Source organism: Hydrogenimonas thermophila (genome assembly GCF_900115615.1).
GTDB lineage: Bacteria > Campylobacterota > Campylobacteria > Campylobacterales > Hydrogenimonadaceae > Hydrogenimonas > Hydrogenimonas thermophila.
In genome coordinates, this window is sequence record NZ_FOXB01000018.1 from 1 (window position 1) to 42,792 (window position 42,792).

Sequence of the window (42,792 nt, forward strand, 5' to 3'; positions counted from 1 at the left end):
CCGTTCTCGTTCGACTTGCATGTGTTAGGCACGCCGCCAGCGTTCACTCTGAGCCAGGATCAAACTCTCCATAAATGAATTGTTCGTCCTTGTCGACTAACTTGACTTTTTCAAAAAAGTCACAAAAATTACTCGCTCAAAGGTTTTACTTATCTCTTACTTGGTTGTCAAAGATCTCGTCTGTCTTACTTCTCTTAAGACTCACTTACGATGTTTATCTCTTCCCTTCACTTAAGGGCTCCATCGTTTGTGGACGGGAATTATAGCAGACTCTTCTCTCCGTGTCAAGAGGTTTTTGAAATTTTTTGCAAAAAATTTTGATTTTTTTACTTTTTGATTTTACTACCTATATAATTGAGTTCAGAATGTAGTTTTTTCATTGTTTTAAAAGTTTATAGTTGAATTGGCGCTTTCAAAAGCTTCTAAAATGACGAATTATAAAATGTAAGAAGGATAAAAAGTTAAATTGACGGAATATTTTGAAGGATATTTCTTCACAAACATTTTTTGTGAAGAAATATAAATTTAGAAGTTATTGTTTATTTGACTGATTTACCGGCAAAAGGGAGCAAAGCACTTCCCCAAGTCAAACCACCACCAAATGCATCAAGCAGCATTGTATCACCATACTGTAGCCTTCCGCTTTCCCATATATCATTCATTGCCATAGGTATTGATGCAGATGATGTATTTCCATATTTTTCTACGGTAAGAACAATCTGATCAGAAGAGAGTTTAAGTGCATCTCCTACTGCTTTAATGATTCTATAGTTTGCCTGATGAGGAATAAAATGTTTTATATCATCTGATGAGATATTATTATCATTGAGAATATTAACAACATCACTTGTAAGTGTACGAACAGCTATTTTGAAAGTTTCATTTCCTTTCATTTTCATTGTGCAAAGTTTCTCTTCGATAACCTGTTCAGAGCAAACATTTTTAACGCCACATCCAGGTGTCATTAATAAATCACCATAGTTTCCATCTGAAGAGACATGTATGTCTGTTATTGCTTCTGATTTTTTTCTTGTAGCACTAATTACTGCTGCACCGGCGCCATCTCCAAAAAGAACACATGTTGTGCGATCACTATAATCAACTATTGCACTTAATTTTTCAGCTCCGACTATCAGAACATTTTTTTTCATTCCAGATTCAATAAAAGCTTTGGCTATAGCAAGTGCATAGATGAAACCTGTACAAGCAGCAGAAATATCAAATGCTGTTACATTTGTTCTACCCAGCTTTGATGCTATAACGCAAGCAGTAGAAGGCATGCAGAGGTAATCTGGAGAAATAGTTGCACATATAATCATGTCTATATCATTAATCTTTAAGCCAGCTCTGTGAATTGCCACTTTTGCTGCTTCTACACCCATATCACTGGTAAGTTCATCTTTAGCTGCAATATGACGTTCTTTTATTCCAGTACGTTTTGTGATCCACTCATCAGTGGTATCAACCATAGCTTCAAAATCCTGATTAGTCAAGACCTTCTTTGGGACATATGCACCAATTGATTTTAATGCAGCATACATAACTTATTTACCTTTTAATCGTTCAATGCCTCAAGACGTGCACGTATTGCTTCATTTACATCTGATTCTACAAATCTAATTGCTTGAAACATTGCGTTTTTAATAGCTTTAGGATTACTTTTACCATGACTAATGATAGTACACGCTTTTACACCTAATAGCGGTGCACCACCATACTCTGCATAGTCTGTCTGTTTTTTTAGTTTTCTAAAGACACGCTTCATTAGTAATGCACCGGCAATCGCTACTGGAGAGTGTTTAATCTCAGATTTAAGATATTGGCTTATTGTATCAGCTACACCTTCACTTGTTTTAAGGAGTACATTTCCGACAAATCCGTCACATACAACAACATCAACTGATCCATTAAAGATATCTCCACCTTCAACATTTCCTACAAAACTGTCAAGCTGACTTATAAGGTTATATGCTGCTTTAGTTACTTCATTGCCTTTTGTAGCCTCTTCTCCATTTGAAAGAAGACCAACTTTAGCTTTTGCACAACCAAGTACTTTATTGGCATATGCCTCACCCATAACAGCAAATTGAAAAAGGTTTTCAGCATCACAATCTATATTTGCACCAACATCAAGGACTATTGTCTGTTTTCCCTTTTGGGAAGTTGGCATAAAAGTTGCTATTGCAGGACGGGAGATACCTTTAATACGACCAATACGCAGTGTAGCTAAACTCATTGTTGCACCACTGTGTCCAGCAGAAACCACAGCATCAGCTTTACCTTGGCGAACCAAGTCTACTGCAACATATATAGATGAGTCTCTTCGCTTTAATGCATCAGTTGCATGTTCATCCATTGCAATTACATCTGTACAATGGACTATCTCAACCTTATTTCTATATTTTTTAGGGATGAGAGGTGCTATTTTGGATTCGTCACCTACTAATATTGGAAGAAATTTTTTCTGTTTAAGGGCAAAAATAGCCCCTTCTACAATTGGATAGTGACCAAAGTCACCACCCATTGCATCAATAGCTATGCGGACCATTTAGGCTTTATATTCACCTGTGAACTTGTTCATACGATGTGGCATTCTCCAAGTGCCATCTTGATCTTTTACAGGTCTAGCAAGAGTCAATTTGTAATGAGTTCTGCGTTTTGCTGCTCTTGTTTTACTGTTACGTCTCTTTGGTACTGCCATAATATTTCTCCTTAATGTTTAATACTCTATTTCAAATTCATCTATATCTTTACACTTTTCACATAGATGATATTCACTTTGAATTGAAGCTATTTCACTTTTACATATCATATCAAAGTCAACAATTCCGTCTAAGCATTCTATCACATCAAGGCAATCTGTCACCTTAAGTGGCTGATCGATTACCTCAATATGAAAAGGCTCCTCTATATCTTCAAAGAATTGCTCTCCACATCTATCACATGAAAGAGAAATATTTCCTTGAATTTTACCTTCTATTTCTGCCTTATGCTTTCCACTGCGCCAAAAATATCCACTACAACTTATTTCATCAACTTTTATGTCAAATCGATTTTCTGTTTCACGGATTTTACGCAGTAAAATTTGCATCGTATAACTTAAACAATCTCTCTTTTTGCAAAGAAAAATGCAATTTCTATTTTTGCATTCTCTAAACTGTCACTTCCATGAACAGCATTTGCATCAATGCTTTCTGCAAAATCTGCACGAATAGTTCCAGGAGCTGCCTCTTTAGGGTTAGTAGCACCCATTAGTTCACGGTTTTTAGCAACAGCATTTTCACCTTCAAGAACCATAACAACTACAGGACCACTTGTCATGAATTCTACAAGCTCTCCAAAGAAAGGGCGCTCTTTATGAACTGCATAAAACTCTGCAGCATCTTGCTCGCTCAATTGAACTTTCTTCATAGCAGCAATCCGAAGACCATTGCTCTCAAAACGATCAATGATTTTACCAATAACTCCCTTTTTTACAGCATCAGGTTTAATAATAGAAAGCGTTTGCTCCATTAGAATCTCTCCAATATAATTAAAATGGGTGCAATTATACAGAAATGTTGTTTAAGATATTTTAAAAGAAGGAAGTAATTTGAAGTTAGAGAGGAGCATAAGCTCCTCTTTTTGTAATTTGAGTAAGATTACTCTACAACAGGTTGATGCTCTGATCGAGCTTCTGCTGAGATATCATCACGGCATGTTGTGCCGTCAACACATGCATCCCATACGATACATCCTTCTGTTGGACAAGCAGTTGCACATGCAGGCTCATCATGATATCCTACACACTCAACACATTTATCAGGATATACGTAGTAAATCTCTTCTCCTGTTGGATTATCCTCGTCATCTACGATTGCTTCTACTGGACACTCATCGATGCAAGCACCACAGTTAATACAAGTATCAGTTATCAATACAGCCATTTCAAACTCCTTTTTAAAATTTAATCATCCGTACTATATCACAACATTTTTAAAAAATATTTAAATAGTATGCTTACAATCCAAGAGAGCTTCGAATTGCTTCAACTTTATCCGTTTTTTCCCACGTAAACTCAGGAAGTTCTCGTCCAAAGTGTCCATATGCTGCAGTTTTACGATAAATTGGTCTTAACAAATCCAATGTATCGATAATTCCTTTTGGAGTTAAGTCAAAAACTTCCATAATCATCTTTTCAATCTCTTCTTCTGGAACTTTACCTGTTCCGTGCGTATCAACCATAATGGAAACTGGTTCAACAACTCCAATTGCATATGCTATTTGAATAGTTGCCTTGTCGCAAACACCAGCTGCAACAAGGTTTTTAGCTACATATCTAGCAGCATATGCTCCACTTCTATCAACTTTTGTCGGGTCTTTTCCACTGAATGCTCCACCACCATGAGGACAGCTTCCACCATAAGTGTCAACAATAATTTTTCGACCTGTTAAACCGGCATCACCTTGTGGACCGCCAATTACAAATCTTCCAGTTGGATTGATGTGATAAATGATGTTATCATCTATCAACTCTTCTGGAATAACTTTATATATAAGCTCTTCAATAATAGCATTTTTAAGTTTCTCTTGTGAAACATCAGGATCATGCTGCGTAGAAACTACAATTGTTTTAACTTTATGAGGCTTTCCATCAATATACTCTACTGTCACCTGTGCTTTTCCATCTGGTCTTAAAAATGGAAGTGTTCCATCTTTTCTTGCTTTAGCTAAACCTTCTGTTAAGCGATGTGCCAGATAGATTGGCAAAGGCATCAATGTTGGTGTCTCTTTACATGCATAACCAAACATTAAACCTTGATCACCAGCTCCGATATCGCCACTGCTTTGATCAACTCCTTGGTTAATGTCAGGTGATTGTTCTCCTATTCCATTTAATACACCTGCAGATCGATAGTCAAAACCATAAAGCGCATCAGTATATCCGATTTCACGCACAACTTCTCTGGCAATATCTTGCATTGGTGCATATGTTGTTGTTTTAAGCTCTCCTGCAATTACACAAAAACCATTTGAAAGCAGAGTTTCACATGCAACTCGGGCATTTGGATCACGTTCTATTATGTAATCAAGAATTGCATCACTGATTTGATCAGCCATTTTATCTGGATGACCCTCTGTTACTGATTCAGAAGTAAATAAAAATTTTTTTGGCACCTTTAAATCCTTTAACTACAGTTAAATCTGTTTTATTATCGAATGGATTATATCGTAATATGTGTAAAATATTAATCTATTTTCATAATATAGCTTTGACACAATAGTGTGTTATAATTTTTAATGTAAAAAATATTAATTAAGGAGAGCTCAATGCTTGTTACAAAAAAGGCACCTGATTTTACTGCTAGTGCAGTACTTGGTAATAATGAAATTGTAGAAAATTTCAATCTATATGAAAACTTTGGTGAAAAGGGAACTGTTCTATTTTTCTATCCACTAGACTTCACATTTGTATGTCCTTCTGAGATTATTGCATTCGATCACAGACTTGATGAGTTCACAAGCCGTGGAATCAATGTAATTGGATGTTCTGTAGATTCACACTTTACACATCTTGCTTGGAAAAACACTCCTGTAAGTGAAGGTGGTATTGGACAAGTACGATATCCTTTGGTTGCAGACCTTACTAAGCAAATTGCTGCTGACTATGATGTTCTTCTTGATGGAGGAGTTGCATTACGAGGATCATTCCTAATCGATACAGATGGAACTATTCGACATGCAGTAATCAATGATCTTCCTCTTGGACGTAACATTGATGAAATGCTTCGAATGATTGATGCTATGCACTTTACAAATGAGTATGGTGAAGTATGTCCTGCAGGATGGAATAAAGGACAAGAAGGAATGAAAGCTGATCCAAAAGGTGTTGCTGAGTACTTAGCTAAGCACGCTGAAGAGCTGTAAGTTTAATATATACTGATCGGTAGGATGACTGCCGATCATCCTCTAATAATAGAATAAATCTTCTCTTTAATCTGCTCCGGTAGAAGTCCAAGTGACTCTTCAACTTTTTTAGTATTTCCATGAGTAATAAATTTATCTTCATACTCAAATGAATAGATAGTTATATTATTAAGCTTATTAAACATAATTGCTTCAGATATTGCAGATGCTACACCTCCCATTTTTGCTCCATCACTAAATACAAACCATTTTTCAAATCTATTTGCTGCATCTGCCAATATCTCAATATCCAATGGTTTAACAAACCTTAAATCCAATACAGCCGCTTCAATACCATTATCTTTGAGCATATCTGCAACAGCAACTGCACGCCCAACACCGTTTCCGTAACCAATAAGAAGAATTTCACCATCTCTTTGCAGATACTCAGCCCTGCCTACTTCAAATGGAGTTGCCAGATACCTTCCATTTTCAAGAAGCATAGAACCTCTTGGATATCTAAATGCACAAGGCGTAGGAAACTCTGCTGCAAATTCGACTGCTAATTCAAGAGTTGCATTATCTCTAGGAGCAAAAATTGTCATATTTGGAATTGCACGCAAATAGCTTATATCAAATGCTCCCTGATGTGTTTCACCATCTTCTCCTACAATTCCAGCTCGATCAATTGCAAAAGCAACCGGCAGATTCATTAAAGCAATATCATGAATAACTTGATCATACCCTCTTTGCAAAAAAGTAGAATAGATTGCTACAAATGGTTTAAACCCCTCTTTTGCCAATGAACCCATAGATGTTACAGCATGCTGTTCAGCAATACCTACGTCCCAAAATCTTTCTGGAAACTTCTCCATCAGCTGCTTCATACCAGTACCACTTGGCATTGCCGCAGTTACACCTACAATTTTCTCATTTTTACAGGCAAGTTCGCAAAGCTTGTCGCTAAAAACTTGTGTTGCACTAACTTTACTACTCTTTTTTAAACTTTTACCACTCTCTTTATCAAAAGGTCCTACACCATGCCAATGCTCATAATATCCTTCAGCAATTTTGTAACCTTTTCCTTTTGTAGTCTGAGCATGGACAATTACCGGTTTTTTCATCCTTTTTGCAGTTTGAAATGTTTCTATTAACTGTTGTATGTTATGGCCATCTACTGGTCCAATATACTCAAGACCCATCTCTTCAAAAAGGATTCCTGGAGTAATCATTCGAATACCCTCTTCCATCCTTTTTGCCATATACATTGCAGAGTCTGGCAAATGTTCAAGCATTTTTTCTGTACGTTCTTTAAAACGTTGATAAAAAGGGCTTGCCATTGCTTGTGACAAGATACGACTAATAGCACCAATAGGCTTGGCTATACTCATTTCATTATCATTAAGAATAATAACAGCAGGATACTTTCTATCACCTAATTCATTAAGTGCTTCATAAACCATACCTGCACTCATTGCACCATCACCAATCATAACTACCGGTATGCGCTCATTCTCTTCTCTCCGCAGTTTTATGGCTTTAGCTGCACCTACAGCAAGTGATACAGATGTAGAGCTATGCCCTGCTACATAATAGTCATAAGGTGATTCACTTGGTTTGGTATATCCGCTAATTCCGCCAAATTGACGTAATGAGCTAAACTTTTCCCATCTATCAGTTAATAATTTATGAGCATAAGCTTGATGACTTACATCGAATATAAATGGATCTTTTTCAACATCAAAAACATAATGCATAGCAACTATAAGATCTACAGCACCCAATGTACTACTTAAATGACCACCATGGCGACTAACTGTATCAAGTATACGCTCTCTAATATTCTTAGCACACTCTTCTAACTCTGATATATTCATATTTTTAACTGGTTTCATTAAAAAGTCCTTCTGCTAAAACTTATCTGACTATAAGGCAACGTATAAAATTTTTACTTTAATGTTCCAAAAACTGCCTCTTTAATTCTTTCAAATCTATGCATTATCTCTCCATCAATATTTCCAACATCACTTATAACAATTACACCACCAGGTCCAACTGCCGGATCAGAAGTTACTTCAATTTTTGGACCTTGTTCTAAAGACTCTTTAACATATGTATAATCATTTGGATTAACTTTTAGAGTAACTTTTGAAGCATCTTTAACTTCTGTCAATAGCAATTTGGCTAAACGTAAAGCAACTTCTTTAGAGTTATTGTCAATCTCTTTTACAACTACCTGTTTTGCTAAATCCAAAGCAGTCTCTATTAGCTCTTCTTCAATGGTATCAACTTTCTTCAAAAAGAGTTGTCTGCTTTCATCTAGTGAAGCAATTGTATGAGCTAATCTTTCACGAAGTTCATCTACTTCTGCCTTAAGTTTAGATTCACACTCCTCTTTACCAGCCAGCTTTCCCTCTTCATAAGCAGCTTCTCTAGTCTCTTTTAAACGAACCTCAAACTCCTCCTGCTGCTTTTCAAGTTGCATCTGCATCTTTACAAGATTAGTTGAAAGCTCATCAGCTTTTTTGAGCATCTGCTCTAGCATTTCATCTTTTGCAGATGAAGATTCAACAATAGCCTCCTGTTGCACTACAGGTGCTGGTAATTCATTTTCTACTTGTAAGATCTGTTCTTCTTCCTGATTTAACAGATTTGGGTCATCTTCCCCTTTAGTGTTGTCCGTTAATATTTTAAAATGGTACTTTTGAATGACATGACCAGTAGTTCTGTCTGGAGGAATGACTGTTTCCATATTATTCTATCATCTCCTCAGCTTCACCTATACTTACAACACCTTCTTCAGCAAGTTTTTGTACTACTTCTACAATTTTACGTTGTGCACCTTCAACCTCTTTAACTTTTACAGCACCCATAAACTGCATCTCTTCTTCAAATGCTTCACGTGCACGCTGTGACATATTTGATAAAAATCTCTCTTTAAGCTCTTCTGGAGCACTTTTTAATGCTAACATTAAGTCTTTTTTATCTACTACTTTAAGAATTTCACGTATAGCATTATTATCAAGATTAGAGATATCTTCAAATGTAAACATCATCTCTTTAATTGAGTTTGCCAACTCTTCATCTATTTGCTCAATCTGAACAAGAGTAGATTTAGCTGCTTTTTGTCCCAGTCTATTAAATATATCTGCAACTGCACGAGGCCCTCCTACCTCTACCTTATAGCTAGCAAGTGATTCTAGTTTACTTTCAAGTACGGTAGAAACACGTTTAATAATTTGAGGAGAAATATCTCCAAGGTTTGCCATTCTCATAGCAATTTCAGCTCTCATATCATCATCAAAATAGCTTAAAACTTCTGCAGCATCGGTGGGTTCCATGTGAGCTAAAATCAGAGCAATTGTTTGAGGATGCTCGTTAATAATAAAATCTGCAAGCTGCTGTGGCTTGATTTTAGAAAGGAATGTAAAGTTTTGACTACTCTGCATCGACTTAGTAAGTCGCTCAATAACCTTTTTTGCCTCTTCAGGTCCAAGAGCACGATATAAAATCTCTTTAGCATACTCCAAACCACCAGTATTTAAGTACTGATTTGACTGCATAATAGCGTAAAACTCTTCTAAAATTGAAGCAGCTATTGGTCTGTCAATAGATTTTGCAGATGCAATATATTTTGAAATTTCAGTAATTGCATCTACATCAAGTTGAGAAAATATATTTGCTGTAATATCTTCTCCAAGCTGAATCAATAAAATAGCAACCTTTTCTGCCATCGATAACTCATCTAACTGAGCTCTTTGTTGCGGAGTTAACTGTATACTGCTCACTTTTTCCCTCCACTCATCTGATTTACTGCATTATTTTCCATCTCAGTCTCATCACGAATCAAAGCCGATATAAGTGCAGCAACTTCTTCTGGTCTCTCCTCTGCTATCTCTATCATCTTTTCAAGTAAAACTTCATACTTAAGCTCATCCTCATTAAACTCATCTGTAAGACCAAGCTGCTCTTCCACTTTTTTACGCATTTGTGTAAATTTTTCTGTAAGAGATTCTTGTTCATCTTCATCAAGAGCCAATAAAGGCTCAGCCTCTGCTGATTCATCAACAGGAATTTCAAGCATTCTTTCACTAAATGGTACAATAACTTTCTTATAAAATACAAATAGAACAATAACCAAAAATATAAATTTTAAAATTGGGGTAATTGGGTTCATATAGTCATAAAATGTATCTACTACACTTTTATACGGACTCTTTTTAGATGCTTTCGCTGAACTCTCAAACTGAAAATTTGAAACACTTACCTGATCGCCCCGTCTTGCATCAAAACCAATAGTCTTTTTTACCAATGAACTTATTTGACTCAACTCATCACTACTTCTAGGCTGATATACAATTTTTCCATCTTCCCCTGGAACATATTTTCCATCAACAACAACTGCTGCACTGACACGTTTTATTGTTGCAAAAGGTCCTTTAACATTTGATACAGTTTTAGATATTTCATAGTTCGTAGTTGTTGAAGACTTTTCATATTTCTGCTTGAGCTTACTATCTTCCAACCCTTGTACAGGACCAATATTGCTTACAGCACCAGGAACACCACCAGGAGATTGAGGAGAAACTCCCTCTTTTTTCTCCTCAAGACTTTGCTCACTTCGTACAACATTCTCAGGATCATAATGCTCTTGCACACTACTTCTTTGAGCAAAATCAAAATCTATTGTCACTTTTGCAACAACCCGATCTTTTCCTCCAATAAAAGGTGCTAATACACTGATTATTTTTTGTTCATATAGATTTTCATATCTGTTTTTATAAGCAATTTGTTGTGATACAAGCTCTTCATCTATAGCATCTTCACCTGACTCTCCCAATGGCTCACCAAGTACATTCACCAACTTTACATGTTCAGTAGTTAAGTTTGGAATTGCTGCAGCTACTAAATTTTTAATACCTGCAATCTGCTTTCTGGTAAGTCTCATACCTTCTACTTCTTTGATCATAATAGATGCACTTGGTGGAGTATTTTTAGATACAAAAACACTCTCTTTTGGCATTGCAATATGTACCGTAGCACTCTCTACTGGAACTAATGCAGAAATAGTACGAGCAAGTTCTCCCTCAAGTGCACGTAAAAACTTAATCTTCTGATCAAAGTCCGTTGATCCAAACTCTTGTTTATCAAACAGTTCAAACCCTACATGACTCTCTTTTGGAATACCTTGAGATGCTACTGCAATACGTAATTTATAAACAACATCTTTTGGTACTTCAATAACACCATCACGGGGAATACGATAATCAATTTGCTGTTTTTCAAGCTCTTGAATAATTAATCCAGCATCCTTAGGTGAGAGATGATCAAAAAGAACAGCATAATTACTATTATCTCCGGTTCGGGTATATATAATTATAAAAACTATAAAACCAATTACAGCAAGAAGTGTAGTTGCAATTACAATTCTTTGTGCACGATTTAGTTTTTCATATAGGCGGATTAGCTGTTCAGCCACCTCTTTAAAATTCATCTACTTTCCTGTTTTTAGTAATTCTTGCATTGCATTAAAAAATCTCTGGTTTTCATTCTCTTTACCTATTGTGATTCTAATGGCATTAAGACCATAACCTTTTAAGTTGCGCACTATTATTCCTTGACGAAGAAGAGCATCTGCTATAAATGTTGAATCATTTATGCCATCTAAAATATATGTAATAAAATTAGTATAACTCTCAATTACTTTTATCCCAAATTTTTGTGCAAACTCAATATAAGAATTCATTTGCTCAAAACACTCTTTAATGCTCTCTTCAACAAACTCACTATCTTTTAAACTCTCTACAGCAGCAATCAAAGAGAGTGTTGTAACATTAAATGGCGGTCTTAATTTATATAGAGATTTTATAATATGTTCAGAGGCAATGCCATAACCTACTCTCATACCACCTAATCCATAAGCTTTAGAAAATGTACCAAGATAGATAGTATTTGAAAATTTGTTTATTAAATCTGCCGGATTAATAGCTTTGTTAGGATCTTTATATGAAGCATACTCTTGGTATGCACCATCTACAACTACTAATGTATTTTCATCGATTTTTTCAATAAAATTTTCAATATCTTTCAAGTCCAAACAATCACCTGTAGGATTGTTTGGAGCACAGATAAATATAATTTCAGGTTCATGTTCTTTGTAAAGTTTATACATTGCATCCAAATCGTGTGCAAGACCTGGAGCTTTTATGACAGAAGCACCACAGGCTGCTGCATAAATCTGATACATTGCAAATGTTACTTCACTTTGCAATATTTTTGCTCCGCCGTAGAGTTTTGCATGACATAAAAACTCAATAATTTGATCACTTCCAGCTCCAATTATGATCTCTTTTTCACTAATTCCAAACCTCTGACAAAGTGCAGCTTTCAGCTCCATCATACTGTCATCGGGATAGCGGTACATCAAAGAAGCAGCATCTGCAACAACTTTAGCAGCTTTTGGACTACAGCCTTTTGGGTTTTCATTAGAAGCAAGCTTTACAATATCTTTTGGGTCAATCCCAAATTCACGTACAACCAACTCAATAGGTTTACCCGGTTCATAAGTTTTAAGATGCTCTATTACAGGATTAAATTTCATTTCTTACCTTTATCCATTTTTTACATAACTACCCAAATACTTGATTTCACTCTCATGTTTTTTAAAAAGTTTTTGGATATTTGGATCATCTTTATGACCTTCAAAATCTATGTAAAACCAGTAGTCAAAACCTTCCTCTTCTGGTGCTGGACGGCTTTCAATCTTTTTTAAATTTACATTGGCATCATGGAAACTTTGTAAAAATTCATAAAGACTTCCTGGTCTGTCAAAGAGTCTGGCAAGTATAGATGTTTTGTCATCACCACTTTGAAGGTTTTCAAAATCACTTAATATTATAAACCTGGTTTTATTTTTATGATTATCTTCGATATTTTCAAACATAACAGGAACTTGGTAGAGTTTAGCTGCAATATGTGAACATATAGCTGCACTTTCAGGATCCTGAGAAGCCAATTTTGCCGCTTTTGATGTTGATTCAACAGGAATATACTCTATTGCATCAAGTTCGTGTTCCATTAAAAAATTTCGACACTGGTTAAATGCTATATCTTTAGAATATATACGTTTTATATTATGAAGCTTCTGTGCTTTTGTAACAAATGAGTGGTGAATTGGCATATATAGCTCAGCTACAATTTTCAAATCTGTCTTTGCCAACTCATCCAAAGTTTCACCAACAAAACCATTTGTATTATTTTCTATAGGAACAACAGCAAACTTTGCTCTTTTGGCATGAACTGCTTTAAAAACTGCCGATATAGAATGCAGAGGAATATACTCACTCATTGCACCAAAACGATTTTCAGCCGCTTGATGGGTAAAGCTACCTTCAGGTCCAAGATAGGCAACCTTTTGCGGTTGCTCAAAATTTCTTGCAACTGCAAAAATTTCTAAAAAAATTGCTTCAATAGCCGCTTCAGTCATTGGACCATTATTCTGTTCTGACAATCTTTTGATAATTGCCTTTTCACGTTCAGGTCTGTAAATTGCTCCACCTGTTTTATGTTTTAGTTCACCAACTTTTTGAACAATTTTTATACGTTCATTTAAAAGTTCAAGCAGTTTATCGTCAATTGAATCGATCTGCTTGCGTAATTCATCTAAGTTCATGCCAATCTCCTGAGCCTATATTTAACACATCCCCTATTGTCTTTGCAACTATGTCTGCACTATTTTTTACAATAGATTTTACCTCTTCAATAGAAGAAATTTTGCCACTGAGAACAAGAGAGGTTTTCATACCAAGAGCTTTTGCACCGCTAAGATCTCCTTTCAAGTCATCACTTATCATTTCAACTGTTTCAAACGATATACTCTTGTCTTGAGTGCGAAGTTTTTCTAAAGCTTGAGTATAAAAAGATACACTTGGTTTTCCTACAACTTGATACTCACAACCAGTTGCAAATGAGATCATCTTTAAAATAGCACCAACTCCCGGATACCTACGTCCATTTTTAGCATAAATGGATGTTTCGTGCATACCGACAAGTTTTGCTCCACCAAGGATCAACTCAATCATTTGAGCATATTCATCATTTGTAAAATCTGCTTTTATAGAGACTAAAACAGCTTTAGGACTTTCAAAATCAAATCTATATCCACGCTCTTTAAGTAGCGTTAGAAATTCTGGAGTTCCATATGCCGCAACAGATGTAGGCGGCAAAATTGTATCAAGAACCATAAGAGGATCCAAATACTGCGTATCGTCAAAAATATACCCCAGCTCGTGAAGGTATGTTTTGAACTTTTCACTATCTTGTTTTGTATTATTTGTTACAAGAACAAAAGGAGTTTTTTGCTTTTGCAGCTTATAGATTGTTTCTATGCTGCCAGCAATTGGGCGTTTTTGTTTATCATCAATCAATGTACCCTGTACATCAATCATATAGCCCTTAACTTCTCTTGCTACAGACACATTTTCTCCAATTTAATCAAATCTTCGAATGTTTCACGCACTCTTATAAGAGTGTCTTTACCATCTTTTAAAGCTACCTCTGCAGGTCGTGGACGAGTATTGTAATTACCCGACATAACAAATCCGTATGCACCGGCACTATGTACTACAATTAAATCATTATGCTCTGTTTTAGGCAAAACTCTTTTTTTAGCCAAAAAGTCTCCACTCTCACATACTGGTCCTACTACATCAGCTTCACTACCGTCACTACTATCTTTTCCTACAACTTCGACTTTATGATATGCATTATAGAGGCTTGGTCTTAGAAGGTCGTTCATTGCGCCATCTACAATTATAAAACGTTTCCCTTCATTAACCTTCTCATAAAGTACTTTTGTCAAGAAGTATCCACAATTTCCTACCATAAAACGCCCTGGTTCACAAATAATTGTTACATCAAGTCCATACAGTGTAGAAAATATAGCCTGTGCATAGTCATAAGGCTCTATAGTTGTTTCATTATCATAAACAATTCCAAGACCACCGCCTACATCAAAAAACTTAATATCTATTTTTATAGCTTTTAAACTTCGAACAAGGTCTGCTACAATCTGTGCACTCTCTTTTATAGGTTCTAATTCAGTTAACTGAGAACCAATATGAAAGTGAATACCTATAGGATCCAGATAGTCTGAGTTGTTCGCTCTAATGTACATTCTCTTTGCCGTTTCCAAATCAACGCCAAACTTATTCTCATGAAGTCCTGTAGAGATATATGGATGAGTTTTTGGATCTATATTTGGATTTACCCTAATACTGATGCGTGCCTGTTTGCCAAGTTTTTTTGAAATCTCTTCAACACGCTCCATCTCAGCTTCACTCTCCAAATTCAGCAGGAGAATATCACTCTTTAAAGCCTCTTCTATCTCATCATCCCGTTTGCCAACTCCACTGAAAATAATTTGATATTTTGGAATTCCAGCCATCAAAGCACGTCTAACTTCACCAATAGAGACACAATCTGCTCCAGAACCTAATGATGCAAGATGTGAAATAAGAGAAAGATTTGAATTTGCTTTTACTGCATAACTTATCAATGATTTTCGTCCAGCAAACGCTTTTTTTAATTTCTCATACTGCTGTGTAATATGGTCAAAATCGTAAACATAAAGTGGTGTACCATATTTGTCTGCTAAAGTATTAAAATCGATCAAGACACTGCCCTTTAAAACTTAATTTTTTTATTTTAACAAACAAACCTTTAAAAGATTGATGATGATCAATAAAATATTGAAGATTAATAGAGTTAAATAGCTTTTTTAAATAATATCTGTTCTCTTAACAAATGCCCAAAAAGCTAAAATTGTTAAAGCAGATACTACTGGTATTATTCCAAGTTCAGGATAGATAACACCACTTAAACTTATACGATAAAGCAGATATATTGTCCCCCAAACCATTAGTGTCAAACCGCTAAGAGTAAAAGATGTCCAAAAAAGATTTGAACTGCGAGCATGCGGCGGAATAAAAAGAAAAAATAGAACAACCAGAAATGGTGCAAAAAATGGAGCAACTACCATATAGTACATAACTGAACGAATTTTTGATGTTTCAAGCGATTGAAGATTCATAACTGACCAGGCACCCCATGCATCTTGAATAGTAAAATAGTGTTTTCCCTCCATTACAGACGAGAGAACTTGTGGTTTAAATCCTTCTAATGTATAAATAACTGGCTCATATGACGTTGTAATTCCTTCTCCATTTAAAGCTTTTGGATTTGGTTTATTGACTATTTTTGCATTTTCAACTCTCCACCTTTTACCATCAAAAGTTGCTGTTTCTCCATAAATAATTTGACTTAAATTTCCATTTTTCAACCGATAAATTCTAATTGTATTAGCCTTTTTTGTTAAAGGCAAAAGAGTTCCTATATATACAAAACTTTCATTATACTTTACAAAAATATCTTTGGTTGAACTCTCTGATTTACGGTTTAACAGACTTTTTGCATCGCTTTCAGCATTTACAAATGGGGTAAAATGCATAAAAACATAAAAAAGTGTCAAGACAAAAGCTGTAATAAAAAATGGCGCAAGTATTGCCTTTTTAGAGTAACCAAGAGCATAAAAACTTACTAATGCATTAGAGCGAATAAGAGCCATTTTTGTAACAATCATTGCAAAGACCAGTGCAATTGGAAAAAGTAGATTCAGTGCATACATGCTCTTATAAAAAAGATAAAGTACTTTAATATTAAAACCATTTAGTTGAGGAGCATTTTGCATATAATCCAAGCCGGCAAAAAGAGAGGTAAGAGCTGTCGCAATAATTAAAAAATAGCGTAAATAAAGCCAGGATATATATCTAAACATTCGCATCTAAAATACCTTGTGCATCTAAATATATTGATGCTTAATTCTTAGCTCTGATTGTATACTTGGAAGAGACAATGCCCAATGGCTGTTTAGTTAATTCTAGCGTCGCATTAGCAGCACTTTCAATCCATTGTGATAGATTTTGCTGTTCCTCTTTGCTAAATGAACTTAAAACATAATCAGCAACTTGTGATTTATATGCTGGTTTACCAATACCCATACGAACTCTCATATAATCTCTACCAATCATTTCATCTATTGACTTTAAACCATTATGACCACCACTTCCACCGCCTTGCTTAAAGCGCAAAGCACCAAACGGTAAATCTAGGTCATCATGTATAACAATAATATTATCTAACTCTATCTTATAAAACTGTTTTACAGCTTGTACAGATATACCTGAGCGGTTCATAAAGGTTGTAGGTTTTAAAAAAAGAAGATTTGCTGATTTAAAAAGTTCACCATGAAATGATGAAGAGGAAAGAGAACGGGCTTCTGTTTGATCGATCAAATGATCGACCGTCAGAAACCCTATATTGTGGCGTGTATATTCGTACTCTTTGCCAGGATTACCCAAGCCTACGATAAGCCACATTCTTAATTACTTCGCTTTAATAACCCCAACTACAGGTACACGACCTGCAACCATGATTTTGTATTTATCAGATTCAGGGATATCACGAACCAAGATTGCATCACCGACATCAAGATCAGCTACATCAAGAACAAAGCTTTGTGGAATATTTTCAATTGTCCCTTTAACTTTGATACGTCGTTTTGAAATTGCCAAAACACCCTTGTTTTTAAGACCTTTAGGAGTTCCAACAGTCTTAACAGGTACCATATAGTGTGTAACTACACCTGGCTGTGCAACCATTAAATCTACGTGAAGAATTTGATCTGTTACTGGGTGAAGTTGATACTCTTGAATAACAACTTCCATCTCTTTATCACCCACTTTTACAGGGAATGCAAGTTTCTCTTTGTTTCGCACAGTACGGATAAATTCACCCATCTTGAATGCAGCATGAATGTTTTCAAGCCCTTTTCCATAGATGTTGGCGATTAGATAACCATCTCGGCGAAGTTTTTTTGCATCGCTTTTGCCGATACTCTCTCTAACGATTCCTTCCAACATAGTGTTTCCTTACAAAAAAATTAGTGCCTAGGCACTTTAAGAGGCGAATTATATCTTTTTTATGTTTAATCTTCTTTTAATGCAAATATATCATCATCGTTTTCAAAATCAGACGTTTTATCTTCTGCTGTCTGCTTACTGTCAATTTCTCCACCAAGCCCTTCAATACGAAGTTTTAAATCATTTGGACTTGATGCATTTCCTAAAGCCTCTTCAAGTGAGATTCTTCCCTCTTTATATAGATTTAAAAGAGCTGTATCAAAACTTTGTGTTCCATAAATTTGTGAACCTTCATCTAAAGCGTCTTTTATTTCAAGATCACGACCTTCTAAAATAAGTTGCTCTATAAAAGAGGTCTTAAAAAGAATTTCAAGAGCAGCTGCCCTTTTCCCATCTACAGTCTTGATCAAACGTTGAGAAAGTACACCCTCTAAAACAGAAGCCAGTGTCATTCTAATGCGATTTTGCTCTTCAGAAGGAAAGACACTTACAATTCTGTTAATTGTCTCTTTTGCATCCAATGTGTGAAGAGTTGAAAAGACAAGGTGACCTGTTTCAGCAGCATGAAGTGCAGTATCTATTGTTTCAGTATCTCTCATCTCTCCAACCAAAATAATATCAGGGTCTTCACGAAGAGCAGAGCGCAAAGCATTGGCAAAGCTTAGTGTATCTTGACCAATACTACGCTGATTAATCAAGCAAGATCTATCTTTATGTACAAACTCAATCGGATCTTCAATTGTAATAATATGTTTTTTTTGATTTCTATTTATTTCATCAATAAGTGCAGCTAATGTTGTAGATTTACCTGAACCAGTCACACCTGTAACTAAAACAAGACCGCGAGAGAGTGTTGTCAACTTATGCAAAGCTTTAGGTAGTTTAAGCTCATCTAAGGAGAGAATTTTTGCAGGTATTACCCTAAAAACAGCTGAAACTCCCTCCATCTGAAAAAACATATTACCTCTAAAGTGGGTATCTTTATCAAACATAAAAAGAAAATCTATCTCTTTTTTCTCTACAAACTCATCAAAACGTTCACCTAAAATCTCTTTTGCCATTGCAAGCGCTTCTTCTTTTGTAAGTTTCTCTTTGCTTACAGTGACAATATCTCCATTAATACGTGCACGAACTTGTGAATTTGCTTTTATATGCAGGTCACTTCCACCATGAGCAACCAATGCTTTCATATATTTACGTAGTTTTACTGTTGCATTTGTAGCTTGAGAGCCACCACCCTCTATGGACATTAAAATCTCCTACTCTAAATGGCTTAATAGCCCTGAAAATGCCTCTTCAAAAGCTTTCAATCCATCACTTAAAAGCTTTTCATAAACAGCGTCCATATCAATTCCAGTAGATGCAACTTTTTCAAAAAACTCATCTATTTTATCAGCTTCTATTGGTAATTTAGGAGTATGATCAGGGCTCTTTATAAAAGCCTCTATAGTTGTCAAAGGAGCAGTATTAACACTATGACTTGCCATCAAACCTTTTATATAATAATCAGCCGCATATATATCACCTTTTACCCCAGTACTGGCAAAGAGTGTACGAATAGCCTTTTCGCCTCTTTTTTCAACTAAATTATAAACTTTAGCTGCATTCATAATACCTACAAGACCAGGCTGGACACCTTTTTCTTCAAGCTGCTTATCTAGCATACGATCAAAACGGCTTACAAAAACGCTTAAAACGCCTTGAACATCTTTGTTATTTCCGGTTTCACGCCAGATTTTTAAACCTTCTGTCATAGCATCTAAACATTTAAGTGCCTGCTGTGGTGAAAAAATGAGAGTTGCATTTACATGGATTCCCTTACTCATTAACTCTTTCATAGCAGCATATCCAGCTTCAGTTGCCGGGACTTTAATCATAACATTTTCCATTCCAATCTCTTGGTAAAGTCTAAGTCCCTCTTCTACTGTTCCGTCAGTATCATTACACAAAAATGGATCAACTTCAATGCTTACAAACCCATCTTTACCTGCATCATAGAGAGGTTTCAGAGCCTCGGCAGCCAACTTTATATCTGTTTTTGCCAATGCTTCATACTTTGCTTTAGCTGAATGGTTTTTAAGCTCATTTAACTGTGTAGTATAAGCAGTAGATGTTGCAATTGATGAAGCAAAAATAGCTGGATTACTTGTAGCACCGTTTATAACACCCTCTTCAATTAACCGTTTAAACTCTTTTTGTAAAAAATCTCTTTCAATAAAATCAAGCCAAAGTGAAAAACCTAACTGTTCATTTACCATTTAATCCCCTTTATCTCCATATAAAACTAAAATCAAAATCTATTTTACACTCAATCTCAAAAGTGTATGTTTCATTACTAAAATCACCTACTTTGATATAACGCCCATCATGTAGTTTGTAAACTTTAGCTTTTCTATTATCTGGATAGACCAAAATGTAATATTTTACTCCTTCACTTTCATAAAGAGAGAATTTCAAATGTTCATCTCTTTTTGCACTACTTTTTGAAACTACCTCAAAAATAATATCTGGTGCTTTATCTAGCCTATTTACAAATGGATAACAGACAACAAAGCTATCTGGACGAACAACTGTATCTTCACCAAATTCAACTTCAGTCTCTATAAATGCTTGACATACTGGACAATCATCTAGTTGTTCATCCAATTGTCTAAAAATTTTTCCATTTATAAGCTGATGATGTGGCAAAGCAAATGGACTCATTGCATAAGGGGCACCATATATCAACTCCCAATCACCTTCCCACTTAGCATAATCATCTTTTGTGTAATACTCCATATAATCAATTGCCATTTTGATTCCTTTATTAAATCAAGAACTTTACCACTCTAACTCTTTTAGCAAAGCCTCATGTTCTTGCCAATTTCCAGGCATACCAAGGTACTGCTGTGAAACTTCAAGCTCATCTAAAAATCTGTCACGCTCTACTCTTACAGCACCAAGTCTGATCAAATGTTCTGAAGGAATTTGACAATCGATAAAATAAAATGACCACTGCTTTGCAAGCTCTACCATATGGGCTAGTGCAATTTTGGATGCATCAGGCTTCAAAGCAAACATAGATTCGCCAAAAAATGCTCTTCCTGTACTAATACCATATAGTCCACCTACTAATTTGTCATCTTCATCATAAACTTCTACAGAGTGAGCAAATCCACGTGCATGCAATAAAGAGTAAGCTTCAACTACTTCAGGTAAAATCCAAGTACCTTCTTGACCATGCCTAGGAACTTCTGCACAATGTTGCATTACTGCTTCAAAATTTCGATCTAATTTTACCGTAAAGCGTTTTTGTCTAAGTTTTTTTCGAAGGGATCGATGAATTTTAAAATCATTAGGGTATAAAAGAAGTCTTGGATCAGGTGACCACCAAAGAATTGGATCACCTTCATTATACCAAGGAAAAATTCCTCTTCGGTAAGCTACTAAAATACGATCAGGATTAAGATCACCTCCGTAAGCCAGTAATCCTTCTTTCATAGCATAGCGGGGATTGGGGAAGATATAATCAAACCCCAATCTTGGAATTGCTGGTTCACTAGACACTCTCAAGAACCTTAAATTCTAATTTTCCACCTTTAACACCAAACTTGACTTCGCCACCGTTTTTGAGTGCTCCAAAAAGAATCTCTTCAGTTAAAGGTGCTTTAATTTGCTCAGCTATTACCCTGCTAAGAGGTCTTGCTCCCATTGATTCATCATAACCTTCTTTAGCCAAATGCTCTTTAGCTGCTTCAGAAAGTTTAATAACAATTTTCTTATCAGCCATCTGTGCATTCAATTCATCTATAAACTTATCGACAATCTTTTTAACATGCTCTAACTTAAGATGATCAAAGCGTATCACAGCATCAAGACGATTTCTAAACTCAGGAGAAAAAGCTGACTTGATTGCAGAGTCGTGTTTTGACTCATTCTTGGCTCCAAAGCCCATTACATTAGCTTCAGTCGCTCCAACATTCGATGTCATAATGATTATGACATTCTTAAAGTCAGCACGGTTACCTGTGTTGTCTGTAAGCATTGCATTATCCATAACTTGCAAAAGAACTTGAATTAAATCAGGATGTGCTTTTTCAATCTCATCAAGTAACAGTACCGTATGAGGATGTTTACGGATCGCTTCAGTAAGTTGTCCACCCTGCTCATAACCGACATACCCAGGAGGAGCACCAATTAAGCGACTGACTGCATGTTTCTCCATATATTCACTCATATCAAAGCGCTCGAAATGAACGCCAAGAGCTTCAGCCAACTCTATAGCAAGTGCTGTTTTTCCTACACCTGTAGGTCCTGCAAACAGAAATGATCCTACTGGTTTATTTGGCGCACCCAGTCCTGCTCTATTTCGTTTTATAGCAGCAGCCACCTCTTCAACAGCACGGTCTTGACCAATAACCTTGCTTTTTAGAATTGTCTCAAGATTTTGCAATGTAGCCAAGTCATCACTTGTAACACGTGCAGGAGGAAGATTCAACATTTTGCTTACAGCATCTTCTATATCTTTTTCACTGACATTGCGTCTTTTTCGTGCTTTAAGACGGAAAGATGCTCCAACCTCATCAATAATATCAATTGCTTTATCTGGTAAAAAACGCTCGTGCATATATTTTACAGAAAGATCAATCGCTGTCTTTAAAGCCTTTTCACTAAACCTGACACTGTGATGTGTCTCATACTTATGTTTTAAACCTTTAAGTATTTTCAATGTATCATCAAAGCTTGGTTCATTTACATCAACCTTTGCAAAACGTCGGCTAAGAGCCCTATCCTTTTCAAAAAAGTTTCTGTACTCATCAAATGTCGTCGCACCAATACACTTTAAACTTCCATTAGCAAGTGCCGGCTTTAGCAAATTGGATGCATCCATACTGCCTCCATTTGTCGAACCTGCACCAACAAGATTGTGAATTTCATCTATAAAAAGAACAACATTTTCATGCTGTTCTAACTCATGTAAAACGCCTTTTAATCTCTTTTCAAAATCACCACGATACTTTGTACCGGCAATTAGTGAACCAATATCGAGTGAAAAGACTTCCATATTTTTTAACATATCAGGCACATTGCCTTTTGAAATCTCTAAAGCAAGACCTTCGGCAATTGCTGTCTTTCCAACACCAGGCTCACCAACAAGTACAGGGTTATTCTTTTTACGCCGGCAAAGAATCTGCATTACCCTTTCTATCTCATTCTCTCTGCCTATAACCGGATCTATTTTTCCCTCTTTTGCACGCTCTACCAGATTTACTGTAAACTGGTCAAGATACTCATTCTCTTTACTTTTAGGTTTTGCTTTCTCTTTAGGACTATTTTCAGTAATAATCTCCAAAATACTTAATCTGTTTATGCCTTGTGAATTCATCAATGCCACTGCAAATGAGTGTTCTTCATTAAAAATTGATACAATCAAATCGCCTACACTCGCCTCTTTTTTATCTGCACTCTGCGCATGACGAATCATCTGTTCAATTACACGAGATAGTGCAACCGTCTCAAATGGCTCTCTAACCACACCTTCAGGCAGTGGACGAAGAGATGATATAAGATGCTGATTAATTCTTGCTTTCATCTGCTCAACATCCGCTCCGGCAGATTTTAGAATCTCTGCTCCCTGCGGTGAAAGAAGTGCAGCAAGAAATATATGCTCTACTGTCAAATATTCATGACGATGCATTTTGGCATATTTTACTGCTTCTTTAAAAATATCGTTTAAATCTTTACTTATCATAATTTTTTCCTTTTTAATAATCCTTTGAGCAAAACTTTTACTCTTTTTCCATTGTCACACGCAAAGGAAACTCATTGGCTCTGGCAAGTTTGATTGTCTGATGAACTTTCATCTCTGCAATCTCGTATGTATATACTCCACAGACACCTTTGCCTTTTTCGTGAATATCAAGCATTATTGCCACAGCCTCTTCATAACTCTTATAAAATATATCACTTAAAACTTCAACAACAAAATCCATTGTAGTATAGTCATCATTCCACATTATCACTTTGTAAAGCTCCGGCTCTTCAAGGTCAACCTGACTTTCGCTTTCAACCCACTCTTTGTGCGCCAATTTATTTCCTTTACATTTAATCTCTGACTCTATTTTATATTACTTTAAGTATACCACATTTTAAAATTTTTTCAACTTTGAGCACTTTTCCAAGCTAAGATCATATCTTTAGCCAACTCATCTGGACTCTCAAGACCTATAGATAGACGAACCAACCCATCGGTAATGCCAAGCCTTTTTTTATCATCTTCATTGAAATCTCTATATATGGTACTTGCCATATGCAAACCCAGTGTACGATTATCTCCAATATTAGCAGTTTGCGTAATCAACTTAGACTCATTCAAAAAAGTAAATGCTTTCTCTTTAGTACCACAATCAATGGTTACAATAGGACCACAACCATCAGAAAAAATCTCTTTATATCGCAAATGATGCTCATGTGTTTCAAGACTTGGATGTCTTACATTAACACCTGCTTCATCCAAAAGCCTTACAAGTTTTTCAACACTCTCATTTACCCTTTTTGTGCGCAAAGGCAGAGTCTCTAACCCAAGCAGTGTTAAAAAAGAGGCAAATGCATTGGCACTCATACCAAAATCACGCATTGCACGCTTTTTTAAAACCATCATTAAAGCACCTTTTCCTTTTTTCAAAATAGGGTGGACTGCTGAAAACTTGGAGTCTAACAGTTTTTCATCAGAATCTTTGATAGCCCTAAAGACAACAGCCCCACCAAGTGCAGCCGAGTGACCAGAAATGATTTTAGTTGTAGAATAAACAACCAAATCTGCTCCCATTTTAAAAGGCTCTACAATCAATGGAGTAACCGTGTTATCTATAACAAAAAGTGCATTATAGCAGTCACATAATCCTGCAATTTCACGAAGATTTGGCAGTTTCAAATTTGGGTTTCCTACACTTTCACAAAGCACCATCTTTACACCACTTTGCAAAGCCTTTTCTATCCCATCATAATCATCTACATCACAAAAGATCCCTTCTATTCCAAAACGGGGAAGTGTATCATTCATTAATGCATAAGTCCCGCCAAAAAAACCGCCTATGCAGAGTACCTTGTCACCACTTTGCAAAAATGCTGTCAAGACCATTGTAATAGCTGCCATTCCCGATGAAGTTACAACTGCACCTTGCCCGCCTTCCATTTTTGCAAGTACTGTTTCAAGTTTAGCTCCAGTAGGATTACCCATTCGTGCATATAGAGGTTTTGCAGCTTCTCCTGAAAAGATAGATTCTGCTTCTTCAGCCGATGCATATCCAAATGCAGCAGAAGGGGTAATTTGAGGTGCTATAGCACCCTTTTTTAAACCTATAATTTGTGGCAATAATGTGTTAAAATATTCATATTTTTCCATTTTAATCCCTAATTTTTTAAGTATTTAAAATAATTATATCGAAAGAAGAGTAGATGACGATAAAAATTTTTGTTACTGCAACAAATACAAATATAGGTAAGACACACACTACCATTGCTCTTATGAAAGAGGCTGCAAAACAAGGTTTACGTCCTGCTGCATTTAAACCTATTGAAACTGGTGTTTTAAATGGAAAACCAGATGATGGTACAATCTTGCTTAAAACAATACAAGAGTTAAACCCTTTAGCCAATGAACTTACAATTAATGATGTAGTACCCATACAGTTTGAACTACCAGCCGCACCATATGTCGCAAAAGGCAATAAAACAATCTCTTTTGACTTGATTAAAGAAAAGTTGAAAAAAATTGAAAAGGTATGTGATATCCTTTTTATAGAGGGTGCTGGAGGATTACTGGTTCCCATAGAAGATAATCTATTTATGATAGACTTGCCTGCTATCTTTAAAGTAGATAGAACTCTTCTCATCAGCCCTAGTCGTCTTGGCTCTATTAACGATACACTTTTGAGTATGGAAGCTCTAACAAGAAGAAAAATAGACTTCGATCTAGCAATCAATCTTTATGAAGATTATGAAAGTTTTGAAGAGGTAACACTACCTTACTATAAAAAAGCGGGAGAAAGCTTCTATCTGCTTCCCCGCGATTTAAGTAAGCTAATATCAACTTTTAGTAATTTACATTTACAGTAATATCAATCCTTTTTAAAGGTTTGTTACTGAATTTAACGATCTCTTGACCTTTATATCTTGCATAGTTTTTATAACCGATTAATCGGTTTTCTGTTTTCTCTATGTATCTTGTCTTGCAGCGTCTTTCAATTCTGTAAGAAGGATCACTGTTCCCATCACCTTCAGCAAGATTCTTTCCAACAATTGTTCCAAGAATAGCTCCACCTACAGTTGCAGCTGTTTTTCCACTTCCACCGCCAACTTGATGTCCAAGAATACCACCAGCGGCACCACCGATAATAGCTCCCAATGTTCCATCACTACCACTAGACACTGGAACTTTCTCATCCCAGCACTCTTCAACTGGAGACCTTACGGTTACCATCCTGTAAACAGGTTCACTACGAGTAACTTCAACAGAATCATACATTGTTAAAGATTCAGCAAATAGTGTCGATAGAGCTAATGCACTTAAAAGGATCACTTTTTTCATCACTCAACTCCTCCTTTTTTTATTTTGTAATTTATATCACATAAGTGTGAATCATTTGTGGAGTTAAAAGTAGTAACCTACTCTTAATTCCACATAGTTGTCACTTGTTGAGTCTGTTAAACCCTTTGCATAACTGATTGTTGTAAACCAGTTGCTGTCTATACTGTAAAATCCATATAGTGAGATATTTTTTATCGTCTCAACATCACGATATATAGAATCTGATTGATAATAAGAGATACTTGCATTTAGTTTTGGTGTAAAATCATAACCAACACCCAAATTAAATGCATCTGTATTTTGGTATCTTATTATCTCATTTTTTGTAATAACATCGTTATCACCTACCAACATATAGTTATAACCTGCAAAAAAGCTCCACTCTTCTACTTTATAGTTACAATTCAAATTAACAGTATAATCTGTTTTATTATTACTATAACCTGTATCATATGTTGGTAAAACCAGCCCAATACCTGCTCTAACTGTAAAGTCAGATGCAAGCTTCCACTTATAATTTGCAGAAACAGACGTATCATTCCAGCCTTTATCACTTCTTCTAGAGCCATCACTTCTAAAATAGGAGCTTTGAAACTGCAGTGTAAAATTTCCACGATAATAATCTACTTGAGCAGTTGTAGTATATGTATCTGTCTTTTTATTACTGCGATAATTTAATTGACTATACGATACTCCAAAGATCATATCAAAGTATTGATCGACAATTACTGACTTGATAGAACAGCCATTTTCATCAACCAAATCTGTTATAGGTGTATTTGGGCATTTATCTATAGAATCATCTACACCATCAAAATCGATATCGCTAAAACCAAACAATACTACACTGCTTAAAATAGTTAAAAAAATAGTTTTAATTATAAAATTCATCAAATCCCTTCTTGTGTTATCTAACGATGCTGATGTCCCATTTGCATATTTCCACTACCCATAGGTTGTCGTGGCATACGATGTACAGGGTTTGTAGTTTCTGTTTGTCTGTTTATAGTACTTGTATTATTTAAAGATGTATCAATAAGTTGATTTACTACATTTTCTCTATTTTTAACCTGCATCTTTCCAAGAAGTTTACGTAACGCTTCTACCCTTTCTTTTCTATTCATTGTAGCTAACTGCTCTTTAAATTTATTCATTAACTCCCTACGTTTTAATGGATCAGCATTCTTTATTTGCTCAATCTGAACATCAATAGAACTCTCTTCAGCTTTACTCTTTACAACAAATATTGCCACAGAGACAAGAAAAAGCATCGTTATAATTTTCCCGATACCCTTCACATGTATCCTCCTTCTTTAAATATTTATATATAATTAAGACGTAAAATTGTTAGCTAAACGTTACTTTGTCTAGAAAGAGTGTTACTGTAGTCCCCTCGTCCTTTTTACTTTTAAGCTCAATATCAATATTCATCTCATCACACAATTTTTTTACAATATGCAATCCGATCCCAATACCTCGATCATTCTCTTTATAAAAACGCTCAAATACTTTATGTGGATATTCAATACCAATACCTGTATCTTCTATAATAAGCTTATCAAGATCTGGAATAAGTTTTACCGTTATACTTCCATCTTTTTTATTGTATTTGGCAGCGTTACTTAAAATATTATCAATAATGCGTATCATTGCATCTTTGTTTGCAACTATCTTTAGCGGTGATATCTGCAAATCAAATTTTAAGTGGCTAAAAGCTCTTTCAATAAGTTGAACACGCTCTTTAAGCAGCTCATCTAAAGAGAAAACCTCTTTTTGTAACTCATGTCCGCCAATGTAGCTTCTAAGATTATTTTGAAGGCGCAAAAGTGTCTCAACCGCTTGTTCTATCCTATCAATCTTTGTACTTTGTGGACAATCTTTTTTAAGCATCCTTACATTTAGTCTGACTATGGACAAAGGTGTATTAAAGTCGTGCAAAATATCTCTTATAAACTCTTCAGTAAGCTTTAAAGCCTCTCTTAAAGGGTGAAGCGCATAAAAAGAGAATAGTACAGAAAGGAGTATAAGCACAATAAAAATAGCAAAAAACTCAAAAAGAAGCTCTTTTTGAATCTTTGCCAAATCCTCTCTATACTTTTCACTCAAATAACTGATCTGCAAAACATACTGACTACTTCCAGGAATAGGGAAGTAGGCAAAAAGAGCTTTGTCATCTTTTTTTAAAACATAAAGTTCACTCTTTTTAGCATCGGCAAAATCTATTTCTAAATCTTTACATTTAAGATCGAAACTGCAAAGACGCATTTGAGAAAAGATTCTGTTATCGAGATTTATCTGCTCTCTTGTGTAGAGATTGTAAAAAAGAGTTGCCATCAACAGAGTTAATGAGCTTAAAAAGAGTAAAAAACTCTTTAAAAAAGACTCCTTCTCAACACGCCTCAAGGACGTACCCCACACCGCGGATATTTTTAAACTCCAGCCCCGTTTTCTCTTTTAGCTTGTTTATTGCAACACGCAATGCTGTGGAGCTTGGATGCTCCAAACAATCCATTAAAACAGTTTTATCTATTACCTGCCCTATATTGTTTAAAAAATGGTTCAAAAGTGAGAGCTGAACTTCACCTAATGGAACAATATGACCATCTCTTTTCAAAGTTCCGCTTGCAGGGTCAAACTCAACATCTCCACATTTGATAACAGATGAAGCTTTAGAAAGTTTGGCATTTACACGAATCAACAACTCCTCTGGAAAAAAAGGCTTTTTAATGTAATCATCAGCCCCAAGTTCAAACCCTTTGGCAATAGTTTTAAGATCAACCAAAGCACTTATAAAGATAGTAGGAGTATCATCTTTAGCATTTCGCAAACTCTCTAACAAATCAAAACCATCAATTTCAGGAACATTAATATCAAAAATATAGAGATCATACTTTTGTTCAAAAGTTTTATCGGCAGCTTCTGCACCATCAATGACCCAATCTACATCATAGCCATCTTCTCGCAGAAGCTCTTCCAATGTCTCACCAAGAGCACGGTCATCCTCTAAGAGGAGAATCTTTTGTTTCAATATATCTCCTATTCAATGATATGGCTTACAAATTTGCTCATATTATCTAAAATCTCTCCACCTCGTCTGAAACCAAGACCACACCCTTCATATGCAAAGAAAACACCTGCCTGATAGTTTCTGCCGTTTGAATCTTTTGGTAACTCAACAAACTCCTGATAAATAGTTGGCTGATCACCATAATCATCCTGAGCAGATGTTAAGAGATTTCCATTTGCATCCAAAATCTTTACACTGCCGCCTTCACGACCCAAAAACGGCTTTTGTACCTGTTTTTTGCCAATTGGTTCAAACGAAGTCTCTAAAAGCAGAGGATGATTTGGGTAAAGGTCCCACAAGATTTTCATAATAGCTTTTGACTGAAACATTAATGTATATGCAGGATTGAGTATAATTGCCTTCTGATTCTCCATAATATTTGTTAAGATTCTTGCCAAATCACTCTCTTCAATAGCGATCATCTCCCACGGAATAAGCTTAAACCAATACTCATACTGCTCATCTTTATAAAAGATGCCATCCTCATATGAAAACTCTACCTCATCAACAAAGCTAAATGCCGTATGAAAACCTGCATCATCAGCCATCTTTTGAAGCAGTTTGGTTGTATTTTCATCTTCAATATTTCCACGAATAGCACTGAAAAGAATTTTCCAACCTTCATAGTACTGCTCAAAATCAGCTAAATCACCATCTAGAACTATTAGACGATTAAAGTTATCTCGAATTGCTTCATATACATTATTAAATTGTGCAGCTTCATCAAGCCCGTTTGCTTTTAGCATAGCCCACTGCACAATAGCCGTCTCAAAGAGTGCAGTCGGAGTATCAGCATTAAACTCCAACAGTTTAATAGGAGCACCTCCTACTCCTCCAGCTAAGTCAAATCGCCCATAAATATGCCAGTGAACATCATTTTCCCAACTCTTTTTTACAGCATCTACAAGGTTGAAAGGTATGCCTATTTCGTGAAACAGATTATTCTCTACTACATAATCCCCAGCTTCAACAAACATATCGTAAAGCTCATTAACTGCTTCATAATAGCTTTCAGCTTCTTCTTCACTGACAACTACAACTTCATCAGCAATATAAGGTGACTCATCTTTGTCTGTATGCCAATGAAAACCAATTGACTCAAGAAATTCTGGGGTAAGAGGGTCAAGCTTTTTAAGAGTTACACTGCTCATCCGCCTATGCTCCCAAATGTAGATTTTGATCCTGTTTTGCTGCTTCCAAAAAATCCAGACCGTGTTGAGCGACTTTTTGTAGCAGTGCTACTCTGTTTTACTTTATTGAAACTGTTTACACTACGCTGATATGCTGTAGGAGACTTGTAACTGCGCTGACGATTTTGCTGATAGTTTGGATTGTTAAAAAGTTTGTTTCCTATCCAGCTTCCGATGATAGCACCTGCAGCTGAAGCAAGCAGTGCTTCTCCAAGCCCCAATCCTCCACTGCTCATCTGAGGCTGTGTAAGTGCAGATTCACCGCTGTCTATGCGTTTAGCCTCTTCTGCCACTAAAGCATCAAGCTCCTCTTTAGTTAAAATCTTTTCAGTACCGTCAAGCTTACGCAATATAACACGAGTTGTATCGGCAGGATACTCCTCTGCTATCTTATATTTATTAGGAGCTACCTCATCTATAACAACAAAAGCACCCTGTTTTTGACTTGCCTGTGTAAAAGCATCACTTTGTCCTTCTGATTGCTTTTGATCACACCCACTAAAAGCAATCATTGCAATAGCACCAAACGAACCAACCATTGCATAAGTAGAAATCTTTTTAATATAGTGTTTCAAATCTATCTCTCCCCTCTTTATTTATCAGTTAAATATTCTATCAAATTACTCCAAATATAGTAATGAAAATGTTTTTGTATAATTAAATTGTTTATTTAAAATTATATCTTTCGTTTAAGAAAAGATTTGATATCATAACCAAAGTTTAATTCATTAATCATATTTATTGACAATCTTTTTGTCAATAAAATGAAAAAATACCAAAAAATAGGTGTTCCGGTCAGTTTTACATATAAACCTTATGTAAAACTGACCGGAACGGTTAATCCAAACATACAAGGGAGTAAGTATGAAAAAAATCAAAATGAGTCTTGTCGCGGCTATCGCAGCAGCTGCAGCTACAACTGGTGCTAATGCAGGTGCACTTGACAGTATTCTTAGCAATCCAAAACTTGATCTTGAGCTTCGCCCAAGATATGAGTATGTAGATGCAAGTACAGCAAATGATGCTAAAGCATTTACTATAAGAACAGCTCTTGGCGCTCAATTCGGACTATTCGGGGTAAATGGTTTAAATGCCCAAATTCAAGGTATGAGTGTTGATAACTTTGGTCTAGTTACTGATTATGATCCAGAAAATACTGCTTATCCAAAAGTTCTTGATGGAACACAAGCTCGTGTTACTCAAGCAAATATATCTTATGCTAAAAATGGATTTGTTGGAATCCTTGGTCGTAAAATGGTTGTCCTTGACAATGCTCGCTTCATTGGTAATGTTGGCTGGAGACAAATGCCACAAACTTATGATTTGGCAGCAGGAATCTATAACTATGATAAGCTAAGTGTGCTTGCAGCATATGTAACTCAAGTTAACCGTATTTTTAATACTGATGGTGATAGTCTAACTAGTAATAAATTATCTACAGGAACTGTTCTTTTGCATGCTACATATAAAGCTATGCCAGCATTAACACTTACTGCTTATGATTATATGATTCAAAACTTTGCTGATCATATTGGTATTCGTGCAACAGGAAAAATTAATGCTGGTAGTGTAAAACTCGCTTATGAAGCAGAATATGCAAAACAAAATGATCCTACTTTAGATGATAGTAATGAACCTTTAGTACCAGGTACTTTAACAATGTATACAAAACAAGATGCTGATTATTATAAATTAGGATTGAGTGCTACAATGAGTGGTTTTACAGTAGGTGCCGCTTATGAAGTTTTAGGAGAAGCATCAGGAGATGGACAAAGAGAATTTTATACTCCTCTTGCAACACTACATGCTATGAATGGTTGGGCTGATGTATTTGCTACTGGTACTAAAGACAATCTGTCAGGTTTAACAGATGCAAGTGTTAAACTAGCATATAATGCAGGTAAATTTGGTAAACTTGTAACTGTTTATCATAAATTTGAAAGTGATGCAGGAAGTACTGATTACGGTACAGAAATTGATGCTGCATATAACTTTAAAATTAACAAGAACCTTGGCTTACTTCTTAAAGGTGCTTGGTTTGATGCAGATGCGAATGGTGGATATACTGATACTACAAAATACTGGGTACAACTCGACTACAAATTCAGCGCAAAACTCTAATCTATCTTTCCAAAACCGCCTTCGGGCGGTTTGTTTCAGCAGTACGACGTCTCTTTTTTCCCACTCCTACTCCTTAGGCGCGTACTGTTGAAACAAGCCCTTTATACCTCTATGCAGTAGCGGCAGTAGGAGAGCCGTATTCGTAAATAATATCTTCTAGTTTTTTACCTGATCTTTTTTTAGTAGCTTCAATTCCTACACTCTCAAGTTCTTTTAGCACAGCTTCAATAAACCCATAAAATTTCTCTTTAATCTCATTTGTCATATCTATCTCAACACTCTCTATATCTTTAGGAACAATGCCTATGACATTTACCTCTGCCATAGATTCAAGCATTGAACAGATTTCAAGCATTTCAACAACTTCAACTTCATGTGCTGTCTGATGATAGCTGCCAAGACCCATCAAGGCATCTGAAGGAAGGTTGTATACAGAACCTGCTTCATCTTTAATGGAGACAGTATCGAGTATTATGACTTTATCATAACTTTGGTAGTATGTCATCAGTTTAAACCCAAGCGTTCCACCGTCGATGATATCGACGGTGGTTGAGAAGTCATAATTCTCTTTCAAATATTTTGCTGCATAAATTCCAACACCTTCATCTTTAAAAAGTATATTCCCTATGCCAATGACTATTGTCTTTTTCTTCATACTTCTTCCTTTATATTGAGCAGCTTGTATTTACTTTATATACTCCCAGCTCTTTTCCTTTTGTATCGACAATATGTACAGCACAAGCAATACAAGGGTCAAAACTATGAACAGTTCTAAGAATCTCAAGCGGCTGATCTGGATCTGAAACTTTTAAACCTATGAGACTCTCTTCATAAGCCCCTTTTCTCTCTTTGTAGTCACGCGGAGCTGCATTCCATGTAGATGGAACAACTGCCTGATAGTTAGCAACTTTACCGTTTTGAATTCTAACCCAATGCCCCAATGCACCGCGAGGTGCCTCTTCTATGCCATACCCTCTGGCATTTTGGCTAACTCTATTAAAATCAAACGGTGTAGTTGTTTTAATATCTCCAGATGCTACATTTGCTGAAAGCTCATCGATCCAATCAACCATAACATCTGCCAATAACTCTGTCTCTATTGCACGTGCTGCCGTACGTCCTACAGAAGAGAATAGTGCTTCAGTAGGCAAGCCAGAATTTGTAAGAAATTTCGTTACATAGTCACTAATGAGAGCATCTCCTCTTGCCATTCCAACAGCCATTCGTGCAAGCGGTCCTACCTCAACACGAGTATCATCATAAAGTGGCGATTTGATCCAACTGTATTTGCCTGCCGTATCAAGATAAGCTATTCCATTCTCTTTGCGCCCAAAACCTGTATAGTTTGGTTCAGTCACTCCATCATACGGGTGAAGATTACTACTTCCACTATACCAAGCGTGAGTAACATCTTCAGTCACTTTTGATGGATCAAAATCGATCGCACTTGAGAGATCACCATTCAACACCAACCCGCCAGGGAAAAGCATCTCTCCATTGTACATAGGGTTATCATCTAGTCTAAATCCACCATAAACAAGAAAGTTTTTCAACCCTGCTCCAACTCCAGCACGAGCTTCATCAGCATATGCCGAGCTTATCATATAAATATCAGGTAAATATGCCTGCTTAATGAACCTTCTAAACTCCAGATGCAAGTCTTTAAATAACGCTCTTCGTGCCGAACTTTTAATATCATCAACACAAGTAACACCACCTACAACAATGCTTTGAGGATGCGGATCTTTTCCTCCAAATATTGCTATCATTTTTGAGACATTACGCTGTAAATCAAGTGCTTGAAGATAGTGTGTAATGCCTATTAGGTTCTGTTCTGGAGTTAATTTATAGCTTTTATTTCCCCAGTATCCATTTCCGAAAATTCCCAGTCGTCCCTGATTTACAAATGTCCTTACACGCTCTTGAACATTGGCAAACTCAGTAGCTGAATCTGTCCAAGGTGTCTCTCCTAAAACAGATGCCCACTTTTTAGCCTCTGCTGCAGCTTTTTGAGGATCAGCATTTAAAGCAGATGTAATGTCAATCCAATCAAGTGAATGCAAATGATAAAAGTGAACAAGATGGTCATGCAAAAATAGTGCACCCTGCATAAGGTTTCTGACAATACGTGCATTTTTTGGAATTGTAATTCCAAATGCATGCTCAACAGCCTCTATACTGCGCTGATAGTGAGTAACAGTACAAACCCCACAGATACGCATAGCTAAAAGACCGCAATCTCTAGGGTCACGCCCTTTAAGAATTGTCTCTATTCCTCGAAACATTGTAGATGAGCTGAAGGCATCAACAATTGTATTGTTATCGTCAATGACAGCTTCTATGCGAAGGTGTCCTTCTATTCTTGTTATTGGATCTATTACTATATGTTTAGCCATTACGCTTCCCCCTTATCAGCTCTCTTTTTTTCCAATGCCGTTGCAGCAGCATAAATACCGGCACCTATTTCAGTTGCAGCGACTACTCCAAAACTTGATCTATCTATTTTTGTGTCAATACTGTTTGATGCAACTACTATAGTTGTATCATCTATAGGTCTCTCAAACGCATATTTGTCCCAAAAGTCAGGCTCTGAACATCCAATACATCCACGACCTGCACCTATTGGCCAGTTAACACCGTCGTTGTAGCGTACAATTCCACAGTTATTGAAAGTCATTGGTCCTTTACAACCCATTTTATAGAGACAGAAGTTGTTTTTTGCTCCTGCATCTCCCCACTCTTCTACAAACTCACCTGCATCAAAGTGAACACGTCGCTCACAAGTGTCATGTATGCGATATCCAAATGCAAACTTAGGTCGAAGAAGAGAGTCTAGTTCAGGAAGCTCTCCTGTTAGAACATAGTGTAAAATCACTCCAACCATATTTGCAGGGTTTGCAGGACATGCCGGAATATTGATAATAGGCTTGCCTGAGACAATATCCATTACCCCTTTTGCTCCGGTTGGATTTGGTGCTGCTGCAGGGACTCCGCCAAATGTTGCACAGCTTCCGACAGCAACAACTGCCGCAGCATCAGCAGATAAGCGTTTCAAATGCTCTTCAAATGTCTCTCCACTAGCTCCAATCGTTCCATAATACCCGCCAATTGCCGTAGGAATTGAACCTTCAACAAACAGAAGATACCTTCCTTTAAATGTATTGATAGCATCTTGCATCTGTGCTTCAGCCTGATGTCCGGCTGCTGCCATTAAAGTTTCGTGAAACTCCAAACTGATAATCTCTAAAATAATCTCATCCACTTTTGGTTTTTCACTTCTAAGCAAAGCTTCGCTGTTTCCAGCACAATCTTGCAACTCTATCCAGATAACAGGTACACGGTTCATAACTTCAGCAGCTTCTGCTACCAAAGGTTCAAAAAAGCTAGGCAACATAAGCATTGCTGTTGTTGCGCTTACCCATTTCAAAAAATCGCGCCGATCACACCCCTCTGCAGACAAGACATCTTGCAGTTGAGCTTTATTACCGCCAAACGGCTCTATGTTTTTGAGATTTTCTATTCTTTGTTTACACTGTTCATAAAGTTTTTGGTAGTAAGTATCACCTTTATTTGTATCTACTCTTGAACTTTTTGCAGTAAAAAGTTTTTGAACAGCATCTTTTTTATCGATCATAGTTTCATCCTCCCCAAATAATCTCTTAGTCATCAATACCTGGTTTTAGATCCCATTTTGTATTTGTATGACAATCAAAACAGCTTACTTGTTCACCTGCTCTATAACTTACGATTCCAAAAGATAGAGATGACTGCGTTTTAGACATCTTAGTTCCTTGATAATCATATCCGTGGCAGAGCTTGCAATCTTTTGCTCCTCCATCTTCTGCAAATTTGTCATGATCGTCAATCCACTTTTTACCTCTTGAGTGCATAATTTGGCTTCCAAATCTTGGAGTTATATTAAATCCTGGATGACAGGTTATGCAGCTTCTCATATTGACTTTGTAAGGGTCAACTATTTCTGTATGAACTGCGTGAAGAGCATTTGTAAGAACAGGAATACCTTTAATACCACTACCTGAAACAGCATTTACTTTATGACAGTCTGTACATCGAACAGTAGTGTTTCTAGCAGATGCTTCTAAGCCTGCTGAATCATAATTAGTTAAATTTCCAATATTGTTTCTAACTGCATTTGGATGCTTTTGATCGTGCAATCTCAAGATATTGATTTTAAAATCACTCTCTGCATCTGCAAGATTAGCCCAACCTTTTGATGGTCTTGCATTTTCAAAACTGTTTGAAGCATGACAAACTTTACAGTTTCTCTCATCACTTTTATATAGAGTTATTGGATGTTCTAGAGTAGTACTGCCATCTGTTGCTGTAATTTTAAAGGCAGGGTAAATCTCCGTACTGTCTTTAAAAGTCACAGGCAAACAATCTCCACTAAACTCTTTTCTCATTCCACCCATACTCATATGAGAAGAGTTGGATCTGTTAGACAACTGCTCAATAGATACGCTAAAGCTTGAATGATCAACCGGCTTTAAAGTTCCATGATCAAACACCCTGACTTTAACACTGTTCATCGGAGGATACAAAGAGAATACTCTCGCATTTGAACAGCTGCTTTGAGATACTCTTTTTACAGAGAGTATGAGATTTCTTAATGTATTTCTCTGAATGGAAATAGTCATATTGCCTGTATTTGTCTGTACAGTTGCACTACTGGTATTTGTAGTTGTACTGGTGTTCACAGTTGTAACTGTATTTGTATTACTTGAGCTACTGCTGCTACTTGTATTGACAACAGGCTCACTACTTACATTTGTTGCACTATTTACTGTATTGTTTGTATAAACAGTTTCATTAGAGCTAGAATAACTGCTGTTTACATTATTGGTTTCAACAAAGTTACTGTCCATATTTTCAGAAGAGTTTTTTTCTTCAGATTTTTTGTCTTCGGACTTTTTGTCTTTAGACTCTTCATCATCAGAATCATCCTCTTTATCTTTTGATTCATTATTTTCCAGATTTTCAGAATCAACATTTATTTTGTAAGATTCAAGGTTAGTGCTTGTTGTAGTATCACTCTTTGCACTACTCTCAGAACCACACCCACTTAGCAATAACATGGCAATAAGACTAGTCAGGTAGATTAATCTCATGAATTACTCCTTTCAATACTTACCTGATTTTGAGCGGTGGGATGATAAAGGTAAAAAATGAATTTTTGATGAAAACTTATAATTTTTAGAGGTTACATTTATATAAAAACTAAAGTGAGTCTATACGAGTAAGAAGATTTGGTTTTGTGTGGTATAATTTTCGTAAAGAGGTGAGAGTGTGGAAATAATCCGTCGTGCCACCGGCGAGGGCTTTAAGTCGTCGATATGGAAGGGTGACGGTCTTCCCACCTCTTATTTAAACTTCCACTCTCCATAAAATAACTGAAAAAAGGGATTTTTTAAATCAGAAGCATTTATGTAGCCTGCTGTCTTGATAAGCGTTAATTCATCCCCTTTATATTTAAACTTTGTATCTATAACTGTTTTATATCCATAAATAGCTCTTTTTTAATTACAATTTTAACTAATTCATTTGTAAAAAATTGGAAAAGTTTGGTTTTGTGTGCTATAATCGGTTATATGGAGATGTGAAAGGCGGAAAGGGTTTATCCCACCGGTATTGCCGCCGATGGTTGCGACCAGTATGAGAGGGATTACCGGCTCTCCACATCTCCATATATTACTTCATAACTTTTTAAATTTGAATTTTCTATATAGCCTGCTGTTTTTATAAGCGTTATTGACTCTTTCTTTCTTTTATATTTTGTATCTATTACAAGTTTGATAATTTTAGAGCAACTACTTTTATGCTTACAGTATAATAAATTTAATTTATCTTTTTCATTATCAAAAAAGACTGCACTTGGGTTTTTTAAAATATTAGGTATTCTTAAAATATCCTCTTCACTAAGCCCTGCTCCTCTTTGCTTTTTACTCTCTCTTGCAAGATGAGATAAACCTTTATGGTTTATATAAATCTCTTTGGTATGAATCGGCACGCCTTTTATATTTAAAAACTCAATCACCTTTTCATCTAATTCACCTACAATAACTTTATTTCTTGTAAGCTTCTTTCTTGCTTTTATCTCATCAAGCATAGATTTTATATCCATAAATAGATCTTTTTTACTTACAATTTTACCTAACTTTTTGTTAACTTCTTTCCTGATATAATGTCACCAGAAAATAGCGTACCGATTCAAAAAAGGAGAAACATGCGGCATCTCATTACCACTGACGACCTCTCTGTAGAAGAGATTAAAAATCTCTTTAACGATGCCGAGTCCTATTTAGATACACCACCGCCAAAACTTCTGCAAAACCGTCTAATAATCACACTTTTTTTTGAAAACTCAACCCGAACTCGCAGTAGTTTTGAAATTGCAGCAAAAAAACTTGGTGCAGATGTTGTTCACTTGGATGTAGCAAAAAGCTCTACAAAAAAGGGAGAGACTCTTTACGACACTGCCGCCAACCTAAATGCTATGGGTCCGGATGCTATTATTGTTCGTCACGCTCAAAGCGGAACTCCATACCAAATTTCCCGTCATGTTGACTGTGCCATTTTCAATGCAGGTGACGGAGCTCATGCTCATCCAAGTCAGGCACTGCTTGATCTATTTACGATTCGCAGGCACTTTAAAGGAGAACTAGAAGGTAAACGCATAGCTATCGTAGGAGATATTAAAAACTCTCGTGTAGCTAATTCCAATATGCGTCTTTTGCCTCGTTTTGGATTGAAGATTACACTGGTTGCACCACCACACTTTATGCCAAAAACAGATTTCCCTTCAACAACAAAGCTAAATGATGTGCTTGATGAAGTTGACATTATTATGAGTTTGAGAACCCAAACAGAAAGACACTCTCATCCAATTTATGCAAGTTTGAAAGATTATGCCAGCGATTACTGCATCACCAAAGAAAAAATAGGCAAACGGGATATCTTGCTTTTACATCCAGGACCTGTTCATAGAAACATAGATATTGATGATGAAATGCTTGCAGATCCTCGCTGTAAAGTTTTAGAGCAGGTTAAAAATGGCGTAGCTGTGCGTATGGCAGCACTAAAAAAACTGATTCTTGCCAATGGATAAACTCTCCCGGCTGGCGACAGCTGGAATACCATTTTTGTTTGTTATCTCTTACGATAAACAGACTGTCATCGCTGAATCGCTTGATAACCTGAAACAATTTAAAGTAGCACTACACAGCAAACCATCACGTACGTTCAAAAAAAAGCCTAAACTACAACGTAGTCCTATTGACTTTTTAGAGTATAAAAAAGCATTTGACCAAGTCATTGAAGAGATTAAAGCAGGCAATACATACCTTTTAAATCTTACATTCTCTACACCTATTAAATGCAGTTTCAGCCTTGAAGAGATTTTTGAAATGGCTAATGCACCCTATAAGCTTCTTTGCAAAGAGAAATTTGTCTGTTTTTCACCAGAGCCTTTTATTAAAATTGAAAACAATGTCATCTCTACATACCCAATGAAAGGTACTATAGATGCAACAGTGCCTAATGCAAAAGAGAAAATTTTGGCAAATGAGAAGGAGATGGCAGAACATGTAATGGTTGTAGATCTGCTAAGAAATGATCTTGGTATAGTAGGAAAAAATGTACGTGTTAAAAAGTTTCGTTATATAGATAAAATTGTTACTGCAGATAAAACCTTACTGCAAGTAAGCTCAAAAATAGAAGCAAAACTCTCAAATGATTGGCACAAACACCTTGGAGAAATTTTAGATGCAATGCTTCCAGCAGGATCGATTACAGGAACACCAAAACAAAAAACCTGTGAAATTATAGAAAGAGTTGAAACCCATAAAAGAGGATTTTTTACAGGAGTATTTGGAGTTTACGATGGAAAAAATTTAGAGAGTGCCGTAATGATACGTTTTATTGAACAAGGATCTAACGGTCTTGTTTACAAAAGTGGCGGAGGTATAACAATAGACAGTAACGCTAAAGCTGAATATCAAGAGATGCTTGACAAAGTCTATCTGCCTATCTAACAAAATCGTAAGTGAGTATTATTTTAATCATACCAAATTTTTGAAAAATCAAACTCTATTTTGCACTTTCCTATATCAAAGGTAAATGTCTCATCTGTAGCATCAAGAGCTTTTATGTAGCGTCCTTCGTGAAGTTTAAAGACTTTTGCCAAGTTTTAATCTGGATAGACTAAAATAACGTTAGTTCGGCTTAAGCCACCACCGCCAATAGATTCCTTTCCGATTCATCTAATCGAATAGAAGGTTTTTTTGGCTGATAGGTATAAGCAATTAATGCACTAATCCAGTTAATCATAGCATTAATGTCATCTGCAATGCTAAAATACACCACAAACGCAAAAGAAAAATGTACCACTTGTAAAAGATAGAGTAAAAAATATGATAGATTTCCTCCAAATATTTGGAGGAGCTATGGATGATTACATATGAGGAGTTTGTAATGATACATACGCTTCACAAACAAGGGTACAGTATAAGAGCGATTGCAAGAATGACAGGGTTAGATAGAAGGACAATTTCAAAAAGATTAAAAGAAAAAGAGTTAATGCCAAGAAAGAGAGTGGATAACCCATTCCAACCCTAATATTCATTTAATAACGTGAGTTCGGGATAAGAAAAGAATAAAAATTGCTTGAGCCTTCCTCAGAAGAACACCAAATACCAAGAGGAAGGCAATATGATTTTAACAAAACTTTTTGTAGAAATCGATGATTTTTATAAATCATTTGAGCCAGAGTATCATAAAAGCCTATTGAGTGAAGGTAAAGTAAAAAGAAGACGGTCAACAACCCTAAGTAAGAGTGAGATAATGACAATAGTGGTATTTTTCCATATGTCTAAATTTAGAACATTTAAGGACTATTATATTAGATATGTTCAAAAGAGTCTTAAATCAGCCTTTCCAGCTCTTGTTTCATATCAAAGGTTTGTAGAGTTAATGCCAAGAGTAATGGTTCCACTTTTTGCATTTATGCAACAAAGACGATTGGGACCTATAACTGGTATCTCTTTTATAGATTCAACAACTATCAAAGTATGTCATATAAAAAGAGAAAAACAAAACAGAGTATTTGCAGGATTAGCAGCTAAAGGGCGTACAACAATGGGATGGTTTTATGGTTTCAAACTTCATCTAGTCATAAATGAAAAAGGAGAAATACTCTCTTTCTTTTTTACTCCAGGCAATAGTAGTGATCAAGATGAAAAAGTAATTGATCATCTATGAAAAAATCTTTCTGGTAAGTTATTTGGTGATAAAGGATATATCTCTCAAAAGCTATTTGAAAAACTTTGGCAGCAAGGAATCCAACTGATTACAAAAATTAGAAAAAATATGAAAAATAAATTAATACCCTTAATAGATAAACTACTACTTCGTAAAAGAGCTTTGATTGAGTCAATTAACGACCAACTTAAAAATGTTGCTATGCTAGAGCATACAAGACATAGAAGTCCTATTAATGCTATGATTAACTGGATTAGTGCATTAATTGCTTATACCTATCAGCCAAAAAAACCTTCTATTCGATTAGATGAATCGGAAAGGAATCTATTGACGGTGGCAGCTTAAGCCGAATTCACGTTTAATAAGTCCATACTTGATTCTTGTCATACAAATAAGTGTTAAAGCTTCTGTAAGATCATATGTTGTTTCAACAATTTTTCTACCAATATTTTCAACTTTATTCAAATGTAAAATATTGATGACAAAGCTTCTAAGAATAGATAATGCAAAAGCACCTTTATTGACTTTGCATTTATCTTCATTTAATGCAGTATCTTTGTAAAAGTGCATTGTTTCAACACTCCATTCACAAAGAATTTTTGTTAAAAAAGTTTTAGCATCATTATACTCATTTGATATATAGTAATGTGTTGTAGTCTCTTGATTATCAACGGTTTTATCAATACTACAGCTATACTTGATAGG

Annotated in this window: 44 protein-coding genes, 1 rRNA gene and 3 pseudogenes; 7 read left to right on the forward strand and 41 right to left on the reverse strand. The window is 35.9% G+C overall.

Annotated elements, in window-relative coordinates:
• From BM227_RS06870 to metK, 8 genes are all read right to left on the reverse strand, one after another.
• Positions 1 to 75: ribosomal RNA gene (locus BM227_RS06870) — 16S ribosomal RNA — on the reverse strand; the annotation flags it as partial.
• Between the two features lie 464 nt (positions 76 to 539).
• The gene (locus BM227_RS06875; protein WP_092912429.1) at positions 540 to 1,541 is read right to left on the reverse strand and encodes a beta-ketoacyl-ACP synthase III; all 1,002 of its coding nucleotides are present in this window, start codon (positions 1,539 to 1,541) and stop codon (positions 540 to 542) included.
• A 14-nt stretch (positions 1,542 to 1,555) separates the two neighbouring features.
• Positions 1,556 to 2,548 carry a phosphate acyltransferase PlsX gene (plsX, locus tag BM227_RS06880; RefSeq protein ID WP_092912431.1) on the reverse strand — a complete coding sequence of 331 codons (993 nt, stop codon included), beginning with the start codon at positions 2,546 to 2,548 and terminating at the stop codon, positions 1,556 to 1,558.
• Positions 2,549 to 2,701: a 50S ribosomal protein L32 gene (gene rpmF, locus BM227_RS06885; protein WP_092912432.1), complete on the reverse strand. Its 153-nt coding sequence runs from the start codon at positions 2,699 to 2,701 to the stop codon at positions 2,549 to 2,551.
• 18 nt (positions 2,702 to 2,719) lie between these two features.
• The gene (locus tag BM227_RS06890; RefSeq protein WP_092912434.1) at positions 2,720 to 3,091 is read right to left on the reverse strand and encodes a DUF177 domain-containing protein; all 372 of its coding nucleotides are present in this window, start codon (positions 3,089 to 3,091) and stop codon (positions 2,720 to 2,722) included.
• An 8-nt stretch (positions 3,092 to 3,099) separates the two neighbouring features.
• Entirely contained in the window at positions 3,100 to 3,513 is a 414-nt protein-coding gene (ndk, locus tag BM227_RS06895) for a nucleoside-diphosphate kinase (RefSeq protein WP_092912435.1), read from the reverse strand.
• A 128-nt stretch (positions 3,514 to 3,641) separates the two neighbouring features.
• Positions 3,642 to 3,926: a 4Fe-4S dicluster domain-containing protein gene (locus tag BM227_RS06900; RefSeq protein ID WP_092912437.1), complete on the reverse strand. Its 285-nt coding sequence runs from the start codon at positions 3,924 to 3,926 to the stop codon at positions 3,642 to 3,644.
• 73 nt (positions 3,927 to 3,999) lie between these two features.
• Positions 4,000 to 5,157 (reverse strand): methionine adenosyltransferase, encoded by a 1,158-nt coding sequence (gene metK / locus BM227_RS06905; RefSeq protein ID WP_092912438.1) that lies wholly within the window; start codon positions 5,155 to 5,157, stop codon positions 4,000 to 4,002.
• Between the two features lie 153 nt (positions 5,158 to 5,310).
• On the opposite strand from metK, the gene BM227_RS06910 reads away from it, so the two are divergent.
• Positions 5,311 to 5,907: a peroxiredoxin gene (locus BM227_RS06910; RefSeq protein WP_092912440.1), complete on the forward strand. Its 597-nt coding sequence runs from the start codon at positions 5,311 to 5,313 to the stop codon at positions 5,905 to 5,907.
• A 35-nt stretch (positions 5,908 to 5,942) separates the two neighbouring features.
• Here the strand turns inward: BM227_RS06910 and dxs are convergent, their stop codons facing one another.
• The 18 genes from dxs to BM227_RS07000 form a co-directional block, all read right to left on the reverse strand.
• A complete protein-coding gene (gene dxs / locus BM227_RS06915; RefSeq protein ID WP_092912442.1) occupies positions 5,943 to 7,781 on the reverse strand; it encodes a 1-deoxy-D-xylulose-5-phosphate synthase in 1,839 nt (612 codons plus the stop codon).
• Between the two features lie 53 nt (positions 7,782 to 7,834).
• Positions 7,835 to 8,638: a flagellar assembly protein FliH gene (gene fliH / locus BM227_RS06920; protein WP_092912444.1), complete on the reverse strand. Its 804-nt coding sequence runs from the start codon at positions 8,636 to 8,638 to the stop codon at positions 7,835 to 7,837.
• Between the two features lies 1 nt (position 8,639).
• On the reverse strand, positions 8,640 to 9,674 hold the full coding sequence (fliG, locus tag BM227_RS06925) for a flagellar motor switch protein FliG (RefSeq protein ID WP_092912446.1): 1,035 nt from the start codon (positions 9,672 to 9,674) through the stop codon (positions 8,640 to 8,642).
• A complete protein-coding gene (gene fliF / locus BM227_RS06930; RefSeq protein ID WP_092912448.1) occupies positions 9,671 to 11,380 on the reverse strand; it encodes a flagellar basal-body MS-ring/collar protein FliF in 1,710 nt (569 codons plus the stop codon). Before fliF ends, fliG begins: the two co-directional genes overlap by 4 nt.
• Positions 11,381 to 12,487, reverse strand: a complete 1,107-nt coding sequence (gene hisC, locus BM227_RS06935; protein ID WP_092912450.1) for a histidinol-phosphate transaminase — start codon at positions 12,485 to 12,487, stop codon at positions 11,381 to 11,383. It lies immediately after the preceding gene.
• A gap of 9 nt (positions 12,488 to 12,496) precedes the next feature.
• Positions 12,497 to 13,558: a prephenate dehydratase gene (gene pheA / locus BM227_RS06940; protein ID WP_092912452.1), complete on the reverse strand. Its 1,062-nt coding sequence runs from the start codon at positions 13,556 to 13,558 to the stop codon at positions 12,497 to 12,499.
• Positions 13,545 to 14,363 carry an HAD-IIA family hydrolase gene (locus BM227_RS06945; RefSeq protein ID WP_245757035.1) on the reverse strand — a complete coding sequence of 273 codons (819 nt, stop codon included), beginning with the start codon at positions 14,361 to 14,363 and terminating at the stop codon, positions 13,545 to 13,547. Before BM227_RS06945 ends, pheA begins: the two co-directional genes overlap by 14 nt.
• Positions 14,354 to 15,559, reverse strand: coding sequence for a diaminopimelate decarboxylase (gene lysA / locus BM227_RS06950; protein ID WP_092912454.1), 1,206 nt, complete (start codon positions 15,557 to 15,559; stop codon positions 14,354 to 14,356). Before lysA ends, BM227_RS06945 begins: the two co-directional genes overlap by 10 nt.
• Before the next feature lie 105 nt (positions 15,560 to 15,664).
• A complete protein-coding gene (locus BM227_RS06955; protein WP_092912456.1) occupies positions 15,665 to 16,726 on the reverse strand; it encodes an LptF/LptG family permease in 1,062 nt (353 codons plus the stop codon).
• 34 nt (positions 16,727 to 16,760) lie between these two features.
• Positions 16,761 to 17,321, reverse strand: a complete 561-nt coding sequence (pth, locus tag BM227_RS06960; protein ID WP_092912457.1) for an aminoacyl-tRNA hydrolase — start codon at positions 17,319 to 17,321, stop codon at positions 16,761 to 16,763.
• A 6-nt stretch (positions 17,322 to 17,327) separates the two neighbouring features.
• The gene (locus BM227_RS06965; protein ID WP_092912459.1) at positions 17,328 to 17,864 is read right to left on the reverse strand and encodes a 50S ribosomal protein L25/general stress protein Ctc; all 537 of its coding nucleotides are present in this window, start codon (positions 17,862 to 17,864) and stop codon (positions 17,328 to 17,330) included.
• Between the two features lie 65 nt (positions 17,865 to 17,929).
• Positions 17,930 to 19,114, reverse strand: coding sequence for a type IV pilus twitching motility protein PilT (locus tag BM227_RS06970; protein WP_092912461.1), 1,185 nt, complete (start codon positions 19,112 to 19,114; stop codon positions 17,930 to 17,932).
• Positions 19,115 to 19,123: 9 nt separating this feature from the next.
• A complete protein-coding gene (locus BM227_RS06975) occupies positions 19,124 to 20,122 on the reverse strand; it encodes a transaldolase (RefSeq protein WP_092912462.1) in 999 nt (332 codons plus the stop codon).
• Positions 20,123 to 20,132: 10 nt separating this feature from the next.
• Positions 20,133 to 20,657, reverse strand: coding sequence for a Uma2 family endonuclease (locus BM227_RS06980; RefSeq protein ID WP_092912464.1), 525 nt, complete (start codon positions 20,655 to 20,657; stop codon positions 20,133 to 20,135).
• 27 nt (positions 20,658 to 20,684) lie between these two features.
• Positions 20,685 to 21,410, reverse strand: a complete 726-nt coding sequence (aat, locus tag BM227_RS06985; protein ID WP_245757036.1) for a leucyl/phenylalanyl-tRNA--protein transferase — start codon at positions 21,408 to 21,410, stop codon at positions 20,685 to 20,687.
• Positions 21,403 to 23,595: an ATP-dependent Clp protease ATP-binding subunit ClpA gene (clpA, locus tag BM227_RS06990; protein ID WP_092912466.1), complete on the reverse strand. Its 2,193-nt coding sequence runs from the start codon at positions 23,593 to 23,595 to the stop codon at positions 21,403 to 21,405. The genes aat and clpA overlap by 8 nt, the downstream gene beginning before the upstream one ends.
• A 37-nt stretch (positions 23,596 to 23,632) precedes the next feature.
• Positions 23,633 to 23,932: an ATP-dependent Clp protease adaptor ClpS gene (locus tag BM227_RS06995; protein ID WP_092912468.1), complete on the reverse strand. Its 300-nt coding sequence runs from the start codon at positions 23,930 to 23,932 to the stop codon at positions 23,633 to 23,635.
• A gap of 71 nt (positions 23,933 to 24,003) precedes the next feature.
• Positions 24,004 to 25,248 (reverse strand): trans-sulfuration enzyme family protein, encoded by a 1,245-nt coding sequence (locus tag BM227_RS07000; RefSeq protein ID WP_092912470.1) that lies wholly within the window; start codon positions 25,246 to 25,248, stop codon positions 24,004 to 24,006.
• Positions 25,249 to 25,301: 53 nt separating this feature from the next.
• Between BM227_RS07000 and bioD the strand changes: the two genes are divergently transcribed.
• A complete protein-coding gene (gene bioD, locus BM227_RS07005; RefSeq protein WP_092912472.1) occupies positions 25,302 to 25,961 on the forward strand; it encodes a dethiobiotin synthase in 660 nt (219 codons plus the stop codon).
• Here bioD and BM227_RS07010 read toward each other — a convergent pair.
• The 7 genes from BM227_RS07010 to BM227_RS07040 form a co-directional block, all read right to left on the reverse strand.
• Positions 25,939 to 26,433 carry a glycine zipper 2TM domain-containing protein gene (locus BM227_RS07010; protein WP_218147925.1) on the reverse strand — a complete coding sequence of 165 codons (495 nt, stop codon included), beginning with the start codon at positions 26,431 to 26,433 and terminating at the stop codon, positions 25,939 to 25,941. The genes bioD and BM227_RS07010 overlap by 23 nt on opposite strands.
• A 63-nt stretch (positions 26,434 to 26,496) precedes the next feature.
• Complete coding sequence (locus BM227_RS07015; protein ID WP_092912474.1) at positions 26,497 to 27,324, reverse strand: porin; 828 nt, start codon at positions 27,322 to 27,324, stop codon at positions 26,497 to 26,499.
• Between the two features lie 20 nt (positions 27,325 to 27,344).
• Complete coding sequence (locus BM227_RS07020; protein ID WP_092912476.1) at positions 27,345 to 27,731, reverse strand: hypothetical protein; 387 nt, start codon at positions 27,729 to 27,731, stop codon at positions 27,345 to 27,347.
• Between the two features lie 49 nt (positions 27,732 to 27,780).
• Entirely contained in the window at positions 27,781 to 28,836 is a 1,056-nt protein-coding gene (locus BM227_RS07025; RefSeq protein WP_092912478.1) for a sensor histidine kinase, read from the reverse strand.
• On the reverse strand, positions 28,823 to 29,461 hold the full coding sequence (locus BM227_RS07030; protein WP_092912480.1) for a response regulator transcription factor: 639 nt from the start codon (positions 29,459 to 29,461) through the stop codon (positions 28,823 to 28,825). The genes BM227_RS07025 and BM227_RS07030 overlap by 14 nt, the downstream gene beginning before the upstream one ends.
• 8 nt (positions 29,462 to 29,469) lie before the next feature.
• Entirely contained in the window at positions 29,470 to 30,651 is a 1,182-nt protein-coding gene (locus BM227_RS07035) for a glutathionylspermidine synthase family protein (RefSeq protein ID WP_092912482.1), read from the reverse strand.
• Entirely contained in the window at positions 30,648 to 31,265 is a 618-nt protein-coding gene (locus tag BM227_RS07040; RefSeq protein ID WP_092912483.1) for a UPF0323 family lipoprotein, read from the reverse strand. Before BM227_RS07040 ends, BM227_RS07035 begins: the two co-directional genes overlap by 4 nt.
• A gap of 289 nt (positions 31,266 to 31,554) precedes the next feature.
• Here BM227_RS07040 and BM227_RS07045 point away from each other — a divergent pair, with 289 nt between their 5' ends.
• Positions 31,555 to 32,811, forward strand: a complete 1,257-nt coding sequence (locus tag BM227_RS07045) for a hypothetical protein (protein ID WP_092912485.1) — start codon at positions 31,555 to 31,557, stop codon at positions 32,809 to 32,811.
• A gap of 109 nt (positions 32,812 to 32,920) precedes the next feature.
• Here BM227_RS07045 and BM227_RS07050 read toward each other — a convergent pair whose 3' ends face one another.
• The 5 genes from BM227_RS07050 to BM227_RS07070 form a co-directional block, all read right to left on the reverse strand.
• A complete protein-coding gene (locus tag BM227_RS07050) occupies positions 32,921 to 33,466 on the reverse strand; it encodes a HyaD/HybD family hydrogenase maturation endopeptidase (protein WP_092912487.1) in 546 nt (181 codons plus the stop codon).
• Positions 33,467 to 33,476: 10 nt separating this feature from the next.
• Positions 33,477 to 35,207, reverse strand: coding sequence for a nickel-dependent hydrogenase large subunit (locus tag BM227_RS07055; protein ID WP_092912489.1), 1,731 nt, complete (start codon positions 35,205 to 35,207; stop codon positions 33,477 to 33,479).
• Entirely contained in the window at positions 35,207 to 36,445 is a 1,239-nt protein-coding gene (locus BM227_RS07060) for a hydrogenase small subunit (RefSeq protein WP_092912491.1), read from the reverse strand. Before BM227_RS07060 ends, BM227_RS07055 begins: the two co-directional genes overlap by 1 nt.
• Positions 36,446 to 36,470: 25 nt before the next feature.
• Complete coding sequence (locus BM227_RS07065; protein ID WP_092912492.1) at positions 36,471 to 37,940, reverse strand: multiheme c-type cytochrome; 1,470 nt, start codon at positions 37,938 to 37,940, stop codon at positions 36,471 to 36,473.
• A gap of 554 nt (positions 37,941 to 38,494) precedes the next feature.
• A complete protein-coding gene (locus BM227_RS07070; RefSeq protein WP_092912494.1) occupies positions 38,495 to 38,953 on the reverse strand; it encodes a PBECR3 domain-containing polyvalent protein in 459 nt (152 codons plus the stop codon).
• 102 nt (positions 38,954 to 39,055) lie between these two features.
• On the opposite strand from BM227_RS07070, the gene BM227_RS07075 reads away from it, so the two are divergent.
• Together BM227_RS07075 and BM227_RS07080 are read left to right on the forward strand one after the other, a co-directional pair.
• A complete protein-coding gene (locus tag BM227_RS07075) occupies positions 39,056 to 39,937 on the forward strand; it encodes an aspartate carbamoyltransferase catalytic subunit (protein WP_092912495.1) in 882 nt (293 codons plus the stop codon).
• On the forward strand, positions 39,930 to 40,862 hold the full coding sequence (locus BM227_RS07080) for an aminodeoxychorismate synthase component I (RefSeq protein WP_092912497.1): 933 nt from the start codon (positions 39,930 to 39,932) through the stop codon (positions 40,860 to 40,862). The genes BM227_RS07075 and BM227_RS07080 overlap by 8 nt, the downstream gene beginning before the upstream one ends.
• Before the next feature lie 23 nt (positions 40,863 to 40,885).
• Here BM227_RS07080 and BM227_RS13185 read toward each other — a convergent pair whose 3' ends face one another.
• Complete coding sequence (locus BM227_RS13185) at positions 40,886 to 41,014, reverse strand: hypothetical protein (RefSeq protein ID WP_281244310.1); 129 nt, start codon at positions 41,012 to 41,014, stop codon at positions 40,886 to 40,888.
• Positions 41,015 to 41,052: 38 nt separating this feature from the next.
• A pseudogene (locus BM227_RS13345) lies at positions 41,053 to 41,166 on the reverse strand (IS982 family transposase); the annotation flags it as partial.
• A 111-nt stretch (positions 41,167 to 41,277) separates the two neighbouring features.
• Here BM227_RS13345 and BM227_RS07085 point away from each other — a divergent pair.
• Together BM227_RS07085 and BM227_RS07090 are read left to right on the forward strand one after the other, a co-directional pair.
• Positions 41,278 to 41,445 carry a helix-turn-helix domain-containing protein gene (locus tag BM227_RS07085; protein ID WP_092912499.1) on the forward strand — a complete coding sequence of 56 codons (168 nt, stop codon included), beginning with the start codon at positions 41,278 to 41,280 and terminating at the stop codon, positions 41,443 to 41,445.
• A 93-nt stretch (positions 41,446 to 41,538) separates the two neighbouring features.
• Positions 41,539 to 42,432 (forward strand): annotated as a pseudogene (locus BM227_RS07090) (IS982 family transposase).
• Here BM227_RS07090 and BM227_RS12745 read toward each other — a convergent pair.
• Positions 42,412 to 42,792: pseudogene (locus BM227_RS12745) on the reverse strand (hypothetical protein); the annotation flags it as partial. The pseudogenes BM227_RS07090 and BM227_RS12745 overlap by 21 nt on opposite strands.

Excerpts from the sequence above, each read along its gene's own strand:
- BM227_RS06875 (WP_092912429.1), bottom strand. The coding sequence starts at position 1,541 with ATGTATGCTGCATTAAAATCAATTGGTGCATATGTCCCAAAGAAGGTC.
- plsX (WP_092912431.1), bottom strand. The coding sequence starts at position 2,548 with ATGGTCCGCATAGCTATTGATGCAATGGGTGGTGACTTTGGTCACTAT.
- rpmF (WP_092912432.1), bottom strand. The coding sequence starts at position 2,701 with ATGGCAGTACCAAAGAGACGTAACAGTAAAACAAGAGCAGCAAAACGC.
- BM227_RS06890 (WP_092912434.1), bottom strand. The coding sequence starts at position 3,091 with ATGCAAATTTTACTGCGTAAAATCCGTGAAACAGAAAATCGATTTGAC.
- ndk (WP_092912435.1), bottom strand. The coding sequence starts at position 3,513 with ATGGAGCAAACGCTTTCTATTATTAAACCTGATGCTGTAAAAAAGGGA.
- BM227_RS06900 (WP_092912437.1), bottom strand. The coding sequence starts at position 3,926 with ATGGCTGTATTGATAACTGATACTTGTATTAACTGTGGTGCTTGCATC.
- BM227_RS06910 (WP_092912440.1), top strand. The coding sequence starts at position 5,311 with ATGCTTGTTACAAAAAAGGCACCTGATTTTACTGCTAGTGCAGTACTT.
- dxs (WP_092912442.1), bottom strand. The coding sequence starts at position 7,781 with ATGAAACCAGTTAAAAATATGAATATATCAGAGTTAGAAGAGTGTGCT.
- fliH (WP_092912444.1), bottom strand. The coding sequence starts at position 8,638 with ATGGAAACAGTCATTCCTCCAGACAGAACTACTGGTCATGTCATTCAA.
- fliF (WP_092912448.1), bottom strand. The coding sequence starts at position 11,380 with ATGAATTTTAAAGAGGTGGCTGAACAGCTAATCCGCCTATATGAAAAA.
- hisC (WP_092912450.1), bottom strand. The coding sequence starts at position 12,487 with ATGAAATTTAATCCTGTAATAGAGCATCTTAAAACTTATGAACCGGGT.
- pheA (WP_092912452.1), bottom strand. The coding sequence starts at position 13,558 with ATGAACTTAGATGAATTACGCAAGCAGATCGATTCAATTGACGATAAA.
- BM227_RS06955 (WP_092912456.1), bottom strand. The coding sequence starts at position 16,726 with ATGCGAATGTTTAGATATATATCCTGGCTTTATTTACGCTATTTTTTA.
- pth (WP_092912457.1), bottom strand. The coding sequence starts at position 17,321 with ATGTGGCTTATCGTAGGCTTGGGTAATCCTGGCAAAGAGTACGAATAT.
- BM227_RS06965 (WP_092912459.1), bottom strand. The coding sequence starts at position 17,864 with ATGTTGGAAGGAATCGTTAGAGAGAGTATCGGCAAAAGCGATGCAAAA.
- BM227_RS06970 (WP_092912461.1), bottom strand. The coding sequence starts at position 19,114 with ATGTCCATAGAGGGTGGTGGCTCTCAAGCTACAAATGCAACAGTAAAA.
- BM227_RS06975 (WP_092912462.1), bottom strand. The coding sequence starts at position 20,122 with ATGGTAAATGAACAGTTAGGTTTTTCACTTTGGCTTGATTTTATTGAA.
- BM227_RS06980 (WP_092912464.1), bottom strand. The coding sequence starts at position 20,657 with ATGGCAATTGATTATATGGAGTATTACACAAAAGATGATTATGCTAAG.
- clpA (WP_092912466.1), bottom strand. The coding sequence starts at position 23,595 with ATGATAAGTAAAGATTTAAACGATATTTTTAAAGAAGCAGTAAAATAT.
- BM227_RS07000 (WP_092912470.1), bottom strand. The coding sequence starts at position 25,248 with ATGGAAAAATATGAATATTTTAACACATTATTGCCACAAATTATAGGT.
- bioD (WP_092912472.1), top strand. The coding sequence starts at position 25,302 with ATGACGATAAAAATTTTTGTTACTGCAACAAATACAAATATAGGTAAG.
- BM227_RS07010 (WP_218147925.1), bottom strand. The coding sequence starts at position 26,433 with ATGAAAAAAGTGATCCTTTTAAGTGCATTAGCTCTATCGACACTATTT.
- BM227_RS07015 (WP_092912474.1), bottom strand. The coding sequence starts at position 27,324 with ATGAATTTTATAATTAAAACTATTTTTTTAACTATTTTAAGCAGTGTA.
- BM227_RS07035 (WP_092912482.1), bottom strand. The coding sequence starts at position 30,651 with ATGAGCAGTGTAACTCTTAAAAAGCTTGACCCTCTTACCCCAGAATTT.
- BM227_RS07045 (WP_092912485.1), top strand. The coding sequence starts at position 31,555 with ATGAAAAAAATCAAAATGAGTCTTGTCGCGGCTATCGCAGCAGCTGCA.
- BM227_RS07050 (WP_092912487.1), bottom strand. The coding sequence starts at position 33,466 with ATGAAGAAAAAGACAATAGTCATTGGCATAGGGAATATACTTTTTAAA.
- BM227_RS07055 (WP_092912489.1), bottom strand. The coding sequence starts at position 35,207 with ATGGCTAAACATATAGTAATAGATCCAATAACAAGAATAGAAGGACAC.
- BM227_RS07060 (WP_092912491.1), bottom strand. The coding sequence starts at position 36,445 with ATGATCGATAAAAAAGATGCTGTTCAAAAACTTTTTACTGCAAAAAGT.
- BM227_RS07065 (WP_092912492.1), bottom strand. The coding sequence starts at position 37,940 with ATGAGATTAATCTACCTGACTAGTCTTATTGCCATGTTATTGCTAAGT.
- BM227_RS07070 (WP_092912494.1), bottom strand. The coding sequence starts at position 38,953 with ATGGATATAAAATCTATGCTTGATGAGATAAAAGCAAGAAAGAAGCTT.
- BM227_RS07075 (WP_092912495.1), top strand. The coding sequence starts at position 39,056 with ATGCGGCATCTCATTACCACTGACGACCTCTCTGTAGAAGAGATTAAA.
- BM227_RS07080 (WP_092912497.1), top strand. The coding sequence starts at position 39,930 with ATGGATAAACTCTCCCGGCTGGCGACAGCTGGAATACCATTTTTGTTT.
- BM227_RS07085 (WP_092912499.1), top strand. The coding sequence starts at position 41,278 with ATGATTACATATGAGGAGTTTGTAATGATACATACGCTTCACAAACAA.